Origin of the sequence: Paenarthrobacter sp. CCNWLY172 (assembly GCF_037402035.1) — a bacterium.
Classification (GTDB): Bacteria; Actinomycetota; Actinomycetes; order Actinomycetales; family Micrococcaceae; genus Arthrobacter.
The window spans coordinates 114,470-171,113 of sequence record NZ_JBBEGB010000010.1; the positions used below are offsets into that span (position 1 = coordinate 114,470).

The 56,644-nt window shown below is 63.0% G+C and carries 52 protein-coding genes, 4 tRNA genes, 1 pseudogene and 1 riboswitch (2 of these 58 cut by a window edge); of the genes and pseudogenes, 32 read left to right on the top strand and 25 right to left on the bottom strand.

The features are described 5' to 3' along the window. The 9 genes from WBN73_RS16400 to WBN73_RS16440 form a co-directional block, all read left to right on the top strand. Window positions 1-2,024, top strand: partial view of a GcvT family protein gene (locus WBN73_RS16400; protein WP_337340797.1) — the 3' portion only. The gene continues 469 nt to the left of window position 1, outside the view; only the last 2,024 of its 2,493 coding nucleotides appear in the window; its start codon lies off the left edge, out of view; its stop codon occupies window positions 2,022-2,024. A 133-nt stretch (window positions 2,025-2,157) separates the two neighbouring features. Further along, window positions 2,158-2,784 (top strand): cyclodeaminase/cyclohydrolase family protein, encoded by a 627-nt coding sequence (locus WBN73_RS16405; protein ID WP_337340796.1) that lies wholly within the window; start codon window positions 2,158-2,160, stop codon window positions 2,782-2,784. Continuing rightward, window positions 2,781-3,665, top strand: coding sequence for a bifunctional 5,10-methylenetetrahydrofolate dehydrogenase/5,10-methenyltetrahydrofolate cyclohydrolase (locus WBN73_RS16410; protein ID WP_337340795.1), 885 nt, complete (start codon window positions 2,781-2,783; stop codon window positions 3,663-3,665). The genes WBN73_RS16405 and WBN73_RS16410 overlap by 4 nt, the downstream gene beginning before the upstream one ends. A gap of 10 nt (window positions 3,666-3,675) precedes the next feature. Further along, window positions 3,676-5,994 (top strand): FdhF/YdeP family oxidoreductase, encoded by a 2,319-nt coding sequence (locus WBN73_RS16415; RefSeq protein WP_337340794.1) that lies wholly within the window; start codon window positions 3,676-3,678, stop codon window positions 5,992-5,994. A 198-nt stretch (window positions 5,995-6,192) separates the two neighbouring features. Continuing rightward, window positions 6,193-7,410, top strand: a complete 1,218-nt coding sequence (fdhA, locus tag WBN73_RS16420) for a formaldehyde dehydrogenase, glutathione-independent (protein WP_337340793.1) — start codon at window positions 6,193-6,195, stop codon at window positions 7,408-7,410. 138 nt (window positions 7,411-7,548) lie between these two features. Then, entirely contained in the window at window positions 7,549-8,784 is a 1,236-nt protein-coding gene (locus tag WBN73_RS16425) for a molybdopterin molybdotransferase MoeA (protein ID WP_337340792.1), read from the top strand. 128 nt (window positions 8,785-8,912) lie between these two features. Further along, the gene (locus WBN73_RS16430; protein ID WP_207596045.1) at window positions 8,913-9,719 is read left to right on the top strand and encodes an IclR family transcriptional regulator; all 807 of its coding nucleotides are present in this window, start codon (window positions 8,913-8,915) and stop codon (window positions 9,717-9,719) included. A 383-nt stretch (window positions 9,720-10,102) separates the two neighbouring features. After that, window positions 10,103-12,133 carry a BCCT family transporter gene (locus tag WBN73_RS16435; protein WP_242703500.1) on the top strand — a complete coding sequence of 677 codons (2,031 nt, stop codon included), beginning with the start codon at window positions 10,103-10,105 and terminating at the stop codon, window positions 12,131-12,133. Window positions 12,134-12,177: 44 nt separating this feature from the next. Next, complete coding sequence (locus WBN73_RS16440; protein ID WP_207596043.1) at window positions 12,178-12,354, top strand: hypothetical protein; 177 nt, start codon at window positions 12,178-12,180, stop codon at window positions 12,352-12,354. Window positions 12,355-12,437: 83 nt separating this feature from the next. On the opposite strand, the gene WBN73_RS16445 is transcribed toward WBN73_RS16440, so the two are convergent. Both WBN73_RS16445 and WBN73_RS16450 read right to left on the bottom strand, forming a co-directional pair. Beyond that, the gene (locus WBN73_RS16445) at window positions 12,438-13,124 is read right to left on the bottom strand and encodes a fasciclin domain-containing protein (RefSeq protein ID WP_207596042.1); all 687 of its coding nucleotides are present in this window, start codon (window positions 13,122-13,124) and stop codon (window positions 12,438-12,440) included. A gap of 103 nt (window positions 13,125-13,227) precedes the next feature. Beyond that, window positions 13,228-14,658, bottom strand: a complete 1,431-nt coding sequence (locus WBN73_RS16450; protein ID WP_337340791.1) for an acyltransferase family protein — start codon at window positions 14,656-14,658, stop codon at window positions 13,228-13,230. A gap of 111 nt (window positions 14,659-14,769) precedes the next feature. Here WBN73_RS16450 and WBN73_RS16455 point away from each other — a divergent pair, with 111 nt between their 5' ends. Genes WBN73_RS16455 through WBN73_RS16465 form a run of 3 tightly spaced genes read left to right on the top strand, consistent with a single transcriptional unit; the run spans window position 14,770 to window position 17,266 of the window. Then, complete coding sequence (locus WBN73_RS16455; protein WP_337340790.1) at window positions 14,770-16,011, top strand: sensor histidine kinase; 1,242 nt, start codon at window positions 14,770-14,772, stop codon at window positions 16,009-16,011. Further along, entirely contained in the window at window positions 15,999-16,637 is a 639-nt protein-coding gene (locus WBN73_RS16460; RefSeq protein WP_207596039.1) for a response regulator, read from the top strand. Before WBN73_RS16455 ends, WBN73_RS16460 begins: the two co-directional genes overlap by 13 nt. A 56-nt stretch (window positions 16,638-16,693) precedes the next feature. Next, entirely contained in the window at window positions 16,694-17,266 is a 573-nt protein-coding gene (locus tag WBN73_RS16465; RefSeq protein WP_280626317.1) for a GNAT family N-acetyltransferase, read from the top strand. On the opposite strand, the gene WBN73_RS16470 is transcribed toward WBN73_RS16465, so the two are convergent. Then, window positions 17,259-18,020 (bottom strand): IclR family transcriptional regulator, encoded by a 762-nt coding sequence (locus WBN73_RS16470; RefSeq protein ID WP_337340789.1) that lies wholly within the window; start codon window positions 18,018-18,020, stop codon window positions 17,259-17,261. The two genes, WBN73_RS16465 and WBN73_RS16470, sit on opposite strands and share 8 nt — an antisense overlap. Before the next feature lie 176 nt (window positions 18,021-18,196). Between WBN73_RS16470 and WBN73_RS16475 the strand changes: the two genes are divergently transcribed. Genes WBN73_RS16475 through WBN73_RS16485 form a run of 3 tightly spaced genes read left to right on the top strand, consistent with a single transcriptional unit; the run spans window position 18,197 to window position 20,831 of the window. Further along, the gene (locus WBN73_RS16475; RefSeq protein ID WP_337340788.1) at window positions 18,197-18,913 is read left to right on the top strand and encodes a CoA transferase subunit A; all 717 of its coding nucleotides are present in this window, start codon (window positions 18,197-18,199) and stop codon (window positions 18,911-18,913) included. Window positions 18,914-18,933: 20 nt separating this feature from the next. Then, complete coding sequence (locus tag WBN73_RS16480; protein WP_207596035.1) at window positions 18,934-19,620, top strand: CoA transferase subunit B; 687 nt, start codon at window positions 18,934-18,936, stop codon at window positions 19,618-19,620. Beyond that, entirely contained in the window at window positions 19,617-20,831 is a 1,215-nt protein-coding gene (locus WBN73_RS16485) for an acetyl-CoA acetyltransferase (RefSeq protein ID WP_337340787.1), read from the top strand. The genes WBN73_RS16480 and WBN73_RS16485 overlap by 4 nt, the downstream gene beginning before the upstream one ends. Here the strand turns inward: WBN73_RS16485 and WBN73_RS16490 are convergent, their stop codons facing one another. Both WBN73_RS16490 and WBN73_RS16495 read right to left on the bottom strand, forming a co-directional pair. Then, entirely contained in the window at window positions 20,832-21,563 is a 732-nt protein-coding gene (locus WBN73_RS16490) for an ankyrin repeat domain-containing protein (protein ID WP_443193269.1), read from the bottom strand. It lies immediately after the preceding gene. 19 nt (window positions 21,564-21,582) lie between these two features. After that, window positions 21,583-22,167, bottom strand: coding sequence for a GlcG/HbpS family heme-binding protein (locus WBN73_RS16495; protein ID WP_207596033.1), 585 nt, complete (start codon window positions 22,165-22,167; stop codon window positions 21,583-21,585). A 179-nt stretch (window positions 22,168-22,346) separates the two neighbouring features. Between WBN73_RS16495 and WBN73_RS16500 the strand changes: the two genes are divergently transcribed. The 5 genes from WBN73_RS16500 to WBN73_RS16520 are packed head-to-tail and all read left to right on the top strand — an operon-like array spanning window position 22,347 to window position 26,611. Next, on the top strand, window positions 22,347-23,540 hold the full coding sequence (locus tag WBN73_RS16500) for a sensor histidine kinase (RefSeq protein ID WP_207596032.1): 1,194 nt from the start codon (window positions 22,347-22,349) through the stop codon (window positions 23,538-23,540). Next, window positions 23,537-24,163: a response regulator gene (locus WBN73_RS16505; RefSeq protein ID WP_207596031.1), complete on the top strand. Its 627-nt coding sequence runs from the start codon at window positions 23,537-23,539 to the stop codon at window positions 24,161-24,163. Before WBN73_RS16500 ends, WBN73_RS16505 begins: the two co-directional genes overlap by 4 nt. Window positions 24,164-24,189: 26 nt before the next feature. Beyond that, the gene (locus tag WBN73_RS16510; RefSeq protein ID WP_207596030.1) at window positions 24,190-24,756 is read left to right on the top strand and encodes an HdeD family acid-resistance protein; all 567 of its coding nucleotides are present in this window, start codon (window positions 24,190-24,192) and stop codon (window positions 24,754-24,756) included. Window positions 24,757-24,816: 60 nt separating this feature from the next. After that, window positions 24,817-25,623, top strand: coding sequence for an exodeoxyribonuclease III (locus tag WBN73_RS16515; protein WP_089597124.1), 807 nt, complete (start codon window positions 24,817-24,819; stop codon window positions 25,621-25,623). A 31-nt stretch (window positions 25,624-25,654) separates the two neighbouring features. After that, window positions 25,655-26,611: a hypothetical protein gene (locus WBN73_RS16520; protein ID WP_207596029.1), complete on the top strand. Its 957-nt coding sequence runs from the start codon at window positions 25,655-25,657 to the stop codon at window positions 26,609-26,611. Between the two features lie 9 nt (window positions 26,612-26,620). On the opposite strand, the gene WBN73_RS16525 is transcribed toward WBN73_RS16520, so the two are convergent. The 4 genes from WBN73_RS16525 to WBN73_RS16540 form a co-directional block, all read right to left on the bottom strand. Then, complete coding sequence (locus WBN73_RS16525; protein ID WP_207596028.1) at window positions 26,621-27,673, bottom strand: LacI family DNA-binding transcriptional regulator; 1,053 nt, start codon at window positions 27,671-27,673, stop codon at window positions 26,621-26,623. 114 nt (window positions 27,674-27,787) lie between these two features. Next, complete coding sequence (locus tag WBN73_RS16530) at window positions 27,788-28,750, bottom strand: carbohydrate ABC transporter permease (RefSeq protein ID WP_089593429.1); 963 nt, start codon at window positions 28,748-28,750, stop codon at window positions 27,788-27,790. Further along, window positions 28,747-29,712 (bottom strand): carbohydrate ABC transporter permease, encoded by a 966-nt coding sequence (locus WBN73_RS16535; protein ID WP_207596027.1) that lies wholly within the window; start codon window positions 29,710-29,712, stop codon window positions 28,747-28,749. The genes WBN73_RS16530 and WBN73_RS16535 overlap by 4 nt, the downstream gene beginning before the upstream one ends. Window positions 29,713-29,808: 96 nt before the next feature. Then, window positions 29,809-31,155, bottom strand: a complete 1,347-nt coding sequence (locus WBN73_RS16540; RefSeq protein ID WP_089593427.1) for an ABC transporter substrate-binding protein — start codon at window positions 31,153-31,155, stop codon at window positions 29,809-29,811. A 251-nt stretch (window positions 31,156-31,406) separates the two neighbouring features. On the opposite strand from WBN73_RS16540, the gene WBN73_RS16545 reads away from it, so the two are divergent. Beyond that, the gene (locus WBN73_RS16545; protein ID WP_207596026.1) at window positions 31,407-31,808 is read left to right on the top strand and encodes a helix-turn-helix domain-containing protein; all 402 of its coding nucleotides are present in this window, start codon (window positions 31,407-31,409) and stop codon (window positions 31,806-31,808) included. Window positions 31,809-31,838: 30 nt separating this feature from the next. On the opposite strand, the gene WBN73_RS16550 is transcribed toward WBN73_RS16545, so the two are convergent. From WBN73_RS16550 to WBN73_RS16585, 8 genes are all read right to left on the bottom strand, one after another. Beyond that, on the bottom strand, window positions 31,839-32,525 hold the full coding sequence (locus WBN73_RS16550) for a DNA alkylation repair protein (protein WP_443193267.1): 687 nt from the start codon (window positions 32,523-32,525) through the stop codon (window positions 31,839-31,841). A 157-nt stretch (window positions 32,526-32,682) separates the two neighbouring features. Beyond that, a complete protein-coding gene (locus tag WBN73_RS16555; protein ID WP_207596025.1) occupies window positions 32,683-33,018 on the bottom strand; it encodes a hypothetical protein in 336 nt (111 codons plus the stop codon). 99 nt (window positions 33,019-33,117) lie between these two features. Next, window positions 33,118-33,729 (bottom strand): hypothetical protein, encoded by a 612-nt coding sequence (locus WBN73_RS16560; protein WP_207596024.1) that lies wholly within the window; start codon window positions 33,727-33,729, stop codon window positions 33,118-33,120. Next, window positions 33,726-34,391: a DUF6286 domain-containing protein gene (locus WBN73_RS16565; protein ID WP_207596023.1), complete on the bottom strand. Its 666-nt coding sequence runs from the start codon at window positions 34,389-34,391 to the stop codon at window positions 33,726-33,728. Before WBN73_RS16565 ends, WBN73_RS16560 begins: the two co-directional genes overlap by 4 nt. Then, window positions 34,388-34,768: a hypothetical protein gene (locus WBN73_RS16570; protein WP_207596022.1), complete on the bottom strand. Its 381-nt coding sequence runs from the start codon at window positions 34,766-34,768 to the stop codon at window positions 34,388-34,390. Before WBN73_RS16570 ends, WBN73_RS16565 begins: the two co-directional genes overlap by 4 nt. Continuing rightward, window positions 34,765-34,956 (bottom strand): DUF2273 domain-containing protein, encoded by a 192-nt coding sequence (locus WBN73_RS16575; RefSeq protein ID WP_089593421.1) that lies wholly within the window; start codon window positions 34,954-34,956, stop codon window positions 34,765-34,767. The genes WBN73_RS16570 and WBN73_RS16575 overlap by 4 nt, the downstream gene beginning before the upstream one ends. Next, window positions 34,953-35,399: an Asp23/Gls24 family envelope stress response protein gene (locus tag WBN73_RS16580; RefSeq protein WP_207596021.1), complete on the bottom strand. Its 447-nt coding sequence runs from the start codon at window positions 35,397-35,399 to the stop codon at window positions 34,953-34,955. The genes WBN73_RS16575 and WBN73_RS16580 overlap by 4 nt, the downstream gene beginning before the upstream one ends. Further along, the gene (locus tag WBN73_RS16585; protein ID WP_337340785.1) at window positions 35,374-35,697 is read right to left on the bottom strand and encodes a hypothetical protein; all 324 of its coding nucleotides are present in this window, start codon (window positions 35,695-35,697) and stop codon (window positions 35,374-35,376) included. The genes WBN73_RS16580 and WBN73_RS16585 overlap by 26 nt, the downstream gene beginning before the upstream one ends. Window positions 35,698-35,976: 279 nt before the next feature. On the opposite strand from WBN73_RS16585, the pseudogene WBN73_RS16590 reads away from it, so the two are divergent. Further along, window positions 35,977-36,633 (top strand): annotated as a pseudogene (locus tag WBN73_RS16590) (DUF6318 family protein). A 238-nt stretch (window positions 36,634-36,871) separates the two neighbouring features. Next, the gene (locus tag WBN73_RS16595; protein WP_337340784.1) at window positions 36,872-37,597 is read left to right on the top strand and encodes a PKD domain-containing protein; all 726 of its coding nucleotides are present in this window, start codon (window positions 36,872-36,874) and stop codon (window positions 37,595-37,597) included. 218 nt (window positions 37,598-37,815) lie between these two features. Here WBN73_RS16595 and WBN73_RS16600 read toward each other — a convergent pair. The 3 genes from WBN73_RS16600 to WBN73_RS16610 all read right to left on the bottom strand — a co-directional run bounded on the left by WBN73_RS16600 (window position 37,816) and on the right by WBN73_RS16610 (window position 38,168). Then, window positions 37,816-37,891, bottom strand: a tRNA-Phe gene (locus tag WBN73_RS16600). Between the two features lie 46 nt (window positions 37,892-37,937). Further along, a tRNA-Asp gene (locus WBN73_RS16605) sits at window positions 37,938-38,011 on the bottom strand. A gap of 84 nt (window positions 38,012-38,095) precedes the next feature. Then, window positions 38,096-38,168 (bottom strand) — tRNA-Glu (locus WBN73_RS16610). 376 nt (window positions 38,169-38,544) lie between these two features. On the opposite strand from WBN73_RS16610, the gene WBN73_RS16615 reads away from it, so the two are divergent. Then, a complete protein-coding gene (locus tag WBN73_RS16615) occupies window positions 38,545-39,498 on the top strand; it encodes a DMT family transporter (protein ID WP_337340783.1) in 954 nt (317 codons plus the stop codon). Here the strand turns inward: WBN73_RS16615 and WBN73_RS16620 are convergent. Next, window positions 39,495-40,418: a carbohydrate kinase family protein gene (locus tag WBN73_RS16620; RefSeq protein ID WP_337340782.1), complete on the bottom strand. Its 924-nt coding sequence runs from the start codon at window positions 40,416-40,418 to the stop codon at window positions 39,495-39,497. The genes WBN73_RS16615 and WBN73_RS16620 overlap by 4 nt on opposite strands. Window positions 40,419-40,510: 92 nt before the next feature. Between WBN73_RS16620 and WBN73_RS16625 the strand changes: the two genes are divergently transcribed. Both WBN73_RS16625 and WBN73_RS16630 read left to right on the top strand, forming a co-directional pair. Further along, window positions 40,511-41,011, top strand: a complete 501-nt coding sequence (locus tag WBN73_RS16625; protein ID WP_337340781.1) for a metallopeptidase family protein — start codon at window positions 40,511-40,513, stop codon at window positions 41,009-41,011. 10 nt (window positions 41,012-41,021) lie between these two features. Then, window positions 41,022-41,942: a cation diffusion facilitator family transporter gene (locus tag WBN73_RS16630; protein WP_207596014.1), complete on the top strand. Its 921-nt coding sequence runs from the start codon at window positions 41,022-41,024 to the stop codon at window positions 41,940-41,942. On the opposite strand, the gene WBN73_RS16635 is transcribed toward WBN73_RS16630, so the two are convergent. Together WBN73_RS16635 and WBN73_RS16640 are read right to left on the bottom strand one after the other, a co-directional pair. Then, window positions 41,939-44,683: a PEP/pyruvate-binding domain-containing protein gene (locus WBN73_RS16635; RefSeq protein WP_337340780.1), complete on the bottom strand. Its 2,745-nt coding sequence runs from the start codon at window positions 44,681-44,683 to the stop codon at window positions 41,939-41,941. The genes WBN73_RS16630 and WBN73_RS16635 overlap by 4 nt on opposite strands. A gap of 20 nt (window positions 44,684-44,703) precedes the next feature. Continuing rightward, window positions 44,704-45,741, bottom strand: a complete 1,038-nt coding sequence (locus WBN73_RS16640) for a universal stress protein (protein ID WP_207596012.1) — start codon at window positions 45,739-45,741, stop codon at window positions 44,704-44,706. Between the two features lie 385 nt (window positions 45,742-46,126). Between WBN73_RS16640 and WBN73_RS16645 the strand changes: the two genes are divergently transcribed. Beyond that, entirely contained in the window at window positions 46,127-46,849 is a 723-nt protein-coding gene (locus WBN73_RS16645) for an FAD-dependent monooxygenase (RefSeq protein ID WP_207596011.1), read from the top strand. Between the two features lie 109 nt (window positions 46,850-46,958). Here WBN73_RS16645 and WBN73_RS16650 read toward each other — a convergent pair whose 3' ends face one another. After that, window positions 46,959-47,747: an NlpC/P60 family protein gene (locus tag WBN73_RS16650; RefSeq protein ID WP_207596010.1), complete on the bottom strand. Its 789-nt coding sequence runs from the start codon at window positions 47,745-47,747 to the stop codon at window positions 46,959-46,961. Between the two features lie 3 nt (window positions 47,748-47,750). Further along, window positions 47,751-47,919: riboswitch (cyclic di-AMP (ydaO/yuaA leader) on the bottom strand. 174 nt (window positions 47,920-48,093) lie between these two features. Continuing rightward, window positions 48,094-48,756, bottom strand: a complete 663-nt coding sequence (locus WBN73_RS16655; RefSeq protein ID WP_337340779.1) for a copper resistance CopC family protein — start codon at window positions 48,754-48,756, stop codon at window positions 48,094-48,096. Between the two features lie 114 nt (window positions 48,757-48,870). Here WBN73_RS16655 and WBN73_RS16660 point away from each other — a divergent pair, with 114 nt between their 5' ends. From WBN73_RS16660 to WBN73_RS16680, 5 genes are all read left to right on the top strand, one after another. After that, a complete protein-coding gene (locus tag WBN73_RS16660) occupies window positions 48,871-50,313 on the top strand; it encodes an NCS2 family permease (protein WP_207596008.1) in 1,443 nt (480 codons plus the stop codon). An 87-nt stretch (window positions 50,314-50,400) separates the two neighbouring features. Beyond that, window positions 50,401-51,351 carry a formimidoylglutamase gene (hutG, locus tag WBN73_RS16665; RefSeq protein ID WP_207596007.1) on the top strand — a complete coding sequence of 317 codons (951 nt, stop codon included), beginning with the start codon at window positions 50,401-50,403 and terminating at the stop codon, window positions 51,349-51,351. 56 nt (window positions 51,352-51,407) lie between these two features. Next, window positions 51,408-51,896, top strand: a complete 489-nt coding sequence (locus tag WBN73_RS16670) for a hypothetical protein (protein ID WP_242703496.1) — start codon at window positions 51,408-51,410, stop codon at window positions 51,894-51,896. Between the two features lie 84 nt (window positions 51,897-51,980). Further along, a tRNA-Cys gene (locus WBN73_RS16675) sits at window positions 51,981-52,051 on the top strand. A 165-nt stretch (window positions 52,052-52,216) separates the two neighbouring features. Beyond that, window positions 52,217-56,644: the 5' portion of an NAD-glutamate dehydrogenase gene (locus tag WBN73_RS16680; RefSeq protein WP_337340778.1), read on the top strand. Its footprint extends 510 nt past the window's final position; only the first 4,428 of its 4,938 coding nucleotides appear in the window; it begins with the start codon at window positions 52,217-52,219; its stop codon lies off the right edge, out of view.

The window sequence follows — 56,644 nt, forward strand, 5'->3', positions numbered from 1 at the left end:
TCATCAAGCGCACCGAAGCTGCCGGCGTGAAGTACATCGGCAACACCGAGGTCACCGGAATTGAGCAGTCGAACCGCCGCGTAACCGGCGTCGAGACCGCCGAAGGCGTCATCCCGGCGGACATCGTGGTTTCCTGCGCCGGCTTCTGGGGCGCCAAGGTGGGCGAGTTGATCGGGATGTCCGTTCCGCTCCTGCCGCTGGCACACCAGTACGTCAAGACCACGCCGGTTCCCGCCCAAAAGGGCAAGAACGAACTGCCCAACGGCGCCCAGCTGCCCATCCTGCGCCACCAGGACCAGGACCTCTACTATCGCGAGCACGGCGACCGTTACGGCATCGGCTCCTACGCGCACCGCCCCATGCCGGTGGATCTGGATGAGCTGGGCAGCTACGAGCCAAGCAGCATCAGCGAGCACAACATGCCCTCCCGCCTGGACTTCACCCTGGAAGACTTCCTTCCCGCGTGGGAAGCAAGCAAGCAGATCCTGCCGGCACTGCGGGAAAGCGAGATCGAGGATGGCTTCAATGGCATCTTCTCCTTCACCCCGGACGGCGGCTCACTGGTGGGCGAGTCCAAGGAAGTGGACGGGTTCTTCGTGGCCGAGGCCGTGTGGGTTACCCACTCCGCCGGCATTGCCCGCGCCGTGGCCGAACTGCTGGTGGACGGAAAGTCGCAGATTGATCTGGGAGACTGCGACATCCACCGTTTCGAAGAGGTCCAGCTGACCCCCGAATACGTCAGCGAAACGTCCCAGCAGAACTTCGTGGAAATCTACGATGTGATGCACCCGCTCCAGCCCAAGCTCTCTCCCCGCAACCTTCGCGTCAGCCCCTTCCATGCCCGCCACAAGCAGTTGGGCGGCTACTTCCTGGAAGGCGCCGGCTGGGAGCGCCCGTACTGGTTCGAAGCCAACGCCGAGCTCCTCAAGGAAATGCCGGACGACTGGCAGCCCCCGGCCCGTGACGCTTGGTCTGGAATGTTCAGCTCGCCCATCGCCGCAGCCGAGGCCTGGAAGACCCGTACCGCAGTTGCCATGTATGACATGACGCCGCTGAAGCGCCTTGAAGTTTCCGGCCCGGGAGCCCTGAAGTTGCTGCAGGAACTGACCACCGGCGACTTGGCCAAGAAGCCCGGCGCGGTCACGTACACGCTCCTTCTGGACGAGGCCGGCGGCATCCGAAGCGACATCACGGTGGCTCGCCTCAGCGAAGACACCTTCCAGCTGGGCGCCAACGGCAACATCGACACCGCCTACTTCGAGCGCGCAGCCCGGCACCAGACCCAAAACGGCACCGCCGGCGACTGGGTCCAGGTCCGCGACACCACCGGCGGCACCTGCTGCATCGGTTTGTGGGGTCCGTTGGCCCGTGACCTCATCGGCACTGTCAGCAACGATGACTTCAGCAATGACGGCCTGAAGTACTTCCGCTCCAAGAAGGTCACTATTGGAGGCGTCACCGTCACCGCGATGCGCCTGTCCTACGTAGGCGAACTCGGCTGGGAGCTCTACACCAGCGCGGACAACGGGCAGCGCCTCTGGGATGCTTTGTGGAAGGCCGGCCAGCCGTTCGGCGTCATCGCCGCGGGACGTGCCGCCTTCAGCTCCCTGCGACTCGAAAAGGGCTACCGCTCCTGGGGCACGGACATGACCACCGAGCACGATCCCTATGAAGCGGGTCTTGGGTTTGCCGTGAAGATGACCAAGGAGAACTTCGTTGGCAAGGCCGCACTGGAAGGACGCACCGAGGAAGGCTCGGCCCGTCGCCTGCGCTGCCTGACGGTCGACGACGGCAGGAGCCTGGCGCTGGGCAAGGAACCGGTGTTCTATAAGGACCAAGCAGTGGGTTACGTGACCAGCGCCGCTTACGGTTACTCGGTCCGGAAGCCGATTGCCTACGCGTACCTGCCCGCTGCGGTATCAATCGGAGACTCCGTGGAAATCGAGTATTTCGGCCGCCGCATCCAAGCGACCGTGACGCAGGATCCGCTGTACGACCCCACCATGAGCAGGCTCCGCGGCTAACACCCCGAAGTTCGCCACAGCATGCGGCCCGGGCCCCTTCCTCCTTCGCGGCCGGGAGGGTCCGGGCCGCAGCTTTTGCCCCTCAGCCTTCTCCCCCAGTTCAGCCTCTCCCCCAGTTCAGCCAGGACGGCACATGATCAGCTCAGAAACCATCAATGACTACCTTTCCCGGCTCGCCTCACGTCAGCCGACCCCCGGTGGCGGCGCAGCTGCGGCCCTGCATGCGGCACAGGGTGCCGCCTTGGTGGCCATGGTGGCCAGATACACCACCGGACCAAAATATGAGCAGCACGCGGCACTCGTCGCCAGGATCACCAGCGCAGCCGACCACTTGATCATTGAGGCATTGCGTCTGGCGGACGCCGACGAACACGCGTTCCAGTCCGTCATCGATTCCTACAAGCTGCCCTCCGACACCGAGCAGCTCAAGGCAACAAAGGCCGACGCCATCCGGGACGCCCTGGTCCAGGCCGCCCACACACCGGCCCAGCTCATCAAGGTTTCCGGTGAGGTGGTGGACCTCGCCACCGAACTTTTCGACGTGGCCAACCCCAACGTCATCAGCGACGTCGCAGCGGCAGCAGATGCAGCCCGCGCTGCCGCCACCACTGCCCGGGTCAACATCGACATTAACGTGGTGGCCATCAAAGACACCGCAGCCCGCACACGTTTAGCGGACCAGACGGATGGCCTTGAGGACAAAGTTGTCCTGGCCGCCGACTCCCTGGTCAAGCGTGTCCGCGAAAGGATCCTCTCATGACCACTGCAGTTCTTTCCGGCAAGGGACTCGCTTCCCTGGTCCGGCAGCAAGCCCAGGACGAGGCCCGCAGCCTGGGCTCCGATGGAATGTGGCCCACCCTCGCTGTTGTGGTGGCCACGGAGGACGAGTCAACGCTCTGGTACGTCCGTTCGATCGAGCGTTCAGCAGAACGCGCAGGAATTGGATGCAGGATTGTTGATCTTGGCCACGACGCCAGCGAACAAGCATTGGCCAGTGTCCTGGCCGACCTCAGCGCGGAGCCGACCGTCCACGGCATCATCCTCCAAACTCCCCTGCCTGCCGCCGTTCGGGCAGACCGGTTGGTGGGGCTCATCTCCCCGGAGAAGGACATCGACGGCGCCAATCCCCTCAGCCTCGGCCGCCTGGCTGTTGGCCAACCGGCATTCGCGCCGGCTACCGCGCGGGCGGTGGTGGAACTGCTGGACCACTTCGAGATCCCGGTTGCGGGCCGGAACGTCACCGTCGTCGGACGTTCCGCCGTGGTGGGCAAGCCGCTGTCCCTGCTCCTGTTGGAGCGGGACGCGACCGTCACCATCTGCCATTCCAAGTCGGGACCGCTGGAACGCCATACCCGGCCCGCCGACGTCGTGGTTGTTGCCGCCGGGCGCACCGGGCTGCTGAAGGGCAGTGATGTCTCACCGGAGACGGTAGTGATCGACGTCGGAACAAACGTCCTGCCCGACGGTTCGCTGGTGGGAGACGTCGACGAAGCCAGTGTCACCGGAGTCGCCGCCGGCCTGAGTCCGGTTCCGGGCGGTGTGGGGTCGGTGACCACAGCACTGTTGCTGCTTCACACAGCGGAAGCCGCCCGGCAGCAGTCCCCCGCCGCGCTGCTGGCTGCTTCCAGTTCCCGGATCTGAAGGGTTTCCCATGCATTCCAAAGCTCCACGCGAGAACATTGATGAGTCGAAGCTGACCGTCAGCAAACCCAAGACCAAGGCCGTGGGCATCCCGGCTGTTGCCAATGCCTTAAAAATTTCGCTGGAACAGATGGGGCCGCTCCGCAGCGTCCAGACCCTCTTGGCAGTGAACCAGTTGGACGGGTTCGACTGCATGGGTTGCGCCTGGCCTGAGCATGAGAAGCGCAATGCGGCAGAATTCTGCGAGAACGGTGCCAAGGCCGTAGCCGAGGAAGCCACCCGCCGCCGCGTCACGCCGGAGTTCTTCGCTCAGCATTCCGTTGCCGAGCTCAAGACCCGCGATGATTTCTGGTTGGGCCAGCAAGGCCGGATTACCCATCCGATGTTCCTAGATGAAGGCGCAACGCATTACACACCCATCGGCTGGGATGCAGCGTATGACCTCATGGCCGAGGAGCTTCGGGGGATGGACCACCCCGATCAGGCGGTGTTTTACACCTCCGGTCGCACATCCAATGAAGCAGCATTCGTGTACCAGTTGCTGGTTCGCGGCATTGGTACGAACAATCTCCCGGACTGTTCCAACATGTGCCACGAGTCCTCCGGCTCAGCGCTGGTGGAAACCATCGGCATTGGCAAGGGCTCTGTCAGCCTGGCGGACCTGGAAACGGCGTCACTGATTTTTGTTGCAGGCCAGAACCCCGGCACCAACCACCCGCGTATGCTCAGTGCCCTGGAAAAGGCAAAGAAGAACGGCGCGGTCATCGTGTCCGTCAACCCCCTTCCCGAGGCCGGGCTCCTGCACTTCGAGAACCCGCAACATGTGGTCGGCATGATTCAAGGGACCCAGCTGACGGATGACTTCCTGCAGATCCGCGCCGGCGGGGACCAGGCCCTTTTCCAAGGTCTTGGCAAATATCTGGTGGAAGCCGAAGCCGCCGGACGGAACACCCCGGGACTGCAAACGGTGCTGGACCACAACTTCATTGAGAACCACACGGTGGGCCTCAACGACTACCTGCGTTTCCTGGAAAAGGTGGAGTGGGATGACATTGTGGAGGCATCGGGCCTGACTCTGGAGCAGATCCAGGCAACCGGAGAGCGGATGCTCGCATCCAACGCCACCATCGTGTGCTGGGCCATGGGACTGACCCAGCACAAGCATTCCGTTCCTACCCTCCGCGATGTGGTCAACGTCCTGCTGCTCCAGGGCAACATCGGCAAGCCCGGCGCAGGCGTCTGCCCGGTGCGCGGCCACTCCAACGTCCAAGGTGACCGAACCATGGGCATCTTCGAAAAAATGCCGGAGACGTTCCACGACCGGCTGGACCAGGAATTCGGGTTCCGCTCTCCGCGGGAGCACGGCTTTGACACCGTGGCAGCCATTCGGGCAATGCGCGACGGGAAAGTCCGTTTCTTCATGGGAATGGGCGGCAACTTCGTCCGGGCCGCCCCCGACTCGGAGGTTACCGAGCTGGCCTTGGCCAACACCCGGTTGAGTGTCCAGATCTCCACGAAACTGAACCACTCCCACCTGTCCACCGGACGCCGGGCATTGATCCTGCCCACCCTGGGACGCACCGAGAAAGATACCCAGCGCACAGGCGATCAACGGGTCACCGTGGAAGATTCCATGAGCGCCGTTCACGCATCACGGGGACGCCTCAAGCCCGCCAGTGACCACCTCCACTCCGAAGTGGCGATCGTCTGCAACCTTGCGGACAGGCTGTTCACAGACGGCCACCAACGCCTGCCCAACACACCGCAGGCCTCATGGCTGGCCATGCGGGACGACTACACCCTGATCCGGAAACACATCGAAGCCGTGTTTGACGGTTTTGAGGACTTCGAGGCGCGGATCCAGCATCCTGGCGGCTTTGTGCTCCCCCACCCGCCACGCGATGCCAGGAAGTTCGACACCGCGTCCGGGAAGGCGCACTTCACAGGCAACGAACTGGAGTTCATTAAGATCCCTCCCGGCCGGTTGGTCCTTCAAACCCTGCGCTCCCACGACCAGTACAACACCACCATTTACGGCAAGGACGACCGCTACCGCGGCATCCACGGTGGCCGTCGGGTGGTGTTGATCAACGCGGAGGACATCACCGAACTGGGTTTTGCCGACGGGGACATGGTCCACTTGATCTCCGAATTCCAAGGAACGGACCGCCGGGCCGAGAACTTCCGTCTCGTGGCCTATTCGACGCCCAAGGGGTGCGCCGCCGCCTACTACCCGGAAACCAACGTCCTGGTGCCCCTCGATTCCGTCGCGGATACCAGCGGGACGCCCACATCGAAGTCCGTGATCATCAGGCTGGAGAAAGCCTAGACAACGCTGTACAGCATGAGCTGTGTCACATAGGATGACTGATATATCTATATACGTTCATCTGAATATCAGCTGGCCGGTTGTCCGTGAATGGTGCTTCGGTGGCCTGAAACCTGGGGAGGTATTTCTTCACCGAAGCACCACTTTCGGACCATTGGGCAGCATATTCCAGCACTAGCCAAAGAACAGGGAGTGACCATGTCAGGAAACAGAGCAGTCGCCTACAAGGAACCCGGTGTCGTGGAAATCATCGACACTGACTACCCAACGTTTGAGCTTAAAGACGGGCCGGGCGTCAACCCCGCAAACGTGGGGCGGAAAGTGCCACACGGCGCGATCCTCCGCACCGTGACCACCAACATCTGCGGTTCGGACCAGCACATGGTCCGTGGCCGCACCACAGCTCCACAGGACCTGGTGCTCGGCCACGAAATCACCGGCGAAGTGGTGGAGGTGGGACCAGACGTCGAGTTCATCAAGGTGGGTGACATCGTCTCGGTGCCGTTCAATATCTCCTGCGGCCGCTGCCGGAACTGCAAGGAGCAGAAGACCGGGATCTGCCTCAACGTCAACCCCGACCGCCCCGGCAGCGCCTACGGCTACGTGGACATGGGAGGCTGGGTGGGCGGCCAGGCAGAGTTTGTGCTGGTTCCCTACGCTGACTGGAACCTGCTGCGCTTCCCGGACCGCGATCAGGCGCTTGAGAAGATCATGGACTTGACCATGCTCTCCGACATCTTCCCCACGGGTTTCCATGGCGCCGTCACCGCCGGCGTCGCCGTGGGTTCCACGGTGTATGTCGCAGGTGCCGGGCCCGTGGGCCTTGCTGCCGCCGTCGGCGCCCAACTGCTGGGCGCCGCCGTCGTGATAGTGGGCGACATGAACGAAGACCGACTGGCGCAGGCGCGCTCCTTCGGCTGTGAAACCGTCAATGTGTCCAATGGCGACCCCAAGGAACAGATCGCGCAGATCCTCGGTGTTCCCGAGGTGGACTGTGGCGTGGATGCTGTGGGCTTCGAAGCCCGCGGTCACGGCAAGGACGCCTCCCACGAGGCCCCCGCCACCGTGCTGAACTCCCTCATGGACATCACGGCCGCCGGCGGATCCCTGGGCATCCCCGGGCTCTATGTCACCGGCGACCCGGGCGGAATCGACGAAGCCGCGAAGCACGGCTCCCTCTCGCTGTCCCTTGGTACCGGCTGGGCCAAGTCCTTGTCCTTCACCACTGGACAATGCCCGGTCATGAAGTACAACCGTCAGTTGATGATGGCCATCCTGCATGACAAGGTCCAGATCGCCAAGGCAGTCAACGCCCAGGCGATCCCGCTCGAGGACGCTCCCCGCGGCTACGCTGAATTCGACGCCGGAGCGGCAACAAAGTTCGTCCTGAACCCCAACGGTTACGTGAAGGCCTAATACACCACGGGCTCAGGACGCACCACGGGCTCAGGACGCACCACGGGCACCGGGGACTGCGCGGCATCAGTACGGGAAGGCCGGGCAGTCCCCGGTATCTGCGTTAAAACAACAGCACCACCTCAGGAAGCGAAGATCATGCTGACTCAAGACGTCGCCGCCGGCACTTCCCTTTCCCGGCGGCACGCACCCACCTGGGCCGAAGCCCGCCATGTGGCCTACCACTGCGGCGGCCCGCTCCCTGCCGTGAGCGCCACTCTCCGTGAAGCTATCGGACGAACCCTGACCAGCGCAGTCACCGCACAACGGAATCTGCCCCACTACGCATCGTCAGCCATGGACGGCTGGGCCATCAACGGCAGCGGTCCATGGACCCTTACCTTGCCAGGGCGGCAACTCGACGCCGGAGAAGCCAGCGTCATTGCCACCGGCGGGCTCGTACCCACCGGCGCCACAGCAGTCCTGCGCAAGGAAAGCGGCCACGTCTTCGGGGACGGATCCGGCATCCAACGCCTCACACTGACTCCTGACGCGCCACCGGAAGAGGCACGTCCCGGCCGGCACATCCGTCCAGCCGGAGAAGAAGCCTTACGCGGGGACGTCCTGATTCCCGCCGGCACACTCCTCAACCCTGCGCACATCGCCCTGGCCGCCGTCGCAGGCCACGATGACCTCCAGGTACAGCGCAAGCCGAGGGTCGCCGTCGTACTGACCGGTTCGGAAGTCGTGACCTCGGGCGAGCCGGAACCGGGACAGGTCCGCGACGCGTTCGGACCGCAACTGGATGCCGTCATCCTGCAGTTGGGCGCGGAGCCCGCCGGCCAGCTCAGGATTGGCGATTCGTATGAGGAATGGCTGGCAGCGCTGGGAAATGCTCCTGAGGGCTTACCGCCGGACGTAACCATCACCACCGGCGGGACAGGCAAATCCGGGACGGACCATTTCCGCGATGCCCTTGCTGCGCTCGGCGGCAGGCTCCTCCTGGACGGCATTGCCATGAGACCCGGTCACCCTGCCGTGTTGGCTGAACTTCCCGATGGCCGATTCGTCATCGGCCTCCCTGGGAATCCGCTGGCCGCCATGATGGCGCTCATGACCCTCGGCGAACCCCTGCTGGCCGCACTGGGAAACCGGAGCCTTCGGGCAGCCCGCCGGGTGACGTCCGGGGCGGACATCGATCCCTGCCCAGGGCGGACGCGGCTGATGCCGTGCACTTTTATCCACGACCTCGCATTCCCCACTTCCCGCACGGGTCCGGGGATGATGCGTGGGCTTGCCTGGGCCGACGGCTACATGGCTGTTCCCCCCGAAGGGGTGGCAGCCGGCGCGCCTGTTTCCGTCCTGCCGCTGCCGTGGACGGCTCCCAATGCGTAGATGACGCGGGTCCCAAGAAGTGAAAGGGTCCGTGCAAAACTCCGTCTAGGATGAGGAAAGACGAGCGTGCAGGCCGGACAGTGCTACCAGCCCAGGTCCGGCCTGCCTGGACAACGACACGAGGCATCATGGCCGCACGCAGCAACCCGGAGATCGACAAGGACGCAGACGCCCAAGGCGGCGGCGTCCAATCTGTGGACCGTGCGCTCCAGATCCTGGAAATCCTGGCCCGTGAAGGCGATGCCGGAGTCAGTGAAATCGCGGAAGAAATGGGCATCCACAAATCCACCGTGTCCAGGCTGGTGGGCTCCTTGGTGAACCGGGACATCGTCCGGCAGAACAGTGAACGCGGCAAGTATCAGCTGGGCTTTGGGATCCTCCGCCTAGCATCTTCCATTCCCGGCAGGCTGAGCGTGGTGCATGAAGCACGGGAAGTCCTGGAAGCACTGGCGGCCGAGTACAAGGAGACCGTCAACCTGGCCGTCCTGCGATCGAACTATGCCGTCAACGTGGATCAGGCAATGGGACCCTCAACCCTGGCCACCTACGACTGGGTGGGCAGCCTGACGCCGTTGCACGCCACGTCCAGTGGCAAGGTTCTTCTTGCCGCACTGACCGCCGACGAACGCAACCAGATCCTCAAGGCCGTGGGCCTGCCCGCGCGTACGCCGCGGACTGTAACGAACCGCGGGGAGCTCGAAAAGCAACTGCTGGACGTGGCCCGCAACGGGTACGCCACAGTCCACGAAGAGTTTGAAATTGGCCTTACCGCCATCGCAGTGCCCATCTTCAACCATGCGGGAAGCGTTATTGCCGCCGTCAGTATTTCCGGACCAGCATTCCGTTTTTCGCCGGAGGACCAGCCAGGGCTTATTGAGGGCCTTCGGGAAGCAGGACTGACTATCAGCACCCGGATGGGATACAGGCAGCGCTAACGCTAGCCACACACTGCGGACGCGCTATTCGCAACGCACCCCATGATACGCAACGCTTTACTTCTAGCCAATTGATATATCAATCTGCTGTTAAAGAGCGTGGATCCCTTGACTTTGGATGTGACGGAGCGCACTCTGTTGCATAGCGCGGATGTTGTTGATTCCTGCGGAACACGGCTTGGAGCAGTCAACCGCCACCGTCCCACGAACCAGAAGAGGTGCATCATCCCTATCGCCTGCCCGATCCGTGACCGCGCACCCGGGGAGGCGCCACGGCCCGCCATGACCATCGGATCGGAGGAAGACCCAACCTTCCCACCGACCCATTCACCAAGGCCTCGTAGAAATGCAGGCTCATGACACGCCGAGCAAAGGACCCGCTCATGGCTACAAACAGTGACACAAAACCGCTGACGCCCGAGGAACTACCTGCCGACGATCACGTTGCAGGTACCCCGGGCGCAGCCAGCCCAACCAACCCAGCCCACGCGGAGAACCCTGAAGCAGTCATCAGGGTCTCCCCCGACGACACCAACTTGGCAGCCCTCAACGCTGAGGACGGAGGCGCAGACCCCCTCTCCGATTCTGTAGAACACGAACAGATCATGGAAGAGCTGCGCCACGCCAAGACCGAGCAGGCCGTATCGGCCCGCCGGAACCGCAAACTTACCCTCGACAAAGTCACCTTCGGGATCACGGGCGCCATCGCCGTCGCCTTCGTGGTCTGGGGCTTTGTTGGACGGGACAGCCTCTCCGATACCTCCAAGGGCGCCCTGAACTGGGTCATGGAGTACACCGGCTGGCTCTTCATGGTCCTCGCCTCACTGTTCGTCGTTTTCGTCCTGTGGCTTGCCCTCGGCAAGTTCGGCAACATCCCCCTGGGCAAGGACGGCGAAAAGCCCGAGTTCCGAACCATCTCCTGGGTGGCCATGATGTTTGCCGCCGGTATGGGCATCGGCCTCATGTTCTACGGTGTTGCCGAACCGCTGTACCACTACATCTCACCGCCACCCGGGACCGTGGACGGTCGCACACCCGCGGCCATTCAGACCGCCATGGCTACCTCGATCTTCCATTGGACCCTGCACCCCTGGGCCATGTACGCAGTAGTCGGCATCGCCATGGCCTACGGCACCTACCGCTTGGGCCGCAAGCAGCTGGTCTCCGCTGCCTTCACCTCACTGTTCGGCATCCGAATGGTGGAAGGTCCGCTGGGCAAGTTCATCAACATCCTGGCCATCTTCGCCACGCTCTTCGGAACTGCTGCCTCGCTGGGCCTCGGAGCCCTCCAGATCGGCAGCGGCATGACGTCCAACGGCTGGCTGGGTGAAATCGGTACCCCGGTGCTGGTGGTCATTGTTGCGATCCTGACGTTCTGCTTCGTCGCATCAGCTGTTTCAGGCATCAGCCGCGGCATCCAGTGGCTGTCCAACATCAACATGGTCCTGGCCGTTGTTCTGGCGCTGATCGTGTTCGTAGCAGGCCCCACCTTGTTCATCCTCAACCTGATCCCCTCAGCCGTGGGTGACTACGCCCGGGACTTGGCTGAAATGTCCTCGCGTACCGAAGCCGTGGGAGACGACTCCCTGCGTAGCTGGATGACCAGTTGGACCATCTTCTACTGGGCATGGTGGATCTCCTGGACGCCCTTCGTGGGAATGTTCATCGCCCGCATCAGCCGTGGCCGCACCATCCGCCAGTTCGTCACCGGTGTCCTGCTGGTGCCGAGCGTCGTGAGTGTCATCTGGTTCGGCATCTTCGGCGGCGCCGCCTTCCACGTGCAGCAGGAAGCGGACAAGGCCGGCACCCCCGGGCTTGTGACCATGGTGGACGGCGCGCCTTCCATCAATTTCGATGGCGCCCTCTTTGACCTCGTCAAGAACCTGGGCATGCCCGGCTGGCTGACCGCAGCCGTCATTGTCCTGGCCATGGTCCTGGTGGCGATCTTCTTCGTCACTGGTGCCGACGCAGCGTCCATCGTGATGGGATCCCTCAGCTCCAATGGTGCTGAGCACCCGCGTCGAGGAGTGGTGATCTTCTGGGGAAGCCTCACCGGCGCAGTGGCAGCGGTCATGCTGCTTGCCGGCGGCGATAAACCATCGGAAGCGTTGTCCGGCCTGCAGAGAGTGACCATTGTGGCTGCCCTGCCATTTGTGATCGTCATGCTGCTGCTCTGTTTCGCCCTGGTCAAGGACCTTCGCCGCGATCCCCTGCAATTGCACAAGCGCCTGGCCACCTCAGTGGTGGAACGAGCCATCAGGACGGGCGTAGAGCAACACGGCGGTGTTCAGTTTGACCTCGTCACCAGGCACGATTGCGCTGAAAAATGCACGGAGTCCGACTGCTCGGGAGGAACACCCACGGGAACCATCCCCCTGGTTGGCAAGCCACCCCAGGACTCCAACACCAAGTAATCCAGCCTTGGCCAATCCCCTTCACACATCAGAGAGGCTGATCCATGCCCAAGACATCTGAAAAAGGAACGATTCGTTTCAGCAAGCAAACCAGCGATGACGTCACCCTCACCCTGGACGCTTCCCAACCCATGACCGTCCGGATTGAGGTGGACAGTTGCCCCTGCGGATCGGAACACACCAGGGCCGGCTCCTACGTCGACAGTGACTTCGGCCGCTGATCGGAGACACCCCGCACCACAGCAAAGCAGGCGCCGGATTCCGGCGCCTGCTTTTTTATTGACTGCTGGTTGGCAGCTAAGGCCTATTTGGGCATCAGCACCGAGTCGATCAGGTAAACCGTGGCGTTGGCGGTCTGGACGCCACCGCAGATCACGTTGGACGCTCCGTCAACCGTGAGGGCATCCTTGGTGCCGGCAACCGTTACTTCGCCACCCTGGACAGTCTTGTGGGTGCCGACGATCTGGTCCGGGGTCAGCTGACCGGGGACTACGTGGTACGTGAGAATTTTGCTCAGCAGGGCATCGTCCGTCTTGAGCGTCTCGATTGTTGCGGGGTCGATCTTGGCGAAGGCATCGTCAACCGGTGCGAACACCGTGAATTCGCTGCCGTTCAGGGTGGAAACCAGGTCAACCTTAGGGTTGAGCTTGCCCGAGACCGCGGCGGTCAGGGTCTTGAGCAGCGGGTTGTTCGATGCTGCTACGGCTACCGGGTCCTTGGCCATGCCCGTTACCGAGCCGGCACCGTCCGGAACCTGTGCGGCGTAACCGGCGCAGCCGGGGCCCACAAGGTTAGCGGCCGGATCCATGGCGGCGCTGCTCATGGCGGAGGCCGACGGCGAAGCAGACGGCATGGCTGAGGACGTCTCCGGAGCGGCAGATGCCGAGGAAGGCGAAGTGGAGGTGCTGGAACCACCACAGGCAGTGAGACCGAGAAGGGCGGCTGCAGTGAGGCCAACGAAGGCGAGGGCGGGGCGCTTTGTGGACAACATGTCATTCTCCTTGTTTTTGGAACCAGGGCGTTGGGTCCATTGGGTGGTGGGACACTGGCTGCTGATGCTGCTTTTGCTTCACCGGCGGTTTGTGTCTCACCAGCTATTCGGAGGGTGGGACGGGGTGGATGGGTGCGGATTGAAAAAGTTTTTTAAACCAGCCCGCCACACCGCGTCCGCCCTGTTCCGTGTTTGTCCCGCCGGGGCGGGTCATCTGTGGTCTCCGCAGATCCAGGTGGCCCCATAGCGCGCAGAGGAAAAGAACCACGCTGATGATGGCCGTGCTGGGAGTGATGCCGTCAACGAGGAGAACCACCACTCCCCCCACGCCGCTCACGGCACTCAGCACGGTCCTCGGATGGGTGAAAGAAGCTCGGCTCGAGGCGTTCACCCGTTCAAGACGCCCCAGCCACATCACAACCGGCAAGAGCGCACACGCAACAGCCACAAGCCATAAGGGCCGGCTCAGCCACCACTCCGCACTGCCGGGAGCAGGCAGGTGCATCTGTATCGCCAGCAGCAGACCCGCAATCGACACCATCACCGGCATGTGCCAGAGATAGATGGTCATCGCCTTGGACCCCACCAGCGCCACGAAGGACATGGCGCTGGACTTTTCGGCCCACACCCTGATGCGCCTCTGAGCCAAGGACAAGAGCATGAGTTGTGCGACTGCCAGTAGGGCAAGGGCCCCTGTTGGTGGGTTCAGGTTGCTGAACATGTCCCCTGAGTACCAACCAGAAGCGAAGAGGTACATCATCAGCATCAGCGCCAGCCCCGAGGTCCACTTCCGCACCGCAGCGGATAGCCGGCCCACCGACCCATCGGCAAGCCAGAAGCCCAGTTGCTGGATGAAGAGCCACACAAAGGCAAGGTTGGCGTACCCGAGGGCAGGAAGTTCCAGGCTCAAACGCCCCGCATCTACCGCGGCGATAGCCAACCCCAACCCCAACAGCGTACTGAGACGCGCCTTCCCGTGGGCGAATGCCAGCAGGGGAACAAGCGCTGAACATCCGAGGTAGACGGCCAGGAACCACAAAGGCTGGCTAATCCGGTACCCGGCCGTTTCAACAATCCCTGAAGGTCCCCCCGCCAACGTCAGAACCACCAGGCCCACTCCTACCGATGCCACCAGCACCACTGCGGGGACGAGGAGCCGGACCACCCGAAGCCGGATATAGTCGCCGGCAGTGCCACCCCGAAGCTGGATGCGACGCCATTGCGAGATTGAACTGAACCCGCCCGCAATGAAAAACAGCGGCATGACCTGGACCGCCCAGGACAAAGAGGCGAACCAAGGATTTCCGTCCAAGGCATTCTCGAAAACGGGCCCTTGGGGACCCATGCTCACTCCAACCATCAGGGCGTGAAGTGCAACTACCACCAGAAGGCAGAAGCTTCGGATGACATCCACGCTCACATCCCGCGCCGACTTATCCGCTGGGCCACGCGGGTCCCTGTTGTTCGAAAACCCGACGGTTCCCAGGGCCGTTTCCACCGGTAAAACTGCTGGTGCAGTTGCGTTGCTTTTCATGTCTTCGACGCTACGGAGCGGCGAACCCGATCACGATGGTGTGGGCCACCCACTTAAAGGTAGAGCTGGCTATACCGACAGGACTCCAGCCGCTGCGGCAGACTTGGGGTCATGATCAAACCCCGTTTTCGGCGATGGCTGCGTGCCTACGGTTATCTTGTTGGCGAGCTGTTCACCAGCATCATTTCCATGGGCATGTTCATGGTTTCTGCGCTCCTCATTCCGCTGTTCCTCTTCAGTGGAGGATGGCTCGTTGCGCCCAGGGCGGTAGCCGGCTTGCGCTGGTGGGCGGCATTGGCCCGCCGTCGAACATTCAGCTACACAGCTGCGCCCGTAACCGAAAGCTACGCTCCCATTCCCAACAACCCGTCGTTCGAAGAGCGCCTCCGCTTGGTCTTTTCCCGCAGCACTGGCCGGGACTTGTTATGGTTGGTGGCTCATGGGCTGGGAATGCCGATCGTGGCGCTCTTGTGTATCGGATTCCCTTTTGGCGCCTTGAACTCGCTGCTCATTCCCACCTACTGGTACCTCCTTCCTGTGGATCAACCAGTGGTTAGCCTCTATCCAGTAACGTCGTGGGGCGGTGCTTGGTGGATGCTGTTGATCGGAGCCGGGTACGCAGTAATCTCCTGGTGGTTGATCCCGGGAGCCGCCGCTGGGCTTGCCTGGGTGCAGGGGAAGTTGCTGTCTCTTCCTGCGAGCTCGTACCTGGCCGAGCGGGTGACGGCGTTGACTGCCAGCCGTGCCGCTGCGTTGGATGCGCATTCAGCAGAGCTCAAAAGGATTGAGCGCGATTTGCATGACGGCGCGCAAAATCGCTTGGTGGGCGTGGTCATGATGCTGGGGCTGGCCGAGCGAACTCTTGAAAAGAGTCCCGACGACGCACTCCCCCACGTCCGTAGGGCCCAGCAAGCGGCCACCGAGGCTCTGGCGGGCTTACGGACGGCGGTTCACGATATTCACCCGCCGATCCTGGAGGAACTTGGCCTTGAAGGCGCGCTCTCTGCGTTGACGGGACGTTCAGCGATCCCTTGCAATTTGATGGTCTCGGATCTGCACCGAGTACCGGCTGCACTGGAATCAGCCAGCTACTTCATCGTTGCCGAAGCCTTGACCAACGCCAATAAGTACAGTTCCGCCACCCGAATGTCCGTGGTGGTCAAACGGGACCCCTCTGCTGATCGCCTCCTGATCTCGGTGGAGGACAACGGCCATGGCGGAGCCGTGGAACGTCCGGGTGGCGGGCTTGCAGGAATTCGACGCCGGGCGGCTGCTTTTGAGGGCGTCCTGGATTTTCAGAGCCCGGCCAACGGACCAACAACGGTAAAGGTGGAGCTGCCGTGCGGGTTGTGATTGCCGAGGATGACGCGCTCCTCCGGGAAGGCTTGTCACTTCTCCTCAAGAGCGAAGGCTTCGATGTGATCGCTGCCGTGGACAACGCAGTCGACTTCCTGGCTGTCCTGGACGATGCAGACGCCGCCGTTCTGGATGTGCGGATGCCTCCCACATTCACCAATGAAGGCCTTGTGGCAGCACGTGAAGCTCGACGCCGCAGGCCCGGTTTTCCGGTGTTGGTCCTTTCCGCGTATGTGGAGGACCGCTACGCCGGTGACCTGTTGTCCGAGGGTGCGGCCGGACTCGGTTACCTGTTGAAGGAGCGGGTGGGCAAGGTTGCCGAGTTCACCGACACCCTTCGGCGGGTTGCCGGCGGCGCAACCGTCATGGACCCTGAAGTGATCTCCCAGCTGATGAGCCGCCGCGGTGCCGGTGATCCGGTGGGCACTCTGACCCCAAGGGAACGCGAAGTCCTTGGCCTCATGGCAGAAGGACTGGACAACGTCTCCATTGGAGCCCGCCTGGTGGTCACTGAAACTGCTGTGAGCAAGCACATCGGCAATATCTTCCAAAAACTGCAATTGTCCGCCATGGACCGGGGGCATCGGAGAGTGTTGGCAGTGCTCGCTTACCTCCGAAGCTGAGCTCGTGAAAGTTCAAAGCCGTTGCCTGCATCCAGCCCCGATGACAGGATGTCCGCATGGCTATCGAGGTTCGCCCCGCGACGGTGTTCGATGACGTGAAGACCTTGGTGGGGCCGAAGAGTCCCGACTCCAACGTGTGCTGGTGCCTGAGCTACAGGATCCCGTCGAAACTGAACCAGGAACTCCAAAAACAGGAGCGCGGAAATTACGTCAAGAAGCTGGTCTCAGAGGACCCGCCTCCCGGTGTTTTGGCGTACGACGGCGACGAAGTAGTCGGGTGGGCAGCGGTCCACCCGCGTGCGGACACCAGTTTCGCGAAGAACCGGAAGATCCCCCATGTTGACGACGCCGAGGTGTGGTCGGTGTGGTGCATCCGGGTGCGGCCGGGGCATCGCGGCAAGGGCATTTCCCATGAACTCCTGCGAGGGGCCATCGACTTCGCAAAGAGCCACGGCGCTCCCGTGCTTGAGGGTTATCCCGTGGACAACAAGGGCGGCAAGGTGGATCTGACCATGGCGTATGTTGGTACCCGCAGGCTCTTCGAGAAGGCCGGCTTCAAGAAGGTCGCCGAAACCACCTCGGTGCTGAACGGCTTCCCCAGGGTCCTGATGCGCCTGGATCTCAACTAGCGCCCTGCAACCTTGCCGTCATCCGGTGCGCTTCCTCCAACAGCAGCCTGCCCAGAAACTCCTGGCGGTCCGGACGGAACCTGGGCTCAATCCCGGTCAGGGAGAGAGCCCACGCCGGCCGGCCCTGCTGGTCGAACACCGCGGCTCCCATTCCCCAACTGCCTTCAAGGATCAGGCCCGGATTGACGGAGTAGCCAGCCAGCCGTGTATTTTCCAGGTTGTCCCGCACCACCTCCGCGGGGTGCCCCGCGGCAAAGTCGCCAGCATGCGAACCCCAGTCCTTCAGCAGTGATTCCTGCTCGTCCGGGGGCAGGAAGGCCATGATCGCGGTCCCCGCAGAAGCCACCCCCAGCGGGAAGCGCACCCCTTCGTGCAGGACAAACGACCTCACGGGAAATGAGCCCTCTTCGCGCAGGACACAGATGGTCTCGGTCCCCCGGCGGATGGAGAAGAACGCGCTCTCTCCCGTTTCCGCTGCCAGTCTGCGCAGCGACGGGCGTGCAATGTCTTCCATGGGAAAACGGGCCGCAGCTACGGAGCCCAGCAGGAAGATTTCCGGCCCCAGCACCCACTTGCCGGCGTCGTGCTCCAGCAAACCTTCGGCAGCCAACGAGGTCAGCAGCCGGTGCACTGTTGGCCGCGTCAACCCGGATTCGCGCACCAGGCCAGCAAGGGACATGCCTTCCGGCTTGCGGCCCACCAGCCGCAGCAACTGCGCCACCCGGCCGACAACCTGCGCTCCTTGTACCGCCACAGCACCCTCCTGAAGATTTCATCCATAATATGGACACCCTTGAGCCTAGCGTCCACACCATGAGTAGCCAACACCGCGCTCCGTTGCATGCATCCCTCAAGGAACCTAGGCTCAGTCTTAAGTGAACGAAGTCCACAAAGTGGACGCACCATCTAAAGCTCGACGAGGAGTTCGGAATGTCCACCATGTACGCGAGCGCAGCCCAAGCGCTGCATAACCTGATGGCAGACGGCCTGACCATCGCCGTCGGGGGCTTCGGCCTGAGCGGAATCCCCGCAGACCTGATCGATGCCGTCCGGGAATCGGGTGCCAAGGACCTCACCATCGTTTCCAACAACATGGGGGTGGATGGCAAGGGTCTCGGCGTCCTGATCGAGGCCGGCCAGGTCCGGAAGGTCATAGCTTCCTATGTGGGCGAGAACAAACTTTTCGCCGAGCAGTACCTTGCGGGGAAACTCGAGGTCGAATTCACGCCGCAAGGCACCCTGGCTGAACGCCTCCGCGCCGGCGGCGCCGGCATCCCCGCCTTCTACACGCGCACCGGTGTGGGAACTTTGGTTGCCGAAGGCAAGCCCCTGGAAGAGTTCGACGGCGTCACGTACGTCCGCGAGCGCGCCATCACCGCCGACGTCGCGCTGGTTCACGCCCACACGGCCGACACGGACGGCAACCTGATCTACCGCTACACCGCCCGCAACTTCAACCCTGTGGTGGCTACTGCCGGGAAAGTCACAATCGCCGAGGCCGAGGTCATTGTGCAGCCGGGCGGGCTGGACCCCAACCACATTGTGACCCCCGGTGTTTACGTGCAAGGGCTGGTCCAGGCGACCGCACGGGTCAAGGACATCGAACAGCGCACGGTCCGGCAGCGTGCCGAAGCCCTCACGGTTTAGAAGCAAAAGGAGCATTCACCATGGCATGGACACGTGACCAGATGGCCGCCATCGCGGCCGAAGAACTGAACGACGGCGACTACGTCAACCTCGGCATCGGCATCCCCACGCTGGTGGCCAACAACCTGCCCGACGGCGTGCGGGTGGTCCTCCAGAGCGAGAATGGCCTGCTCGGCATGGGCCCGTTCCCGTATGAGGGCGAGGAAGACGCCGACCTTATTAACGCAGGCAAGCAGACCGTCACCATCACCCCCGGCGGCAGCATCTTCGACTCCGCTACTTCGTTCGGCATGATTCGCGGCGGTCACGTGAAGGTGGCCATCCTGGGAGCCATGCAGGTCTCCGGGTCCGGCGACCTCGCCAACTGGACCATCCCCGGCAAGATGGTCAAGGGCATGGGCGGAGCCATGGACCTGGTGGCCGGAACACCGCGTGTGGTGGTACTCACCGAGCACAATGCCAAGGACGGCACGGCCAAGATCGTCCGCGAATGTACTTTGCCGCTGACGGGCCTCCGGTGCGTTGACCGGATCATCACGGACCTCGCCGTTTTTGACATCGAAGAAACGCACGACGGCGGCACCCGCCTTCTGCTGACCCGCCTCGCCCCGGGCGTCACGGTGGAGGAGCTCCGCAGCAAGACGGACGCAGAGTTCACGGAAGCGCTCACCTCTGAAGAACAAACGCTTGAAGGAGCCAACGCATGAGCCTGAAAGACCAGTTCGGCAAAGACATCCTGCTCACGGGATGGGGACACAGCAAGTTCGGCAAGCTCACGGATGACACCTTGGAGTCGCTGATCGTCCAGGTGGCCGGCGAAGCCATTCGGAATTCGGGACTCGACCCCAAGGACATTGACGAGATCTACCTCGGCCAGTTCAACTCCGGCATGCAGCCTTTGGGCTTCACGTCGTCCCTGGCCCTCCAGCTTTCAGCGGACTTGGCCAACGTTCCGGCTACCCGTACTGAGAACGCGTGCGCTTCCGGATCGGCTGCCTTCCAGCAGGGCGTCAAGGCTGTCCTCGCCGGAACCGCGCGCAACGTCCTGGTGATCGGCGCAGAGAAAATGACCGACGCCGGAGCGGATGTGGTGGGGGCAGCCCTCCTGGGCGCTTCGTACGAGATGGCGGGCAAGGCGTCCTCCACAGGATTCACGGGCCTGTTCGCGGAGGTGGCCAAGCATTACGGGAAGCGCTACGGTTCCGGCATCGACGCCGCGAAGTACCCCGGCGGCCTCGGCGATGTCCTGGGTTCCATTGCCGCCAAGAATCACCGGAACGGCATGGACAACCCGTACGCCCAGATGCATCGCGACTTCGGCGAGGAATTCTGCCGGACCATTTCCGAGAAGAACCCCATGGTGGCCGAGCCTTTGCGCCGCACGGATTGTTCGCCGGTCTCGGACGGTGCCGCCGCCGTCGTGCTGTCAACGTCGGCGACCGGCGGCGCTACGGCACCTGTGCGCCTTGCCGGGTTTGGTCACGCGAACGACTTCTTCCCCGCGGAGAAGCGGGATCCCACCGAGTTTGCCGCCACCAGGGCTTCGTGGGAGCGTGCGCTGGGCATGGCTGGTGTGGGCCTTGAGGGCCTGGACTTCGCCGAGGTGCACGACTGCTTCACCATCGCCGAGCTCATCATGTACGAGGCCATGGGGCTCACACCTCGCGGCGAAGGGGCGCGCGCCGTCCAGGAGGGTTGGGTATACAAGGACGGGAAGCTGCCCGTCAACGTCTCCGGCGGGCTCAAGGCCAAGGGACACCCCGTGGGCGCCACGGGCGTGTCGCAACATGTCATCGCGGCCATGCAACTCACGGGCACTGCGGGGGACATGCAACTTCCGAATGCACGGCGCGGTGCCGTGCAGAACATGGGCGGCGTCGGCATCGCCAACTACGTGAGCGTGCTGGAAGCCGTGTAGTTACCGGTTCCGGATCAGCATCGCGATCTCCGTAAACCCGAGCCGCTCTGCGTTCTGCAGGGCGGTTCGGCCTTGGGGGTCGCGGATATTTGGGTTGGCACCGGCTGCAAGAAGTTGCCGGACCACGTCCTGCTGGTTCGGTCCCCCGTTGTTGAGCAGGATGGCTTCCTGCATGGCAGTCCAGCCCAGGTTGTTGATGTGGTCTACGGGCACACCTGCTGCGATCAGAATCCGGACAGTTTCCGTGTGCCCGTGCTCGCTCGCAGGGATCAGCGCCGTGCCGCCGTATCTGTTGGTGCTGCGAACATCCGCGCCCGCGGTCAAGGTCAGCTGCAGGACCTCGTTGAAACCCTCCGCACCCGCGTAGAGGAAGGCGGAGTCCTGGATATCGTCCTTGGCATTGACGTTTCCGCCGGCCGCGATGAGTTCACGAACCCTCGCAGCGTCATTGGCTTTCGCGGCGAGGATCAGGAGTCGGTCGGTTTCCCTCTGGGCCTCGGGTGACAGTCGGGGAGGCACAGCAGCCGACGACGCCGGGCCGGGACTTGGGGTCGACGCTGCGGTCGAGTGGGGGGCTGCGGGAGTCGGGACCGGACCGCCGGACGGTAAGGCCGCCGTCGTGCCCGGACTGGCTGTGACGGACGGCGGGGGCGACGGCGCGCAGCCAGCCATGAGCCCGGCGACCAGTACGCTTGCACCGATCACCGAACCGGCCAGGCCGCGCGCCTTCATGGAACTCATACCGTCGAGGCTACTTTGCTGCCGCGGCCAAGGCTTCAGCACCGGCCGTGGCGCAGGCTTCGTCGAGTGCGCCGTCGGGTGCTCCGCCGACTCCGATGCCGGCCACCGACACGCCGTTGACCTTGAGCGGGACGCCGCCGGCCAGGAACAGGGTGCCGGGGAGGTCGGCGATGGACGGGCCGTTGCCGTTGATGCGCTTGGCGAGCTCGCTGGTGGGAGCACCGAAGGCTGCGGCCGTGTAGGCCTTCTGCTTGGCGGCTTCGATGGTGTGCTCGGCGGCGTTGTCACCGCGAAGGAGTGCCTGGACGGTGCCGAAACGGTCAACCAGGGCCACGGTGACGAACGGCAGTTTGTCTGCCTGGCACTTGGCGAGCGCGGCGTTGACGGCGGCGCTCGAAGCACCCACGGAGATACGGTTCTGGGCTACGACGTTCTCCGGTGCCGGCTGTACTTCTGCGGCAACTTTCACGGGGGCGGCCTGTGCGGCAGCCGGCGCAGCTGCGGGTGACACTGCGTTGGCCACGGCAGTCACACCACCGGTGAGCAGCAGCGCTCCGGCAGCGGCGGCGGCGATCATCTTACGGGACTTCTTCACGGGGTTCTCCTAGTGGTGAGCGTCGGGTGCAGTGGTTCGTATCGGGTACATCTCCATGCTTCCGCGGACGTCCTCAACGCCACATCGCCCGGTCGCCGTTCCCGGGCTCAGCCTTTCCGTCATCGGTATCAGCCAAAAGGTGGAGAGACCAATGCCCGCGCGGGATCTAGCATGGGAAGATGCCAACTGCCCCTCCACAGCCGGCGCCGAGCATTCGCTTCGATGGCCGGATCGATGCTGTGGTGCATCTGGGCTTCGCCGTCCTGATGGTCGCTTCAGCGGTCCGCTACGTCATGCGGCACTCCCCCGCCGACAACCTCTGGACAGTGGCGTTGGCTGGAACCGTCTGTGTCCTTTACACGGTCACAGCAGTGCTGGCCCGGCGACGGGAACGTGGCCGGCGGCAACCCGGCCAGCCTCGCCGGCTATGGATTCCGTGGATGATCGTCCTGGTGGCGGCGTGGGCGGCGCTCGTCATCGCCGCCCCCAGCTTCGCGTGGTGTTCCTTCGCTATCTTTTTCCTTACCCGGACCGCTTTCCGCGGGTGGGCGGCCTATGTGGCGGGGGGCGCGACGGCGGCCGCCACCGCCGTCGGACTCTTCCGGATGAGCGATTGGACAGACATCGCGATGCTGCTGGGTCCGCTCGCCGCGGGCGCCCTGCTCACGTTGATTTACGACAAGATTGAGCGCGACCAGGAACGGCTTGCCGCCGGCGAGAGGCAAGCCGGAGTCGCCGCCGAGCGCGAGCGTGTTTCCCGGGAAATCCACGACACCGTCACCCAGGGCCTGGCCAGCAGCCTTCTCCTCCTCGAAGCAGCCCAACGCTCCTGGCCCGCTCCTGCTTCGAACCAGGATGTGCGCAAAGCTGCGGATCTGTTGCGACGCAACCTCGCCGATACCCGCAGCCTGGTACACGAACTCTCCGCGCCCGGCCTGGAATCCGGGCCCCTCCCCGAGGCCCTGGAGCACGCAGCACGGCAATATGTGGAGACCATCCGCGTCCAAGTCACCGGAGATCCGCGGCCTCTCCCTTCCGAGGTGCGGCACGCCCTGCTGCGCGTCACCCAGAGCGCAGTGGCCAACATCAAACTTCATGCCCGCGCGAACCACGCCAGCGTGACCCTTGGGTACCTTCCGTCTGCGGTCACATTGGACGTGTACGACGACGGCCGCGGCTTTGATCCCGGAACGGTACCTCCGCCGTCGGAAGCCGGAGGATACGGGCTTCGGGCCATGCGGCAACGCGTGGAACAGTTGGGCGGAGAATTGTCTGTGGAGAGCACGCCGGACGAGGGCACCATCATCGCGGCGCAGCTGCCGGTCGGGCCGCCCGCACAACCCACTAATGGCTCAAAGGAGGAGGCCCTGTGACCCGCATTTCCGTGCTTCTCGTGGACGACCACACCGTAGTCCGGAGCGGACTCACGGCGCTGTTGGGCACCCAAGCCGATATCGCCGTCGTCGGGGAAGCCGCCTCCGGTGAGGAAGCGCTGGAAGCGGCGCAGCAGCATGCCCCGGACGTCGTCCTCATGGACCTGGCCATGGGTGCCGGGATGGACGGCATCGAAGCCATCAAACAGCTCCGCCAGCGAACCCCCAAGCAGGCGATCATTGTGTTCACCACCTACGACTCGGACGCAGACATCGTCCGTGCCGTAGACGCCGGCGCCATGGGTTATCTGCTCAAGGATGCTGCCCCGGAGGAGATCTTCGCGGCGGTTCGAGGAGCTGTGCAGGGAAAGAGTGTGATGAGCGCTCCGGTGGCCTCCCGGCTGTTCCAACAACTGCGGAACCCGGACGAAATCCTCACCCCGCGCGAGGCCGAACTGCTCAGCCTGCTGACCGAAGGCCTCAGCAACCGTGACCTTGGAAAACGTCTCTTCATCTCGGAGGCAACAGTCAAGACCCACCTCGCCCACATCTACGCCAAACTGGGCGTCGAGACGCGGGCAGCGGCCATCGCCACAGCTATCCGCCGCGAGGGGATGCGGTAGGAGACGCGGTTGGCTACTCTGGCCCTATGTCGGACGCAGCGGATCGCAAAATGTTCAAAACCCCGGGAACGGCTTTGATCGTCCGGGGAGTCCTCGCCATTGTTTTTGGCCTGTTGATTATTGCTTTGCCCAGCGCTACGGCGTTCGTGGTGATTGTCATGTTCGGGGTCTTCGCGATCATTGACGGCATCACCAGCGTGGCGCATTACTTCTACGACCCCGCAGGCCGGTCCCGCTGGACCATAGTGGGCGGCCTGATCTCCATTGCTGCCGGCATCCTGGCCATTGCCTGGCCGGGAATTACGGCCGCCGCAGTGGGCGTCCTCATCGGGCTGTGGGCCCTGGTGTTGGGTCTCTCGCAAATCGTCCTGTCCCTGGCCGCCAGGAATTTCGTCCGCAACTGGGGAATCTGGTTCCTGACCGGCCTCATCACCACCGTTTTCGGCATCTTTGTGCTGGTGAATCCGGGCTTGGGCTTCCTGAGCCTGGTGTGGATGTTGGCAGGGTTCGCGATGGTGATGGGCCTGCTGCTCATCGCCTCCGGCATCGGGCTGCGCAAACTGGCCAACACGGAGCCGCTGTATGGCCACTAAGGTCGCGGTAAAAAGCCGTCAGGGGATGCGCTCAGCGCCAAGTTCGGTAAGTTAGTGGCTGTGAAGATAGCTACCTGGAATGTGAACTCCCTCCGCGCCCGTGCAGACCGCGTTGAAGCCTGGCTTGAGCGAAGCGACTGCGATGTCCTGGCCATTCAGGAGACCAAGTGCAAGGACGAAAACTTCCCGTGGGAGCTCTTCGAGCGTATGGGCTACGAGGTTGCCCACTTCGGTGTGAACCAGTGGAACGGTGTTGCCATCGCCTCCCGCGTGGGGCTGGAAGATGTTGAACGCACGTTCCTGGACCAGCCTGCGTTCGGCAAGGCCGGCAAAGATCCCGCGCAGGAAGCCCGCGCCATCGCCGCTACCTGCGGCGGCATCCGCATCTGGAGCCTCTACGTCCCCAACGGCCGTTCCCTGGACGACGAACACATGCCGTACAAGATCAAATGGCTGGATGTCCTTCAGGGCCATGCCGCTGAATGGGTCAAGTCCGATCCCACTGCGCAGATCGCCCTCATGGGTGACTGGAACATTGCCCCGTTCGACGACGACGTGTGGGACATCGAACTGTTCCGCACCAACAACTACACCCACGTCTCCGAACCAGAGCGCGCCGCCTTCCACGCGTTCGAAGCCGCAGGATTTACCGACGTCGTCCGTCCCTACACTCCGGGCCCCGGCGTGTACACCTACTGGGACTACACGCAGCTGCGCTTCCCCAAGAAGGAAGGCATGCGGATCGACTTCTGCCTCGCATCCCCGGCACTGGCTTCGCGGGTCACCGGCGCCTCCATTGACCGCGAGGAACGCAAGGGCAAGGGCGCTTCGGACCACGCTCCCGTGATCGTGGAGCTCGCAAACTGAGTACACATCACTAACGAAAGGGGCAGCTGATATGACTGGAAACCTGTATCGGGGCCAGGCAGGGCTGCCCTTCTCTTCATCGCTGCGCATTTACGAGCCCCTCGAAGCGTTCCCGCCCGAACAGCAGCGCCAGCTCGTGGCGAAGGGCAGCAAGAGTGGTTCCCGGGCCGCCGTCGAAAATGCGGAGCTGCAAGCCTCGCTGGGCCGCATCACACGTTCCGGCGGCGACCCGTTCCCCACCGGCAGCACCGACCTGGTGCGCATGACGCGGGTTCCCACCGGACGTCACGCGGCAACGCCGGACGAAGCTGGAACAGACCAAGCAGCCGCGGCGGACGGAGCTGCCGCGTCCCACCACAGTGCGGCATCGGCCCAGGAAGGGCACGACGCCGGACGGTTGCTTTACTGCCCCAGCCAACTGGTGATTCGGGCTGGCTTGGCAGCCAACGCGCTCATGGACGGTGTGCACAGTCCCTTGGCCGACCTCCTCATTCCCGTCTCGCAACGTGACAAGCACCAGGTCAGAATCGATCGAATCAATGCCGGGGAAGATGCAAAGCGCGTCCATACCCGGGCCTCAACGTGGGGTATCCCGTTCAGCTGGTTCTCGCTCTTCGCCGAGTCGGACCGCAAGGACGTAGTGGAGGCTGAAGGGCGCATTCTCACCGTCCGGGTGTGGACTCCCCTCACGGAGGCCCTGGACCGTGCACGCTTCGCCGTGGCCCACTTGGCTTTGGCTGCGCCGGACCTGGACATGTTGGATGACCTGACGCAGCTCACCGAATGGCTGGAACTCTTTCATATCCAGTCCATGGTGGAGCTGGACTACGGCGCAGTGGCAGACAAGGTGTATCCGGACGAGTCCCCCATGGACGTGCGGTTGGGCATCGAATGCCTCGCCGAGGGCGACATGACCGGTGCGGCCGCTGCATACCGGAGGCTCGCCTCGCGCTGGATCCCCATCCGGCAGCTGGCGCGGGCCTCCTAGCCGGCGGCTTTATGCGCCGGGTGGGGCGGTTGTCTCGCGCACGATCAGCTCGTGGGGAGCCACTTCCGAATGCACGGCTTCCGGGTTGCCGTCCAACTCGTCCAGCAGCATTTTCGTGGCGAGTTCGGCCTGGTTGTCGGGGCGCTGGCCCACTGTAGTCAGGCCAATGGAGGCCGAGAAATCGTGATCATCAATGCCGATCACTGAGAGGTCTTGAGGCACCCTGACGCCGTGGCGGCCGGCCTCAAAAATGACGCCCATCGCCATCTCGTCCGACGAACAGAAAATAGCTGTCGGTTTGCGTCCGGGCTGGTTCCATAGCCGGTTGAAGGCCTGCTGGCCGCTGGCAACGGTGAAATCGCCCCATTGGTCCCATTCGGGCCGGACCTCCAGTCCGGCGTCGGTCATGACTTCCTGGAAGGCGCGGATACGCACGCGGGGTACGTCGAAGTTCAGGTCCGTTTCGTCGTCGCCGTGGAGCAGGGCGATGTCCTTGTGGCCCAGGTCCAGGAGGTGCCGCACTGCGGTGGACGCGGCGTCGTAATCGTTGATGCCGATGTACGCACAATCCTCAACGTGCCCGCCCACCACAACCAGCGGGATATCGATCTTGTGGAGGTGTTCCAGCTCTTCCGCGGTCAAGGACATGCACAGCACCAACAGGGCGTCGATTTGTTTGTAGACCATGGTGGAACTGAAGAGCCGCTCACGGTTGCTCCCGTGGCCCCCCAGGTTGAACAGCGAGAGATTGTACTTGCGGGAATGCAGCTCACGGTCCGCACCCTCGATGGCCTTTGAGAAGAACCAACGGCTCACGAAAGGGGCCAGCACACCGATGGTGCGCGTACGGCCGGTGGCCAGGCCTGACGCTGACGACGACGCCACATACCCGAGTGAACTGGCTACTTCGAGGATTCTTTCGCGAGTGGCCGGAGAAACCCGAGGTAACCCCCGCACGGCCCGTGAGACGGTGGCCGTCGAGACTCCGGCAGCTGCAGCGACGTCCTCAATACTGACGCCGGTATGGCCACCGCGTTGGGATCTACCCGTTGTTTTTGACACAGGCTCCCCTCTCCGGCCGCCGTTGCTCCGCCTATACCTTAAGTGTCTGTTTGTGGTTTGAAGCCCTCGGTTACGCAGCCGCGTAATGCGCTGCGTAACCGAAGCTTCAAATTTCTAGCCCTTAAGGCCGCCGGACAGCAGGCCGCGCACAAAGTAGCGCTGCAAGCCGAAGAAGACCAGCAGCGGGACAATGATGGAGACAAAGGCGGCCGCCGGGTTCAGGTAGTCCCTGGCTCCGCGGGTACCCGAGAGCTCCGCCAAGCGCTGCGTAATCGGAGCAACGTCCGCCGTGCCACCGGAGAACACCAACGCCACCAGGAGGTCATTCCAGACCCACAGGAATTGGAAGATCGCCAGCGAGGCAAGCGCCGGAACGGAGAGCGGCAGGATAATCCGCCAGAAGATGGTGCTGTGTCCGGCACCGTCCACCCTTGCTGCCTCGATGACTTCACCGGGAATTTCGGAGATGAAGTTGTGGAGCAGGAAGATGCCCAGCGGAAGGCCGAACATGGTGTGGGCGATCCACAGCTGCGCGTATGAACCAGCCGGGAGTTGCAAGGTCTGCGTGAAGAACTGCAGGAGCGGAATCAGCGCCATCTGGAGCGGAATGATCTGCAGGGCGAAGACGAAGATGAACAACGCATCGCGGCCCTTGAACTTTCCCCAAGCGAACACATAGGCGGCCATGGATGCCAGCACCAGCACGAAGATGGTGACCGGGATGACGATCGCTATGGAGTTGACGAAGTACTGGGAAAGGTTGGCTGACTGCGAACCCGCCGGGGTCAGGACGTCGGCGTAGTTCTTGAACGTGAACTGCCAGTCGACGAAGGCATTCCACCAGCCGTCGGACCGGGGACCGACCTGCTTGGCGGCAGGACGGAACGAGGTGACAAAGAGGCCGAACGTCGGCACAGACCATACGACGGCGATAATGACCGCTGCCGCCGTTGCCCACTTGGAGGTGAGCTTGGTCTTGACGCGCCGCATGATCGGCTGGGCGTCCTCTGTGGGGTCGGATCCAGGACGCTGCCGGGTGGCCTTCGAGGCCTCTTTCGGGGCTGGCGTGGCTGTCAATGGATCTCCCTTTGCTTGCGAAGGACTCGAGCGTTGTACACGACGATGGGCAGCACCATGAGGAACAGGATCAGGGCCAAAGCGGCACCACGTCCCGGCTCACCGGCGCGGAAGGCCTGCGTGTACATTTCGTTGGCTACCACGGACGTGTCGTAGTTTCCGGCGGTCATGGTCCGGACAATGTCGAAGACCTTCAGAGTGGCGATGGTAATGGTGGTCAGCACCACCACCAGGGCTCCACGAATGCCGGGAATGGTGACGTTGCGGAACTGCTGCCATGCGTTGGCGCCATCCAGGCGGGCTGCCTCGATGAGTTCCACCGGAACACCCTTGATGGCCGCGGACAAGATCACCATGGCAAAACCGGTCTGGATCCAGACCATCACGATGATGAGGAAGATGGTGTTTTCCGGGGCATCCAGCAGGAACTGCTTGGGATCCATCCCCAAGGCAACCCTGAAGAAGTTGATGACACCGGTCTGCTCGATGTTGGGACCACGGTAGTCGTACACGAGCTTCCAAATGATGCCGGCACCCACGAAGGAAATTGCCATCGGCATGAAGACCAGCGACTTCAGCACCCGCTCGCCGCGGGCCTTGTCAATGAACACAGCGTAGGCAAGGCCAAAGCTCGTCGACAGCAGCGGAACCAGGACTGTCCAGATGACCGTGTTCCGGAGCGTGGTCAGCGCCTCGGGCTGCGTGAACATCCACACAAAGTTGTCGAATCCGTTGGCATTTCCGCCGGCGTCCGTAAAAGCGAGCATTGACGTGCGGATGGCCGGATAGACCAGGCCCACGAGCATCAGGATGGCGGCAGGAGCAAGGAAGCCTGCCACCGTGACCTTGTCTTTGACTGATTTAGGAGCCCTGTCCACCAGCAACATGATGAGGCCGATGACCGCTGCGAATATCGCCAGGGCTATCACTACTTGTAGGAGTTTTTCTCCAATAAATTCCATACCCAACCTCCGGGGCGTGAGTGAATCACTAAGTACCGGGAAAAGCACTGCCTCCCCGGCTGGGCAAACCAGCCAGGGGAGGCAGCACTTTGGGAGTTAGCTCTTAGGCCAGCTGGATTCGATGCTGTTGGCAACCTCCTGGGAGGACGTGCCGTTGATCCACTGCACAATGCCCTTCCAGAAGGAGTTGGAACCTACGGCACTCGGCATCAGGTCCGAGCCGTCGAAACGGAAGACGGTGTCCGGGTCCTGGAGGATCTGGACAGTCAGCTTGTCGAGGTCGGACTGGGCGTTGGCGGGATCCAGGCCCTTGTTGGCACTGACCACGCCGCCGAGCTTGACACGGTTGTTGGCGAAGTCGGCACTGGCCAGGTATGCCAGGAAGGACTGGACCTCAGGGGTGTCCTTGTAGGCGCCCACCATTTCGCCGCCACCGGTGACTGCTTTGCCCTTGCTTTCGTCGATCGGCGGAGTGATGAAGGCCCAGACATCGCCATCTTCAGCAACATTGGTTCCTGCAGGCCAGTTGGCGGCCTGGAAGTTGGCCTGGTGGTGCATGGCGCAGGTGCCGTCAAGGACCGGCTGGCCGGCCTGGGCAAAACCGGTGCTCAGGATCGAGCGGACGTCACCGAAGCCGCCGTTAACCATGTCCTGGTTGAGCAGGATGTCGCCGGCCTTGTTGAAGGAATCGACGATCTTGGGGTCGTTGAACGGAATCTGATGGGTAATCCACTGGTCGTAGACCTCGGGGCCGTGTTCGCGCAGAACCACGTCCTCGATCCAGTCCGTGCCGGGCCAACCCGTAGCCTCACCGGATTCGAAACCAGCGCACCACGGTTTCATGTTCTTGTCATCCGCGGCGATCTTCTTGGACAGTTCGATCATTTCGTCCCAGGTCTTGGGGACTTCCCAGCCCTTGTCCTTGAAGGTCTTGGGCGCATACCAAACAAAACCCTTGACGTTGGCCAGCATCGGAGCGGCGTAGAACTTGCCGTCAACGGTGCCGTACTTCTTCCAGTCCGGGGACCAGTTCTTGTCCACGAGGTCGGAAACGGTCTGCGGAGCGGGCTTCAGGTAACCGGCCCGGGCCTGGGTGGCAAGGAGGCCGGGCTGCGGGAAGATCCCGACATCGGGGGCGGTACCGGACTGGGCACGAACGCCGATCTGCGTTTCGAATTCCTTGCTGCCCTCGTACTTGATGGTGATGCCGGTGCAGTCTTCGAACTGCTTCCAGGATTCCTCGAGGTTGGTTGCCTCAATGTCTACGATCGTCGAATAGACGGAGACCGTCTTGCCGTCGTGCTTTCCGTAGCTTTCGTAAGCGGAGCAATCATCCGAGCCTGCGGTTGATCCCCCGCCGCCTCCATCTCCGCTACAGGCGGAAAGGGTAAGTGCCAGAACACCGGCGGCTGCGACCGGTAGCAGGTACTTGGTTTTCTTCATGCTAAAGACTCCTTGCTGAGTACAAGTGATTCGGCGGCGCAATTGATGTGGTGACGCTCACACTAGCTAGAATGGGCGCCAAAATGCAAGCGCTTACACCGAACGTAACCGCATCGATACCAAGTAACCTGCCGATCTCGAAGGGAAGGCTGCCGCGAGGCTCTGTTAAGGGGCATTTGAGTGGTCACCCCTGTCGGCCAGAGCCGGTTTCGATTTGGTTACCCAATGTTGCCTATGGAAAAATAGGAAGTGTGGATGAACTTGAAGCACTGCAGACCATCGGCCGATTGATCAAAGAAGAACGCTTGGCCCAGGGATTAAGCCAGGTTCAGTTGGCCAAGCAGGCAGGTACCGCCATCAAGACCGTCCGGACCCTGGAATCAGGCACGCGGCGCACCCAGGAAATCAACCAGCGCAAGCTTGAGCATGCGCTGGGCTGGCGTGCAGGATCCGTCTCAGAGGTCCTCAAGGGAAAATCGACGTTTGCTCCGGAAATGATCACTCCCGACGACATGCGCTCGGGAGACGAACCACGGCAGGGACCTCCGCGCGTCGCCGTCCCTGCAGCTCCCATTGCCCGGGCGTCTCACCTTTCCGACGAAGAACTCCTCGCTGAGCTCACGTACCGGATGATGCACCGTAACAGAGGCTGAATTCGGGCCGGCCTCATTTACCGGCCTGGCTCATTTACCAGCCTGGCGCCGTACCATCTCGTTGATCCAGCTGGGCGCAAACGGTGAGGTGCAGTTGGGCGGCGTGGGATAGTCCTTCAGGACCTCCAAACGCTCACCGATGTCCAGGGCCCTGGCCCGGTGTTCCGGAAATTCAATCCCGATCATGGCAAGGCATTGGTTCATGGCCCACTGGAGCCGGTCCGGCGAGTCCTTCATGGTGGCCTCGACAATGTCCAGCAGGACCACAATGTCCAGTCCGTCTGGCTTCTTAACAACACGTTCCGATGTCAGTGCCCACCCAGCGCTGGCCACCACAGGATCGGCGTCGGCAAACCAGGCCACCCTCAGTGCTTCGGAGTGCGGACTCTTTTTGACAACGTAATTCACCAGCCAGTCGTGCACCTTGGGGGTCCGTGCTTCCCGGAGCATGCTGTCCAACTCGTCCCGCTCGAAGGCCTTGGGACGGCAGATCAGCAGGGACAACAGCCTGGCCGCGGTGTCACCCGTGGCCCACAATTCACGCGATAGCTCCTGCTGCGTTTTCAGTCGCTTCGCGACGGCGCGCAACTTGCTGAGGTTCACCCCGTGGTCGTCGCCGTGTTTTTCGTTGATTTCCCGCGCACGGGGCTCTTCCAGCGCCGCCAACTCGGCCATGAGCCCGGCCACCGTGGTGTCGAGCACCGTTGTTCCAGCCACTGCGCTCTCCTGTCCATAGCGTATGGACCTCAGGTTACTAGGTTCGTGCCGGGTTGCCAGGTTCGAACCGGCCGTTGGACCCGAACAGCGTGATGGCAGTCCACTTCCGCGCGGAATTCCGCGGCGGCTGCGAACTGCCATCCCGTTTGTGGAATTGCTACTTGTCGCCCTTCAGCAAACCGGCAATTTTCGAACCCAGTTCTTTGACGTTTTCGGCGACATCTCCGGCAATTTCCTTGGATTTCTCCGCGACGTCCCCCGCTAATTCCTTGGCATTTTCTCCCACATCGCCGGAGAAGAATTCTTTGACATTTTCAGCAGCGTCACCTGCGAATTCCTTAACATTACCAGCAGCATCACCGGCGAATTCCTTGACGTTCTCTACAGCTTCACCCGCGAATTCCTTGGCATTCCCAAGCACTTGACCTGCCGTATCCTTGGCGTTTCCTGCTGCGCCGTTCACCGCTTCGGCTCCCGTGGTCTCTTCACTCATGGTGTTCTCCTCTTTACGGTCGGATATGTGACGTAGCGTGCCAATGGAGGTTTTCCCCCTTGGATTCAACTTATGGGCTTGGGGTTGCGTTCTGCAATATCAGCGGACGCGCTCCGCCTTGGTAAACCTGGACCGCGCACCGGAAACCATATGTACCAGCACTGGGGTTTTTTGGCCGATGACCAGGTCCAATGCTTCCACCAGCTGTGATATCTCAGCGGCCAGTAGGTGCGGCGCAACTCCTTGCCTGGGTTGAATGCGGATGCGCAGGCCTGGCCTTCCCCGTACCTCATAGGTTGCCACCGAGGCGGCCGCGAGGTCGGTCCTCCCAGCGAGTGCCGCCCGCAGCGCTTGCTCGGCGACGCCGCCACCGATCCGTACTTCTCCGTTGATGTGGCTGTCGTCATCGCTGGCGACCAGGAGGTTGGCCCGGCCCTTACCTTGCTGCGAGAGCCAGGCGATCATGGCGATGATGATGGCCACCAGGACGGCCCCGGCCACAATCCACAACCAGCTTTCCTCACGACCGGGGAAGCGCGTTTGGCGGAAGGCATTTTCCATCCCTGCCCAGGCAGCGGCGGACCAGCCATGCCACCAAGCCGCAACGGCGGGCACGGTGGCCAGCAGCAGGAGAAGCACTCCTACGGCCAGGAGTTTCGCTCCGATGATGAACAACAGCACACGGTTAAGAGCCCGCGGTGTTCCGTTCACGCGCCAATCACCCCCGACGACGCCAGGTTGACCCGCACAGAAGGCATCGGTACGGGAGACATCTCTTCAAGTTCCGCTTGCACAGCTGCCAGCACCGCCTCCTCGCTCACCCGGCTGCCAGACGTAGGCCTCACATTGACCACCACCAGCTGCCGGGAAACGATCACCATGACCTGTTCCTGGGTAACGTTCGCAGCAGTTCGTGCCCGACGTGCCAGCGCTGAGGCGAGTACTTCGTCATCAACCACGACGGCGGTACGCGCGTCCCTGAGCAGATGACGGGCACGCCTGCCGGGCAACACTGCGAGCAGGAAGAAGAACAATCCCACCATGGCAACTACGGCGCCACTGGCACCAAGCAACAGTGGGGAAATACCTTCAGGGAGAGCGATGATGCGCCCAGCCGCAGTGGTGGGATCGATCAGCCACGGTGGTTGACCGATTGCCCGCACGCCTGCCTCGAGCAGGGCATAGAGGCAGAGAACAATGACCAGGACGGCGGCAATGGCGGCAGCAGCGGCCCGGGAAGAGTGGGTTTCACGGCGCAGGATTCGGCTCATTTCGGGGTCTTCGCCGGCCACCGGTCCAGCTCCTGCAAATCCCTCCAACTGAGCTTGCTGATCCCGGGTTTTACGGTCCTGGGTTTCCTGGTCCTGTGTCACTGAACGCGGCCTCCCTCCGTGATGTGGGCTCCGCTGATCCTGATGTCCACCCTGCTTAACTGGGATCCGCTGAGTCGTGTGACCGTTTCAAGAACAGCGGCCTTGGCAGCAACTGCACGGTCCCAGATGGAGCCGCCGAAGCCTTGGACGCGCGACGGGTCCCGCAGGACCTCGGTCAAAGCCGGGATGCTGATGGGTGCCACGATCGACAAAGCCAGCAGGCCGTCGTCGTCCGCCCAATCAGCGCGGATGTCATGGGCCTCAACGCCGAGAGCCTCGGAGGCGGCGGCGCGCGCCAAGGATGTCAAAGCCTGGGTACTGATCCGGTTGTGGCCGGCCAGGCTGCTGGTGGAGTCCACAGCCTCAGCCACGCTCATGACGAAGAGCGCCGGCCCGTAATGGCGTCCAGGACGCTGCGGAGATCCAGTTTTCCGTCGGCGGCCCTGCCGAGCAGCGCTCCGATGCCCATGAAGAGCAGTGAGATCAGGAATCCCCACAGTCCAAAGGAAAGGGACATGAATGCTACGAAGGCGCCGATCGCGATTCCAACAACGGTCATGCTCACTGGAGTACCTCCCTTTCCATGACGGCTGGCTTGCTTCCCGCAGGTTTGACCGGCGGAGCCACGTAGACGTCATTGATCTCGATGTTGACCTCAATGACCTGGAGGCCCACAAGTTCTTCAACAGCGCGGAAAACGGCACTCCGGACCTGGTTGGCAACAGTGTGCAGGGGGTGCCCGTAGAGGGCAACGAGATTGATGTCCACGGCTACTTGGGTCTCGCCGACTTCCGCGCGCACGCCTGCTGCGTGGTCGGAACTCCCGACGGCGTCGCGGATCGCACCGAGCGCACGGGACGGACCCGAACCCAACGAGTAGACGCCCGGTACCGTGCGGGCAGCAATGCCGGCAACCTTGGCAACCGCCGCCTCGGAGATGATGGTGCGTCCAGTACCCAGGATCTCGCCCCCGGGCACAGGATCAAGCTGCACGTTCTGGTCTTCCATGGAGCACTCCCCTTCTCTTGAGTACCACCCTAGCGTCTAGCTCCGACGCTTTGGGAGAAGCGTTGGAGAGAAGGGAGTGCGCGCGGCGGCGACTACTGGCAGTTCTTTCCATCCAGTCCTGGATAGGCTTCATCAGCTCTTCGAACTGCCCGTCACCATACTTGCTGAGGTCCGAGCCGACTGCCTCCGTGAAGGCCCTCAACTTTTCGACAGACGCCTTCAACTCTTCCCGCACTTTGCCCTGCGTCCGGGACGGTTCCTGCTTAGCTTTTTCGATGTCCTCCGGGTTGCCGCCCACAGCCCCGCCAACTGTGGTTGGGGCAGAGCTGGTGCCCACTTCCGCAGCCGGAGCCGCCGACGACGCATTGGGTGACGACCGCGCAAGAGGTGCCGGCATCGAACAGGCACTGAGCGTGAGGGTGGCAGCGAGAAGGGCCGGTGAGGTCAGAATAGGCCCAGCGCCCTGCTGTGAACGGAGCAGGGTTATCCACAACGCCCCATTCGCGACTGTCTTGGGCTCGATTGCCCCACCTAGACTGGCCGACACACCGCCAAAACAGCTGCTGGGGAGCCTGCCATGCCACGCCTATCGTTTGCCACTTTTCTTGTAGTCCTGGCTCTCCTCCTCACGGGTTGCCAAGGCGCCACTACGCCCAGCGGCTCACCCTCCGAAACAGGCTCGACGACGGCGTCTCCCACAATAAGCACTGCCGCTCCGGCAGCTTCGGCTACTCCGGGCACCCCGGGTAGCCCGCCAGCGTCCGCCGTGTACAAACCCGCGGATGCCAAAGGAAAAGCGCAGAACGTGCCGGTCCCCGTGATGCCCGAGTTGGCGAAGGAGAACTCGAAGGCCGGGCTGGAAGCGTTCATTGGGTACTGGTACGCGCAGTAGAACTACGCGATGGAAACAGGAGACCAGACAACATGGTCTCAACTCAGCGCCGACGAGTGCGAGACCTGCAAACGGATCGAGAAGGGCATAAATGACAGCCACATCAATGGCAGATGGTCTGTCGGCGGCAGCATCTCTATCCCGGTGGTTGAGCCCATCTGGGCAAATGGAACAGCGAACCAACAGGCCAAGGTCCAAGTAATCCAAGAGCAGATTGAGTATTTCAATGCTGACGGGACCCCGGGGCGAGCATCAGAAGCCGCCACAAATTCTGCCTTCGGCCTACTTGCTACATATGGTTCCCACGGCTGGACGGTGACGAATCTTGGCATCCTCAACTAATCTTCCGGGCCGTCTCTCGCGCGCTTCCTCGGTTGTGGGAATGGCAGCCGTGTTACTCGCGCTCTCGGCATATGGTCCAGCACACGCTGACACGGATTCTTGGGCGGGCTACAACAATCAGCAAGATGCTCTTGACGTAACGAGCAGATTCAAAATCAACCCTTCGACCGGACAGTTAGCACCCAGTATCGGCGGCACATCAACCTCGTCCACTGCCGCGGAGGATCCAAATCAGTACATGGCCGATGTTCATTGCCGTGCCGATGGGCCCGACACCAAGGACCCCGGTTGCGATGTTCTCGAGTGTCCAGCCACCGCATCCAACAGCGAAACAGGCACGCCGGTCATCTGGAAGGAAGCCCCCAAAGCCATTACCAACCCAGGCTGGACAGACTGGATCCCGGTCAGCGGACCCACCTGTCTCTATGACGCCCAGCCCGAGAACGTCCTGGCCAACATCGCCGCCCGCATCCTGACCGACTTCCAACAACTCCCCGTCAACCCAGGGACCCTCGAAGCCCAACCCTTCCCGCACACCCTCAAAGGCGGACCCACCAACTTCTACACCACCACCGCAGAACAAGGCTTCGACGTCACCATCCTCGGCCAAGCAGTCCACCTCACCGCAACACCGGCCAACTACACCTACACCTTCGGCGACGGCACCGCGCTCGGACCCACCCCGGTGGCCGGCTACTCCATCCCCGAAACCGACTGGCTCAACAACGAGACCCGCACCAGCCACACCTACACCGAAACCGGCAACTACCAGGCCACCCTCACCACTACCTTCTCGGGCACCTACTCCGTCAACAACGGCCCGCCCCTACCCATCAACGGAACCCTGCACATCACCACACCAGCCAAAACCATCCACGTCTGGAAAACAGAAAGAGCACTCGTCGCCGACACCTGCCAGGAAAACCCCAACTCCTGGGGCTGCCCTGGCGCGAACACCGACTAATAAGGTGAGTGCGCGAAGCGCGTGAGCGGAGGTAGAGGGCAGTCTTAGTGCCGTCTCGACTGACTTTCAGCGGCTATGACCTTTGACACGCTGAGAATTACGGTGCGTCGGCTTCTGCGACGAATCAAGGCGAATCAAAGTGGGTGGCAACGGTACACGCACTCGCTCATTGGGTTAAAGAAGAAAAGCACCAGTTCCAAAGAACTGATGCTTCCCAGTGGTGGCTCCGACCGGCGTCGATCCGGTGACCTTTCGATTTTCAGTCGAACGCTCTACCAACTGAGCTACAGAGCCTAGGTGACATGTCACCTTGAGAACCAAATTTCTTCGGCGCTCAGAGCGACCCTGACGGGACTTGAACCCGCGACCTCCGCCGTGACAGGGCGGCGCGCTAACCAACTGCGCTACAGGGCCTTGCGTTTGCAGTATCTCTACCGCGTTTTTTTCAAGGCTTCTAGCTTACCAGACTTTTTTCATCCGGTTTACCACTTCCTTGCGTACCCCCAACGGGATTCGAACCCGTGCCGCCGCCGTGAAAGGGCGGTGTCCTAGGCCGCTAGACGATGGGGGCCTGAACTCAATTCGGATTTCGCAAAAGAAAAGCGACGCTTTGCGCGTTCTTTCCGTGTCTCGCTCGTCCGAACTGGACTCTAAAACTTTAGAGCATAGATGGCGATATTCCCAAATCGAGGTCTGCTGGCCGTCCAGGGCTACCAGCTTGGGTTCCGTCGAGGGGCGTGATCTCACCTTTAAAAGCGCACCCAAAGAGTCGAGAGCTCACCCCTCGGCAACGCACCCAAAGAGTCGAGAGCCCACCCCTCGGCAACGCGCACCACATCAACCGCACCCGGTCTCCGGAGGCGGTCCGCAAACATTGGCAGGATCTTGCCCTGACGCGTCCGAAAACCGCCAGCCGCGCCCGGAGCATGGCGGATAGATTTGGCTCTATGACAACCACTTCCCCGGCCGAACCCGGCCAGCCTTCCCCGGACCTGCCCCAGCGCACCACCCCTGCGCCCGGAGCAGCCATGAGCAAGCTCGGCATCGCCGCCGTGATCGTCACCGTGATCCTTTGGGCTTCGGCGTTCGTGGGCATCCGCGCCGTCGGCCCCAGCTTCTCCCCCGGATCCTTGACGCTGGGACGTTTGGCAGTTGCCGCCGTAGTGCTTGGAATCGTGGTGCTGCCGACGCTGAAGGTGTGGCCGAGCGGCCGGGAGTGGTTGCCGATCGTGGCCTACGGAGTGATGTGGTTCGGTGGTTACAACGTGGCCCTGAACGCGGCGGAACACATGCTCGATGCCGGCACCAGCGCCATGCTGATCAACGTCTCCCCGATCCTGATCGCGATCCTTGCCGGGATCTTCCTCAAGGAGGGCTTTCCCCGCTGGCTGCTGATCGGCAGCGGGGTGGCGTTCTGTGGCGTTGCGATGATCGCGCTGGGTTCCGGACAACGCTCGACGGCGGACGTCGCCGGCGTGCTGTTGTGCTTGCTTGCCGCTGTGCTCGCCTCGGTGAGCGCGATCCTCCAGAAACCCGTGCTCCGTAAGTTCACCGCAGGGCAGGCAACGTGGTTCGGCATCATGGTGGGTGCCATCTGCTGCCTGCCGTGGACCGGGCAGCTGATTTCCGAAGTCCAGGCGGCGCCGCTCCCGGCAACGCTCGGCCTGGTCTACTTGGGGATCTTTCCGACGGCAATCGCTTTCACCACCTGGGCGTACGCTTTGTCCCTCATCTCGGCCGGAAAGCTCGCCGCCACCACGTACCTGGTTCCGGGTACCACCATTGTGATTTCGTGGGCAGTGCTACAGGAAGTCCCCACCATCTGGGGGCTGATCGGTGGCGTGGTGTGCCTGATCGGTGTGGGCCTGACCCGGCGCCGTACGCGCCAGCCGCTCCGTTAGCGGGCCATTCCCACCAAAAGTTCGCGGTGTGTGGGCGGATTGGCACCAGGGCGGCCGACGGCGATGGAGGCCGCCATGGAGGCAATGGTGCCGATCCGCTCCATGACGGTGGGCGCCAGTCCGTCGCTTCCCCGCAGGAGCAGCCCCATGATCAGCGCTGCCATATAGGAATCGCCCGCGCCAATAGTGTCCGCCACTGTGGCCGGGACAGCCGGTACGTTGAGCTGTATGTGCCGCGTAGCCATGAGTGAGCCCTTGACTCCCTGTGTCACTACAACCAACCCGGTGCCCAGTGCGAGGAGGTGGTTCGCGGTATCCTCAAGCGCCTTGCCCGGGTACAGCCAGCGGGCATCGGTGCCGCTGAGCTTCACGACGTCGGTCAGCGGGACTATTTCCTCGAAGAGCGCCAAGGCCTCCTGGTGGCTTCCGAGGAGGTCGGCGCGGATGTTCGGGTCGTACGTCACCATGCACCCACCCTGCGCCTGCTCCAGCAAGCTCCGCACCACGCTTGCGCCGGGCTCCAGGAACGTGGCGATGGATCCCGTGTGCAGGATCCTCGGAGCATAGGGGAGGGCAAGAGGCGCCAAGGCCCAGTCAATGTCGAAGGTGTAGTCAGCTGAACCGTCCGCAGCTATCCGGGCTGTCGCCGTCGCGGTCTTGCCCGCAGACATGGAACCGGGCAACAGCACCACGCCCGCACTGTGCAGATGCGACGCGATGGCGTCACCCCTGGCATCGCGGCCAATCGCTGTCAGCAATCCGGTCTTGACGTCCAAGCGGCCCAGGCCGAAGGCGACATTGGCCGGCGAGCCGCCGGGGTACTCCACCTGCCCATCGGCAGACTGCACGATGTCGATCAACGCCTCACCGACAACTACGACGTCGAGGGGTTCAGGCGCGAGGGAAGAGGTGCCGGTCATGCGGTTCCTGTGTCTGTCGAAAAGAGGATTGACTTTTAGTATCTCTCATCACACACCGCGCCGATGCTGCCTGAGCGGACTAAAGTCAGATCATGCCCGCGAATCTTCCACCCGGCTTGCCCATAGTTCCGGACGGCGAGCGCCCTTCATCGCCGCTCCGGGAACGGAATGCGGTGCACAGTCCTGTTGAGCACACCGCCGCGGACGAAGCCCACAGTGCCGCGCCTTTCGAAATGTCACCCGAAGAATTTGAAGAGGCCGTCAGCGACGCCCTCCAATTGATCCCACCCAAAGCGGCCGGTGCCATGGACAACGTGGCCATCTTCATCGAAGACGACTACACGCCGCAACCGGGCGAAGATCAGGACACTGTGCTGTTGGGACTCTACGAGGGCGTCCCCTTGACTGAACGCGATTCCTGGTGGGAAGCCGGTTCACTGCCGGACCGGATCACCATCTTCAGGCAGCCGATCCTGGACATCTGCAGCACGCGCGAAGAAGTCATCGATGAAGTCGCCATCACGGTGGTCCACGAGATCGCGCACCACTTCGGGATCGACGACGACCGTCTGCACGAACTCGGCTGGGGCTAGCCTTATAGACATGGGGCACGACCACAACCACTCACACGGAATCACAGCAACCGGCAAGCACCGGAAGCGGCTCATCGCCGTCCTGGCCATCACCCTAGGCGTGGTGGGCATCCAGGTGGTTGGCGCCGTCGTGTCTGGATCCTTGGCTTTGCTGGCTGATGCCGGCCACATGCTCTCTGATGCCGCGGGCGTCTTCATCGCGCTGATGGCGGCTTGGATTGCCACCCGTCCAGCCAGTGACCAGCGGACGTACGGGTACCAGCGGGCCGAAGTACTGGCTGCCCTGGCGAACGCGTTGATCCTCATCGTGATCGCGGTGGTGATCATGATCGAAGCCATCCGCCGCTTCGGGGAATCCCCGGAGATCCATACGGACGTCATGCTGTGGGCCGCTATTTTGGGTGCCGTGGCCAATCTTGTCTCGCTCCTGATCCTGCAGGGCGCGCAGAAGGAAAGCCTCAATGTACGTGGTGCCTACCTTGAGGTCCTCGGTGACCTTCTGGGCTCCATTGCGGTCATTGTGGCGGCCATCGTCATCATGACCACAGGCTTCAGCGCTGCCGACCCCATAGCATCGGTGTTGATCGCAGTGATGATCATCCCCCGCGCCTGGCATCTGCTTCGCGACGTGGTGGACGTCCTCTTGGAGGCCACACCGAAGGGCGTGGACGTGAACATGATCCGCGAGCACATCATTGCCGTGGATGGTGTGGTGGAAGCCCACGACATCCACATCTGGACCATCACTTCCGGCGTCCCCGTGTTCTCAGCCCACGTTGTGGTGGAAGACGAAGTCCTCAACGCCAGTGGGGCGGACAGCATCCTTGACCAGTTGGGGTCCTGCCTCGGCCGTCACTTCGACACCGAGCATTGCACCTTCCAGCTGGAGCCGGTGAGCCACTCGGAACACGAGTCGCACCAGCACGCCTAGCTGGTCCCGCCACCCGCGCCCTCAACCGCCACCGTCCCTGCGGCGCCGTCCACGGTAACGCGTTGACCCGTGCTGATTCGCGATGTGGCGTCCGGAACCCCCACGACGGCGGGGATGCCGTACTCACGGGCCACCACCGCGCCGTGGGAGTTGGGCCCACCCATCTCCATGACCAACCCTCCGGCCGTGAGGAACAACGGCGTCCAGCCGGGGTCCGTTGACGGTGCTACGAGGATTTCTCCGGGAGCCAAGTGCGCGCCAACGGGGTCCATGATGACTCTCGCAGGAGCTGTGACCTGTCCCGTCGACGCCGGACTGCCGGACAAGGTGCCCGGGCGCTGGGGCCCGTTGATCCCGGGTGCGGCTTCCGGTTCGGTGCCATCTGACATCAGCACCCTCGGTATGCGCCTCCGCAGCAGTTCCTGCCCGTAGGCGGCGCGGCGCTCAGCAACCAATTCCTGCAGGTCATCTCCGGCCAGTGCGGTCTCGGCTTCGTCGAGGTCCAGGAAAAAGATGTCCTCGGGGCGTTCGATCCGGTGCGCTGCGGCAAGCTCATTGCCGATGAGAAGCAACTGCTTCCGCGCAACGGATAGACCCAGGACCAGGTTGTACTTGGGCAACTCGCGCAGTCCAGCGAACCTCCGTGTGCGATCCAACGCCATGCCAACCACCGCCGCGTGCAACGGGCTCTTTGTCCTGGCCCGCGCTACGAAACGCGCTACCTGTTCATCGGCGTCGCGGGCTGCCCGCGTGAACTGCTGGTCCGGCATCTCTGAGCCGTCCGCGAGCCTCAAATAGTTGGTGACGACGCCAAGAATGTGGGTGGGATCGTCTGACCAGCGCGGCATGCCCAGGTCGATCTCGGCGACGGCCCGGTGCCCGAAGGTGCCCAGGAACGAGCTCAATCCTGCTTGGGCAACGGCGGGGAGCTTTTCGTCCCGATACAGTTCCGTCAGTTCGTCCGCCGTTCGACCGGTCATGGAGGCAACGGCGTCGGGGTCTTTCCTCATCTGCGCCGCAAGCTGCCACAGGGCCAGGTCCATCTCGGTAGTGACGTTGTTGGGAAGGCCACGGATCACCGTTTGGAGTTCGCTGTACGAAGCTCGATCCCCCAGGAGCTTCTTGGTCAGCGCCAGCATGGCGAAGCCCAGCGCGGGAAGGGGCAGCACCTGTGGGACGGTGGCAAAAACTTCTTCCCCGAGGATTCGCTGGACGTGGCCGATCCGCTGATGGGCTGTTGCTTGCTGCGGGACGGCCAAGGTGCTGCGCAGATCGGAGCGGAGTTTCTCCACGCGTTTCAATGCCGATGCCGGGCGGAACAGGCCACGGAACAGCGATTCAGGAACCCGGTACTTGGCCGCAACCGGAGCAACGTGGCGAATCAGTTTCAAAGGAGTCCTGGTGGTCACTGTGAAACGTGGATCGTCAAAGAGGCCACGTATCAGAACGGCCGAGCGGGCCTCCATGAGGTCGAAAACCCGGGGCACGATCGCCCGGCCTACCCTGCTCCGCACCACCGCTGTGAGGTCGAAGAAGATGCGCTGCCCCGCCTCGTAGTAAGGCGACGGGCCGGACCGGGGATCCGGAACATCGAATGCCGCGGTCCTGGCGACGGAGGAAGCGATGAGCCGGATCGCGGCCAAACCCATGGGGGTCAATGGTCGGGTGAGGCCCTGGGCGAGGCTGAAGTTCAGGAAGGCGTGCTCGCCCGGAACGGAAGGCACGCGCGTGGTTTGCGGGTACAGGGTAGTGATGGGCCGTGCTTGGGTGAGCCACAATTTTCCCTCATGGTCCATGGCCCACTCGGTGTCCTGCGGGGCTCCGTAGTGCGACTGGACCTCGCGTCCCAAGTCCACGAGTTCCAACACCTGGTGATCACTGAGGCAGGGCTGAGGGTATACATCGCCGGGTTGGTCCGGTGAGGACCCGGTGCTGCGTTCAATGCGTTCCGTGCCACCGCCAGGGATCGCCTTGATCTCCACTTTCCTGTCCCCTACGGTCCTTTTCACTATGGCACCGCGACGAACATCCACCACGTATTGATCCGGATTCACGGCTCCGGAAACGACAGCCTCTCCCAAGCCCGGGCTGGCGTCAATCACTGTCTCGTGCCGGTTTCCCGTCACCGGGTTGGCAGTGAACATGACTCCGGCGACAGCTGAGTCCACCATCTCCTGCACGACTACAGCCAAGGTGACCGATGCGTGATCGATCCCGTTGACGGTCCTGTAAGTCACGGCACGGTCTGTCCACAGGGACGCCCAGCAGCGGCTCACAGCCTCCAGGACAGAGTCAGCGCCCACCACGTTCAGGAAGGTGTCCTGCTGACCGGCGAAACTCGCGAAAGCCAGGTCCTCCGCGGTAGCTGAGGACCTGACGGCAACCGGGACGTCCTCCCCCAGCTGCTGGTAGGCGGACTGCACCGGTTCGGCGATACGGTAGGGAATGCCGGCGTCGAGCACCAAGGACCGCGCGCGGGCGGCAAGCCCGTTCAGCTGGTCCAACTGGTCCAACTGGGAAGCGTCCGCCTCCTTCAGTGCCGCAAGGACCTCGTCCAGGCCAATGGCCGAAAGAGCATGCCGGTAGGCATCGGTGGTCAGGCAGAATCCGGGTGGTACGGGCAGTCCGGCACGGGCAAGCTCGCCCAGGTTGGCTGCCTTTCCCCCCACCTCCGGAAGCATGGCCCCACTGATGCCAGCGATGTCCAGAATAAATTCCCCGCTGGGCTGTTGGACATCCATGGCGCAGTGGTTCCCGCGGCCTAAGCTGCGCCGAGCATTGGCCCAAACTTGTGACGGTCGGCCAGCCGGGGATCTTCACGATCCGGAACAACCAGCACAGGACCCTTGGCATGGTGGAGGACGCCGTCCGAGGTGGAACCGAGCAGCATGCCCGCGAACCCGCCGCGGCCGCGTGTTCCCAGAACCACCAGTTCGACGCTGCGGCTGATTTCCACCAGCACGTCCACCGGTGAGCCGTCCCGGAGGTCCGTCTCAATGGGAAGCTGCGGGAAATGGCTCCTGAGCCACGCAACACCGGCGTCAAGCTGCACCCTGATATCCGCAAAGAGGGCATCGCGGTCCAACGGAGCCGGCACCCAAGCCAGGGAACCGCTGTACTGCGGAACAGCGCAGATGACTCGGAGCTTGGCTCCCATGCGCTGCGCTTGCTCGGCCGCTTCGAGCACTGCCACCCGGGCTTGCTCGGAGCCGTCGACGCCCACTGCGACTACGTTTTCCACCGCGCGGGGGCCAGCCTTGGCGTGCTCGGCTTTGATGTGCTTGTCTTCCGTGTTTTCGCCGAGACGGTCGGCGCAGTACAGCGGGACCGTGACGGTGGGGCATTTGGCGTGGGCAGGCAATGCGCTGCTGACAGATCCCAAAAGGCGTCCAACGAAGCCCCCGCGGCCCCGGCTGCCAAAAACGAGGAGTGCGGCATCTGCCGAGAGATCAAGGAGGACACCGGCAGCGTCGCCGTTCTCCACTGAAGCGTCAACCTCGATGGCGTACCCGGAGATCTTGTCCATAGCCTGTTTCACGATCGCGTCCGCCCCCTCGCGGATCACCGAATCATCCACAGTTGCATAACCGCCGTCCAGGCCTGATGCGGCAAAGATAGGTACGGAGTAGGCCGTCACGATGTGCAAGGGCAGCTGACGGCGTTCGGCTTCACGTGCCGCCCACACCAATGCACACTGCCCGTGCTCTGAACCGTCAACTCCAACGACAATGCCTCCCGGCGCCACTGCGTGGTCCTGGCCGTCCTGTGGCTCTTCATTGTGCCTGCTGTGCTGGTCCATGGGGCCCGCCTCTCCACCTGCTGCTTGATGTTCCGGCCATTCTGCCAGAGGTTCTCCGGCTCGGATTCCCTCCTGGCGTCAATGTCAATGGCCCGGGCAGAAGAAACCTGGAAATTCCTTCTCCCAATGCCAACTATTCTCGGTCGGCAACGCCGAATCAAGGTGACTTTGGGCTATGTGTATAACGGTCCGGGCTCGGTTCCAGGGTGCGCATTTTGCGCTGGGGATGAACAACGCGAACACGCGGACCCAGGAGGCTATCCATGGCAGAAAAAGTTCGGTAGTGTTCGAGTCACCGAATGGCCGGCAACCGTGTTCCACAGCACACTCCGGCCATTTATTGCGGCCGCTTGGGGAACTCGGACGCGACCCCATGCGATGCCTAATGGCACACACGTCAAGGAGGAACCAAGCAGTGTCACTCACGCCTGATTCCGCCACGGAACGCACCACCACCGTGGTCATCGGAGCCGGTTTGTCCGGCTTGGCAGTTGCCAGTGAGCTCAGCCGCTACGGCGTGGGCTCCATTGTGGTGGACGGGTTCGGCACGTTGTCCGCAACGGGTCCGTCAGTCCACACCGGAATGCTCCAACGCTGCGATGCAGCCGATCCCGCAGCCATGCAGGAGCGCAACGAGATCCTCCGCCACCTGCGGAACTACGCCGCAAGCCATCACCTGGATGTCCGCAGCACCACACGGGCTGTCCGCCTCGATTTCCTTGGCTCCGACCCTTCCCAACAGATCGGCTATGGACTGGCCGCCAGCATGACCACTGCCGGGCTCAGGACGGGGCTCCACGCCTCCGGCCCCCTCGAGTCCACCCGCCGCCAGTGGGCCGTCCACACTGCCAACGGTGTTCTTCTGGCCGACCACATTGTGGTCACGCGCTGCGCACAGAGCCAATTGCGCCGAATGCTGGCGGAACTCGGCATAGCGATCGGCCAAAACCTGGTGGCCGCAATGCGGGCCGTCGGGATGCACCTTGTAGGAGTCGGCGAGCTCATTACGCCCACACCGAAGGAAGTACTTCGGCAGGCAAAGGCTGTAGGCCAGGCGATATCGTCCAAGGTGGCCCTCCCTGCAGGGCCGGGCATCGCCACCGCTTAGCAGATCAAACCTGGCTGCGAACTATTCCGCACATAACTTAACGCCAAAGGCCGGTGCCCTCGAAGATGAACTCTTCGAAGACACCGGCCTTTGAACTGAAGCGTGAGGCTTATGCGCCAGCGCGTACGTAGGTCAGGGGACCCGTTGCGGTCAACCAGCTGATCGGGTGGATACCCGTCTGGTTGCCGTTGATGCCACCGCTGATGGCCTGGCCGTTGCCGATGTAGATGGCGACGTGGCCGGACTGGACGATCATGTCACCGGGCTGGGGTGAGCTGACAACCTTGCCGTAGTTCATGAACTGCATGGGACCGAGGTCGCCAACGGGGATGCCTGCGGAGCCGAGTGCGCGCTCCACCATGGCGGTGCAGTCCTGCATGATGCCGATCTGGGCGTAAGCCGAGGCAACCATGGCGGCATTGACGCCACCAACAGCCGGAGCAGCAGCAGCCGCAGGAGCGGGAGCAGCAGCGGCCGGAGCGGCTGCAGCAGCCTTGGCAACAGGAGCCTTGGCGGCGGCAGTGGTGACTGCTGCCTTCTTGGCGACAGGAGCCGGAGCAACCGGTGCAGGCTTTTCGATAACCGGAGCTGCAACGGAAGCAACAGCGGGGCGCTCGAAGTTGACGGTAGCCGTAGCCAGGGCGGTAACAACCTGGGTGGGAGCGTCGGCCGAAACGGTCTCAGCGACCGTGGCCGGGCTGGAATCCCGCTGAACCGGAGCTTCAGCAGCGTGAGCTGCAATGGAGCCGGTCAACACAAGGCCCGAGGCTGCTGCGATAACAGCTGCCTGGCGGCCAGCGCCGGAAGCGTTGCTGGCAACTGCCTTGGAGATGGAGATGAACGGATTAGGACGTACGCTGTCCGCCTTACGACGGCCGCGAAGAATGCGTGAAGACATGAAAGAGCCTCTCCCGATGCCTGCGAGGTTAGCTGTCGGATTCGGATGGGAGTCACCCGGCCACTATCTCCCGCTGTTCAGCGGAAGCATCGTGACTTCACCCCAAGGCACGCTCGAAAGCGGCCCAAAATGGGTTCCCCGTCTCTGCCGTAAGGTTTGTCTGCGAACGGATTCCGGACTGCGGCAGAGCTAGGCAATCAGACCGGAAGTGCCCGCTACGTGGAACAGGCACAGGTACCACCGTACGCGATGATCACGCGGAAGTCACATTTAAGTAACGAGAAGTACGCTTCTGGCGTGTCGCAGTAACCGTTTCGAGATCTTCGCAGCTACGTAGAAAACCCCGTTATTCCGCGGGAGAATGGCCCTCAGGGTCGTTCGAAGCAGCCAGTTTCCTGCGGGCAGTAACAGCCAGAAAAATAACGAGACCAACAGCAACAACCGCCAGGCCCACGATGCTCCACGGGAAGGGCTGGGAGGCGTCGGCCGCGGGCTCGCTGTTGCCGGTTCCCGACGCCGCAGTGCCCGGGGCCGCGGTTCCCGCCGTCGGCACCGCCGCTGAAGGTGTCGAAGCGGACGGAGCCGATGCGGACGGAGAGGCTGCCGCCGGGCCGCTGGCCGTCGTCGTGCTTCCTGCGGTGGCCGTGAAGGTAAAGGTGCCCTCGATGGGGTGCGAATCGCTGCTGACGACGCGCCAGACCACCGTGTATTCGCCGGCCGGAGCGCCTTCGCGCAACTTCTGGACCGCCTGGTTGTCGATGATTTCCACCGGGCCGTCGGCCCAGTTTTCGCCGCCCGCAGTGACCGTGACGCCCGAACCGATGGCGAGCGGCCGGTTGTTGAACGTGATGGAAACCGACGCCGGGACGTCCGTGACGCTGGTGCCACTGGCCGGCGTCGTGGATTCAGCGACGTCGTGGGCAGACGCCGGCGCCGCAGTAAACAGCAGGGCGGACGCGAAGGCAAGAGCAGCGACGACGGCGGCCAGAAGCGGGCGGATGGTACGCATGGGGCGGTTTCTCCTAGTGTTGGCTTCCTTACAGACTAGGCGAATCGTCCGGAGCGCCCGCACCGGACCGCATAGGATTTGATGGCACACTCCCCCCGATCCCCGGAGTCTTTCATGCTTAAGCAAGGTTCTGCAGTAGACCGCTACTTCAAAATTACTGAACGTGGATCCACGTACTCGCGGGAAATTCGTGGCGGCTTCGCAACGTTCTTCGCCATGAGCTACATCGTGGTGTTGAACCCGCTGATTCTCTCCGGGGCGGATTCCAGTGGGGCATCTCTCGGCTTCACAGCCGTCGCAGCCACGACGGCCTTCGTGGCGGGCATCCTGACCATCCTCATGGGCGCGTGGGCCAAGCACCCATTCGCCGTTGCAACCGGGCTGGGCGTCAACGCCTTCGTTGCCGTCACGGTCGCCTCGCACCCGGAACTCACCTGGCCGGACATGATGGGCCTCGTGGTCCTCTCCGGCATCACCATGCTCATCCTGGTGCTGACCGGTTTCCGTACTGCCGTGTTCAAAGCCGTGCCGGAAGCGCTGAAAACGGCGATCGTGGTGGGCATCGGCCTCTTCATAGCACTGATCGGCCTGGTCAACGCAGGCTTTGTGCGCCGGATTCCCGACGCCGCCGGCACCACGGTTCCCTTGGGCCTGGGCGTGGATGGCAAGCTCATGGGCTGGCCTACCTTGGTGTTCGCAGTGGGCCTCATCCTCACCATCGCCCTGGTGGTCCGCAAGGTCCGCGGCGCCATCCTCATCGGCATCGTGGTCTCCACGGCACTGGCAGCCATCCTCGAGTTCACCCTCCACATCGGCCCCAGCTTCGACGGCAAGAACGTCAACCCGCGCGGCTGGTCCCTCGTGGCTCCCACCCTCTCGGAGTGGGGCGCCCCGGACCTGTCCCTCATCGGCAAGGCCAACCCGTTCGGCGCGTTCCAGCACCTCGGTTTCATCGCTGCAGCACTGTTGGCGTTTGTGATCCTCCTCAGCATCTTCTTCGACGCCATGGGCACCATGGTGGGACTGGCCAACGAGGCCGGAACCGTGGACAAAGACGGCAACATCCCCAACGTCGACCGTGTCCTGCAGGTGGACGCCCTCGGCGCGATCGTGGGTGGTGGCGCGTCCGTTTCGTCCAACCAGATCTTTGTTGAGTCCGGCGCCGGCATCGGCGAAGGTGCCCGCACCGGCCTCGCCTCGATCGTCACGGGCGTGCTGTTCCTGGTGGCGATGTTCTTCACGCCCCTCATCAACCTTGTACCCTTCGAAGCCGTGGCTCCGGCACTGGTGGTTGTGGGCTTCATGATGGTCTCCCAGGTGGGCAAGATCGATTGGCAGGACTGGGGTGTCGGCATCCCTGCGTTCCTGACCATCTCCCTCATGCCGTTCACGTACTCGATCGCCAACGGCCTCGGTGCCGGCTTCATCTCCTACGTCCTGATCCGCACCTTCCAGGGCCGCGCCCGCGAAGTCCACCCGCTCATGTGGGCCGTGGCCGCTGCGTTCCTGCTGTTCTTCGGCATTGGAACCGTGGAGGAGCTGCTGGGCGTCAAGTAAGTCTCCTGCGGACCTAAGTCCGGAGTTTCAGACACCCGCCTGCTGGGAAAGCTGGTTTTCGTGTGCCCGTTCGGGTGTGCTTGAAGCATGGAAACCAGCATCACCCTCGCCGTAGACGTCAACCCTGGGCCGTGGAAGGGCCGCTTTGACGGAGACGGCACTGAACACCGCCGCTGGTGGCAGGCAGTAGCACCCCTGACGTCGCCCGCGCCCGCAACTGCCTCGCGTCCCGCCGTCGTGCTTGGTTTTTGCAGCGATGCCGGAGTGCGCCGCAACCAGGGCCGGGTCGGTGCTGCTGCGGCTCCCGCTGCCATCCGCACGGCGCTGGGTCCGCTGGCGTTCCATCTTGACCGGGACGTGTTCGACGCCGGTGACGTGGTGGTGGAGGAGGACTCACTGGAAGCCGGCCAAGAGCGCGCCGGACGCGCCATTACGGAACTGCTCGACGCCGGAAACCTCACCGTGGTGCTGGGCGGCGGCCACGAAACCGCGTTCGCCAGTTATCTTGGCGTGGCCGGTTCGGACACGGTCCGCGGCAAACGGCTTGGTGTCCTGAACCTGGATGCCCATTTTGACCTTCGCGACGAACCCACACCGAGCTCGGGTACGCCGTTCCTGCAGATGGCCCACGCAGAAGCCGCCGCCGGCCGCGAACTGCAGTACGCCGTCGTCGGAATTTCGGAGCCGAACAACACGCGCACCCTCTTCGACACCGCCGATCGCCTGGGAGTGAAGTACCTGCTCGATGAGCTGTGCACGCCGGAGGCAGTAGAGATTTTTGTTGCCGATTTCCTGGCCGGCGTGGACGTGCTGTACCTGACCATCGACCTGGACGTGATGCCTGCATCCGTGGCGCCCGGGGTCAGCGCACCCGCAGCCTATGGCGTGCCTTTGCCAGTGATCAACGCGGTCTGCCGGCAGGTTGCTGCGAGCGGGAAGCTCCTGCACCTGGACATAGCGGAGCTGAACCCGGAGTTTGATATCGATCACCGCACCGCGAAAGTGGCCGCGCGACTGGTGAACGCCCTGCTCGCCTAGCGTTCCCTTTTCCAGCCGCCTTCCTCCGCCTACTCTGTGGGGAGGGAAGGATGGCGATGCGCGGAACTCCTGTGCAGGACAAGTGGGCTTGGGTGGCAGGGCCGATAGCTGTGGCTCTGGGACTCGCAGCGCACATGGTGGCGGGCGGCAGCGCTCCTGCCCTACCCGTCCTCCTGGCATTCGCCGCATTGTGTGCGCTCGCCGCCCAACTTATTTCCCGTTGGGTGCACGGACCGCTGCTGCTGCTCCTCCTTTCCGGCTTGGCACAGCAGCTGCTGCACTTCGGTTTCGAGGCTTTCGGAGGGTACTTTCCCGGCAGCGGATTACTGGACCACTTGCACGGCGGCCCGGTCTTGGGGGATGTGCCAACCGGGGATGTGCCAACCGGGGCCGCGTCCGGTGGCGGCGACAGACACCTCCTCCTCTACACCCACATGGCAGCTGCGATCCTCACGCTGCTGGTGGCTGCGGGAGTGTCGTTCGCAGTGAGTCGCGCCAAGGCGTCCACAGCTCAACGGGCAGCAACCTTGCGCAACGTTGAGTAGCCCGGCGACTACCTGCGTAGCGCTGCGAAAGCCTGCGACATGAACTTTGATCCGGCCGCCGCCAGGCGCCTAGTGTCGTTGGCACGTGGTGTACCCGAGAGGCCAGGGAGCTGCCTGCAAAGCAGCGCACGCGGGTTCGAATCCCGCCACCACGTCTGAGTGGCCCCGAGACCGGGGCCCCTCCCGGCGTCGCATTTGAGGGCAATGTTCGCTCCAACATTGCCATCAAATGCCACCTCGCGGGAGCATGAGGTGAGGCGCAGGGACTTTGCCGACCGCAACAACACGGCCGCTCCTTTGCGCAGCGGAGGCGCAGCACCATGTCACCCAGCACTGAGCCGGCGGACGGATTCCTGACCGACTACTACCAGCACGTGGCAGAGGACGATGTCCGCAGCTACACCCCCGAAACGCTGCTGGAACGGGCCCGCTACCATCGGTCTTTGGCTGAGCGGCGTGAGCCCGGGCAGGCCGTGATCGGGGTCCTGCATGAGCCCGACGCCAGCGTGGTCTCGATAGTCAGCGATGACATGCCCTATCTGCTCCCATCAGTCACCGCCGAAATCGCCAGGGACACCGCATCCATCCGGCTCCTCGTCCACCCAACCTTCACCGTCACCCGGGACCCAGCCACCCACCGCCTGACCACCATCCACAGCGCGCCGCAACGTATCGGGCTGCCCACCGGCGTCGAAAATTCAGCTGCCGTCATCAGTCCGCAGCTGGCCACCCCACATGATGGGCACGACGGCGGACCGCTCCCCGAAGCGTGGATGGCAATCGAAATCCCCCGGCTCCCGGACGATGCGGCTGCCGACCGCTTGGTGGGCCGGCTTCGGAGGGTCCTGCTCGACGTGCGGGCGGCCGCCGAGGACCATGCTGCAATCCATGAGGAACTGGCCCGCGAGGTGGAGGCCTTGGATGAGGTGGGAGGCCCGGGTGCTGAAGCCCGGGAGGCCATGGAGGCCCGTGAGCTGCTGCAATGGCTGGGTGAAGGGAACTTCGTGTTCCTCGGATATCGCGGGCGCCGGGGGCTGGGCGTGCTGCGGGATCGGGCGGACCACATGGACCAAATGGACTATATGGACCGGGAAGAGCCACCCGGAGGTTTTCCCTCCGGGAAACCCCGGCTGCTCACCCTCACCAAGTCCACCCAACGCTCCACGGTCCTGCGCCGCGCCTACCTGGACGAAATTACCGTGCAAACAGCCCGGACAACCGAACTGGGTACTGGCGGGCAAAGCACCGCCAGGCACAGCTTTGTGGGGCTCTTCTCCCCCAGTTCCACGTCACATTCAGCCCTGCAGATTCCCGTCATCCGTGACACGGTAAAGGAAGTGATCCGGGCGTTCGGCTATCCGCCCGGCTCGCATCACGGCAAGGAACTTCTGGCTGTGATCGAGGGGTATCCCCGTGATGAGCTGTTCCACATCGACTCCGGGCAACTGGCCGACCATGCCCGCGAGATCCTGCGCCTCCAGGAGCGTCACAGCACCAGGCTTTTCCTCCGGCCGGACTCCTATGGGCGGTTCATGACAGCGCTCGTGTTCCTGCCGCGCCACCGGTACAGCACGGCCGTGCGGCTCAGCATTGAACGTGAACTTCGGGAAGCCTTCGGTTCGGACGCCATCGAATTTGAGCTTCGTTTGGGCGAGTCCGCCATGGCCCGGGTGTTCTTCCGGGTGCTGTTGCCGCAGGCGGCTTCGACTCCCGGCGGGACGCCCGGCGTCGTGGATGCCGCAATCCTGGAGCCTCGGATCATCGCCGCTACCAGGACCTGGGCACAGGGCCTGGCTGAGGCGCTGCAGGCGCGCTATCCCTCGGAAGAGGCGGCGCGGCTCTCCCGTGAGTGGGCCGCCGCGTTCCCGGCCAGCTACAAGGCCGACTTTGAGGTGGAGGACGCTGTTGAGGACATCTCCGCGTTCGAGAGCTTCCCGGCCGCCGACGACGTGGAGCCCGATCCCCTGCTGACCGTTTACACACGGCCCGGCACCGCCGTGCTGACCGAGGACGCCCGGATCCGGCTGTATCTGACCCGCCCCAGGAGCCTCACCCAGATCCTCCCGTTCTTCCACAATCTCGGCTTGAAAGTCCTGGACCAGAGGCCTTTCGACATGCAGCGTGGAGACGGCAGGCAGTTCTTTCTGTACGACCTCGGGCTCAAGTACCCGCGTGGCGTGGATCCCCTGACGACGGGCGGACTGCTGGCGGGCGCGTTCTGCGCCGCCATGCGGGGCGACGCGGAGTCCGACGCCTTCGATGCATTGGTCATCCAAGAGGGCATCGGCTGGCGGAAAGTATCCATTTTGCGCGCTTACGCCAAGTACTTACGGCAGTTGGGAAGCACCAACTCATACGGCTTCATTACAGACACGCTCTGGTCCAACCCCCGGGCAACACATGCGCTGCTGGAACTCTTCGAAGCGAAGTTCAACCCGGACCGTTACGCACCGGACCTGTTTGATCCTGAGCTCAACAACCGTTCCGGTGTCACGTCCCACGGCGACGTTTTCGAGGAGGGCACCAGCGGGCTAAGTCACCGGACGCAGGCAATCCATACCGCCAGGGCCGCCCTGGCCGAAGCCATCGACGCCATCCCGGTCCTTGACGCCGACCGTCTCCTCCGGACGCTCGCCAGCTTGGTGGAAGCGACCTTGCGCACCAACTTCTACCAGGACAAGCCGTACATCAGCATCAAACTCGATCCCTCCGGCCTCCGGGTGGCCCCACCGCCGCGGCCACAGTTCGAGATTTGGGTTTACTCACCACGGGTTGAAGGGGTCCATTTGCGTTTCGGGCCGATCGCCCGCGGTGGCCTCCGATGGTCGGACAGGCGCGAAGATTTCCGAACCGAAATCCTGGGGTTGGTAAAGGCGCAAACGGTCAAGAATGCCGTGATTGTTCCTACCGGGGCCAAAGGTGGCTTCTTTCCCAAGCGACTCCCCGACCCGGCGGAGGACCGCGCTGCCTGGCTCACGGAGGGCCAGGAAAGCTACCGGACGTTCATCCGCGGGCTGCTGGACGTCACGGACAACCTGGTACCGGATCCCGACGGCGGCAGCAACGGTCGCGTCGTCACGCCACCGCGGGTGGTGCGGCACGACGGCGACGACTACTACCTGGTGGTCGCGGCAGACAAGGGGACGGCTGCCTTCTCTGACATCGCCAATGCCGTTGCGTCGGAGTACGGTTTCTGGCTCGGGGACGCTTTCGCATCGGGCGGTTCGGTGGGCTACGACCACAAGCAGATGGGCATCACCGCCCGGGGTGCATGGGTGTCCGTCCGGCACCACTTCAGTGAGCTCATGATCGATTCCATGGCCCAAGACTTCACTGTGGTGGGCATCGGCGACATGAGCGGTGACGTTTTCGGCAACGGCATGCTCCTGTCCAACCACATCAAATTGGTCGCCGCCTTCGACCATCGGCACATCTTCCTGGATCCCACGCCGGACCCTGCTGAGTCCTACGCGGAGCGGGAGCGGCTCTTCAGGTTCCCCCGATCCAGCTGGGCCGACTACGATCCCGCCAAGCTGAGCCCGGGAGGCGGTGTTTTCGCGCGGACGGACAAATCCATCATGATCACCGAGGAGGTCAGGCTCGCGCTCGGTCTGGCTGAAGGTGCAGAGGCTACGGGTCAGTTGGCAATGAGCCCGCCCGAACTTCTCAGGGCGATCCTCATGGCGCCGGTGGACCTTGTGTACAACGGCGGCATTGGCACCTACGTCAAGGCGTCCACGGAGTCCCACGCCGACGTCGGGGATAAAGCAAACGACGCCATCCGCGTCGATGCCAACCGGCTCCGCACCCACATCATCGCTGAAGGCGGCAACCTGGGCGTCACGCAACGCGGCAGGATCGAGGCTGCGCTGGCGGGCATCCTGGTGAACACCGATGCGATCGACAATTCGGCGGGCGTGGATTGCTCGGACCACGAGGTGAACATCAAGATCTTCCTGGACCGCATGATTTCGGCAGGCAGGATGACCGCATCGGAACGGACAGCGTTCCTGCAGTCATTGCAGGCGGAAGTAGGCCGGCTGGTGCTCAAAACCAACGATGACCAGAACGTCCTGCTCCTCAATGACAAGCAACTGGCCGTGGAATGGAGCCCCAGCTTCGAAAGGACCATGGACTGGTTGGAATCCGTAACGGATCTGGACAGGGAACTGGAGTCCCTCCCCAGTAACGGTGAACTGCAGGCGCGGGTCCTCACGGGCAAGGGCCTGACCACTCCCGAGCTCGCGGTGCTGGCCGCTTATGCCAAGATCGAGCTCGCCCGGGAGCTCACGGAAGGCGGACTCGCTGATGATCCGTGGTTCTCGCAAACACTGCGCGAGTACTTCCCCAGGCAGGTCGCGGAGCGGTTCGGCGAACATCTATCAACGCATCCGCTCCGCCGGCACATCGTTGCCACCGTGGTAGCCAACGACATGATCAACATGGGCGGAATCGCGTTCGCTTTCAGGGCCATGGAAGAAACCACGGTGTCAGCAGCCGCCGTGGCACGCGGGTTCGTGGTGATGCGTAAGGTCTGGGATCTGGACTCCGTGACCCAGGCAATCGCCCAACTGCCGGCAACTACGCCCAGCGAGCACGGTGCCGCAGTGGCTTTGGACATGCGACGCCTGCTGGACCGGTCGGTGCGCTGGTACGTTACCCATGACTTCCGCGATAAGCCCCTGTCCGATGCTTTGGCCCGGCTGGAGCAACCGATGTCCCTCATGCGGGCCAACTTCACTGGTTTC

Bases quoted from the DNA above. Each gene is read 5' to 3' on its own strand.
- WBN73_RS16405 (WP_337340796.1), top strand. From the start codon at position 2,158: ATGATCAGCTCAGAAACCATCAATGACTACCTTTCCCGGCTCGCCTCA.
- WBN73_RS16410 (WP_337340795.1), top strand. From the start codon at position 2,781: ATGACCACTGCAGTTCTTTCCGGCAAGGGACTCGCTTCCCTGGTCCGG.
- WBN73_RS16415 (WP_337340794.1), top strand. From the start codon at position 3,676: ATGCATTCCAAAGCTCCACGCGAGAACATTGATGAGTCGAAGCTGACC.
- fdhA (WP_337340793.1), top strand. From the start codon at position 6,193: ATGTCAGGAAACAGAGCAGTCGCCTACAAGGAACCCGGTGTCGTGGAA.
- WBN73_RS16425 (WP_337340792.1), top strand. From the start codon at position 7,549: ATGCTGACTCAAGACGTCGCCGCCGGCACTTCCCTTTCCCGGCGGCAC.
- WBN73_RS16430 (WP_207596045.1), top strand. From the start codon at position 8,913: ATGGCCGCACGCAGCAACCCGGAGATCGACAAGGACGCAGACGCCCAA.
- WBN73_RS16435 (WP_242703500.1), top strand. From the start codon at position 10,103: ATGGCTACAAACAGTGACACAAAACCGCTGACGCCCGAGGAACTACCT.
- WBN73_RS16440 (WP_207596043.1), top strand. From the start codon at position 12,178: ATGCCCAAGACATCTGAAAAAGGAACGATTCGTTTCAGCAAGCAAACC.
- WBN73_RS16445 (WP_207596042.1), bottom strand. From the start codon at position 13,124: ATGTTGTCCACAAAGCGCCCCGCCCTCGCCTTCGTTGGCCTCACTGCA.
- WBN73_RS16450 (WP_337340791.1), bottom strand. From the start codon at position 14,658: ATGAAAAGCAACGCAACTGCACCAGCAGTTTTACCGGTGGAAACGGCC.
- WBN73_RS16455 (WP_337340790.1), top strand. From the start codon at position 14,770: ATGATCAAACCCCGTTTTCGGCGATGGCTGCGTGCCTACGGTTATCTT.
- WBN73_RS16465 (WP_280626317.1), top strand. From the start codon at position 16,694: ATGGCTATCGAGGTTCGCCCCGCGACGGTGTTCGATGACGTGAAGACC.
- WBN73_RS16475 (WP_337340788.1), top strand. From the start codon at position 18,197: ATGTCCACCATGTACGCGAGCGCAGCCCAAGCGCTGCATAACCTGATG.
- WBN73_RS16480 (WP_207596035.1), top strand. From the start codon at position 18,934: ATGGCATGGACACGTGACCAGATGGCCGCCATCGCGGCCGAAGAACTG.
- WBN73_RS16485 (WP_337340787.1), top strand. From the start codon at position 19,617: ATGAGCCTGAAAGACCAGTTCGGCAAAGACATCCTGCTCACGGGATGG.
- WBN73_RS16490 (WP_443193269.1), bottom strand. From the start codon at position 21,563: ATGAAGGCGCGCGGCCTGGCCGGTTCGGTGATCGGTGCAAGCGTACTG.
- WBN73_RS16500 (WP_207596032.1), top strand. From the start codon at position 22,347: ATGCCAACTGCCCCTCCACAGCCGGCGCCGAGCATTCGCTTCGATGGC.
- WBN73_RS16510 (WP_207596030.1), top strand. From the start codon at position 24,190: ATGTCGGACGCAGCGGATCGCAAAATGTTCAAAACCCCGGGAACGGCT.
- WBN73_RS16520 (WP_207596029.1), top strand. From the start codon at position 25,655: ATGACTGGAAACCTGTATCGGGGCCAGGCAGGGCTGCCCTTCTCTTCA.
- WBN73_RS16535 (WP_207596027.1), bottom strand. From the start codon at position 29,712: ATGGAATTTATTGGAGAAAAACTCCTACAAGTAGTGATAGCCCTGGCG.
- WBN73_RS16540 (WP_089593427.1), bottom strand. From the start codon at position 31,155: ATGAAGAAAACCAAGTACCTGCTACCGGTCGCAGCCGCCGGTGTTCTG.
- WBN73_RS16555 (WP_207596025.1), bottom strand. From the start codon at position 33,018: ATGAGTGAAGAGACCACGGGAGCCGAAGCGGTGAACGGCGCAGCAGGA.
- WBN73_RS16570 (WP_207596022.1), bottom strand. From the start codon at position 34,768: ATGAGCGTGGCTGAGGCTGTGGACTCCACCAGCAGCCTGGCCGGCCAC.
- WBN73_RS16580 (WP_207596021.1), bottom strand. From the start codon at position 35,399: ATGGAAGACCAGAACGTGCAGCTTGATCCTGTGCCCGGGGGCGAGATC.
- WBN73_RS16595 (WP_337340784.1), top strand. From the start codon at position 36,872: ATGGCCGATGTTCATTGCCGTGCCGATGGGCCCGACACCAAGGACCCC.
- WBN73_RS16615 (WP_337340783.1), top strand. From the start codon at position 38,545: ATGACAACCACTTCCCCGGCCGAACCCGGCCAGCCTTCCCCGGACCTG.
- WBN73_RS16620 (WP_337340782.1), bottom strand. From the start codon at position 40,418: ATGACCGGCACCTCTTCCCTCGCGCCTGAACCCCTCGACGTCGTAGTT.
- WBN73_RS16625 (WP_337340781.1), top strand. From the start codon at position 40,511: ATGCCCGCGAATCTTCCACCCGGCTTGCCCATAGTTCCGGACGGCGAG.
- WBN73_RS16630 (WP_207596014.1), top strand. From the start codon at position 41,022: ATGGGGCACGACCACAACCACTCACACGGAATCACAGCAACCGGCAAG.
- WBN73_RS16635 (WP_337340780.1), bottom strand. From the start codon at position 44,683: ATGGATGTCCAACAGCCCAGCGGGGAATTTATTCTGGACATCGCTGGC.
- WBN73_RS16640 (WP_207596012.1), bottom strand. From the start codon at position 45,741: ATGGACCAGCACAGCAGGCACAATGAAGAGCCACAGGACGGCCAGGAC.
- WBN73_RS16645 (WP_207596011.1), top strand. From the start codon at position 46,127: ATGGCACACACGTCAAGGAGGAACCAAGCAGTGTCACTCACGCCTGAT.
- WBN73_RS16650 (WP_207596010.1), bottom strand. From the start codon at position 47,747: ATGTCTTCACGCATTCTTCGCGGCCGTCGTAAGGCGGACAGCGTACGT.
- WBN73_RS16655 (WP_337340779.1), bottom strand. From the start codon at position 48,756: ATGCGTACCATCCGCCCGCTTCTGGCCGCCGTCGTCGCTGCTCTTGCC.
- WBN73_RS16660 (WP_207596008.1), top strand. From the start codon at position 48,871: ATGCTTAAGCAAGGTTCTGCAGTAGACCGCTACTTCAAAATTACTGAA.
- hutG (WP_207596007.1), top strand. From the start codon at position 50,401: ATGGAAACCAGCATCACCCTCGCCGTAGACGTCAACCCTGGGCCGTGG.
- WBN73_RS16670 (WP_242703496.1), top strand. From the start codon at position 51,408: ATGCGCGGAACTCCTGTGCAGGACAAGTGGGCTTGGGTGGCAGGGCCG.